Raw genomic sequence first — 56,113 nt, forward strand, 5'->3', positions numbered from 1 at the left:
TCCGGCTCGGCCCACGAGAACGCCGGCGGGAAGAACCTGCACGCCCACGGGCCCGCCGCGAACAAGCGCACCTTCCGTCGCAAGAGCGGCTGAGTCCCCTCACGCACGTGTGATGAACGGGACTTTCATCGCAAATTTCGCGATGAAAGTCCCGTTCATCACGTTCGGCCCGGCGAGACCTACACCGTCAGGATCGACCGCAGCCCGCCGACCTCGGTCATCCGCCGCTCGGCCAGCCGGTCCGCGGCCGCCGCCGGGGGCACGCCGTCGGCCTTGGCCAGCGCGAACACCGCCTTGGTGGTGTCGAAGATCGCCGTGGTCTTGCGCTTCGCCCGCGCGAAGTCGAAACCGTGCCGTTCGTCGTCGACCTGGATCACTCCACCGGCGTTGACCAGGTAATCCGGCGCGAAAAGGATGCCGCGGTCGTCGAGTTGCTTGTCGATTCCGGGGTGCGCGAGCTGGTTGTTGGCCGCGCCGCAGACGATCTTGGTGCGCAGCTCGCCGACCGTCTCGTCGGTGAGCACGCCGCCCAGCGCGCACGGCGCGAAGACATCGAGTTCGGTGCGGATCAGCGTGTCGAGGTCTTCGACCACCTCGACGGCGGGGTACGCCGCGCGGGTGCGCTCGATCGCCGCGGGCGAGACGTCGGTGATGACCACCTGCGCGCCCGCCTCGATCAGGTGCCCGACCAGGATGTGCCCGACCTTGCCGACCCCGGCGACACCGACCTTGCGGCCCGCGAGGTCCGGGACACCCCAGACGGCGTCCGCGGCGGCACGCATGCCCTGATAGGTGCCGAAAGCGGTGAGCACCGAGGAGTCGCCGGCGCCGCCGTTCTCCGGCGAGCGGCCCGTGACGAACTCCGATTCACGGGCGACGACGTCCATGTCCTGCACGTAGGTGCCCACGTCGCAGGCGGTGATGTAGCGGCCGCCCAGTGTCTGGACGAACCGGCCGAAGGCGCGAAGCAGCGCTTCGGTCTTGTGCTTGTGGGGATCGCCGATGATGACGGCCTTGCCGCCGCCGAGGTCGAGGCCGGCGAGCGCGTTCTTGTAGGCCATCCCCTTCGACAACGCGAGGACGTCCGCGAGCGCCGCGTCCTCGGACTCGTAGGGGTAGAACCGGGTTCCACCGAGCGACGGGCCCAGCGCCGTCGAGTAGATCCCGATGATGGCCTTCAGGCCGGTGGCCTGGTCTTGGCAGAAGACGACCTGTTCATGGCCGGTACCTTGGCCGAACACTTCGGTCACTGTGGTGACTCCTTGTCACTGGAGTGCACGCCGCTTGTGGCGGACGTGCGCGTTCCTCGATCAAGGCACGGTCCCCGCGCGAAGGTCATCCGGGCGGCGACAGTGCCACAGCGCAAACTTAGCGGACGATTTCGTCCAGGATGCGGAGTGCGGAGTCGAGCTGAGTGTCGGACAGGTACGGCGCCGGTCCGAACCTCAGGTACGCGCCGCGACTGTCGGCCCGGACCCCCCGTTCGGCGAGGGCGGCCTGCAGCGCGCCGGCGTCGGCGCAGTTCAGCGACAGGAAACCACCGATGCGGTCCAGCGGCGCCTCCCGGTCACGCGTGATGACGTCCTCTGGCAAGCCCAGCTTGTCGAACCCCTCGGCGAGGAAGCCGACCTGGTGCCGTGACACCTCCCGCAGGAACTCGGGCGTGAGCCCTTGCTCGGCGAAGAACCGGAAGACGCGAGCGCCCCGGTAGTGGCTCGTCGGGTCGTAGGTCGCCCCGGCGAACCTGTCCGATCCGGAGGCGTACGCGACCTGGCCGGGGCGGCGCTCGTCCGCGAGCGCGCCGAACTCGGCGTACCAGCCGGTGACGACCGGCCGCAGTTCCTGCGCGTGCGCGGGCATCCGCAGGAAGCAGTTGCCCTCGCCGAGCTGGAGGTACTTGTAGCCGCCGCCGAGCACCCAGGCGTTGGTGAGCCCGAGGTCGTGCAGCGCGAACGGGACGGCGCCGAGCGCGTGGTAGGCGTCGACGACGAGATTCACCGACTTCGCGAGGCAGACGTCGGCGAGGTGGGCCAGGCCCGGTACGAGTCTGGAGGTCTCGAACAGCACGGCCGAGACGAGGACCGCGGCGGTGTCTTCGGTGACCTCGGCCGCGACGCGTTCGGCCAGGGTGGCGACCGGAGTCGAGGGGACGCGGACCACCTCGACGCCCTCCTCGGCCAGCCGCGCCAGCTGACGGCGCAGCGTGTGAAACTCCCCGTCGGTGGTGATCAGGCGCGGACGCCCGCGCAGGTCCATCGCCGAAAGGAATCGGATCACCAGGTCGTGGGTGCTGGCACCGAGCGCGATGTCGCCGTGCGGGTCACCGAGCAGCGCCCGGAACCCGGCCCGCATCTCGTCGGCCTTCGCGAAGGCCCTGTCCCACTTCGTGTCGACCTCTTCGGCCGCGTCGGTGAAAGCCTCGAGAAGGCCTTCTTGCGCGACGTCAGGCCAGGCCTGGTGTGAGTGCCCGGTCAACAGGATCCGGTCCGCAACACCGAATTTCGTGTACTGCGCCGCGAGCGCGTTGGGGTCGCGGCGGAGCTCGTCGAGGTTCCTCAAAGCTTGCTCCGCACCGCCCAGAGGTCCGGGAACATCGGGGAGAAAAGAGTCGTACGCAGGTAGTGCGCGCCCGACGAACCCCCCGTCCCGGTCTTGTCTCCGATGGTGCGCTCGACCATCTTCACGTGCCGATACCGCCACTCCTGCATCCCTTCGTCCAGATCGACCAGGTGCTCCGCCACGACCGACGGCCCTGTGTCGTCGCGATAAACCCGCAGTAGAACCTCTTGGAGCGCTGGAGAGGGTTCGAGTGGCTTGGTGACATCGCGCCCGGTCGGGACGTCGTACTCCTTCACCGCGAGGTACGTGACGAAGGAATCGAAGAGCGACGGCCGTGACATCGCGCCGGCGATGCCGGCACGCTGTTCACCGCCCTCGGGGTAATGCGCGAACACCCGTTCGTCCCGGCGGCCGAGGACGGCCTCCAGTACGCGGAATTGAGCCGACTGGAACCCGCTCGAAGCGTCGAGTCGCGCACGGAAACTGGCGAATTGGCTCGGAGTCATCGTCTCGAGCACATCGATCTGCGCGACCACCACCTTGAAGATAGTCAGGATCCGCCTCAGTGTGCGGACGGCGTGAGCGGTGTTACCCGCCTCGAGCTGCTCCTGCAGGTAAAGCGCCTCGTGGAGAACTTGTTTGAACCAAAGTTCATACACTTGGTGGATCACGATGAAGAGCAATTCATCGTGTTCATCGGACTTCGGATGCTGCGCGTCCAGTAATTCGTCCAGTGAAAGGTAGGACGTGTAACTCAATGCGGCCTGGGTGTCGTTCATGGTTCAGTCACTCCATCGATATCGCGCCGACCGCGGTCGCCTGTCATGGTTCGGTCACCTCGTCGAAGTGGCGCTGTGCCGCCGGAGCGAGCGCCCGGTAAAGATCGTGGAACAGCTCGACCGCTGCCGCCCGGCTCGGCGGAGCCGGCACCAGCCCGACCGGGAGTTCCGGGTCGAGCGACGGGAAGGCGCGGAAGGTGTGCGTCAACCAGGTTCGGACCTGGAACGCCTCGACGTCAGGCAGGTCACCTGAACAGCCGCCGAAATCTCGGACGAACGCGTCGTAACGCGCGGCGAGGTCGTCGAGGTTCCAGGCCCGGCCGGCGAACCGCCGGACGTCGAGGGCTTCCGACGGTTTGCCGAGCATCAGCCCGGCGTGTTCGGAGACGTCCAATTCCGCCAGCAGGGTGAGCACCTCGGCCTCGCGGTCGTGCGGGGCGATCCAGGTGCCGTCCTGTACCGGGCCGAAGCCGAGGAAACGCAGGCGGCGCACCAGCCGCTCCCGCGCCTGGCGGCGGCTTTCCGGGATGCTCTGCCACAACACGGTCCACTGGCCGACCTCGCGTTCGCGGCGGCCGAGGGAGAAGATCCGGCGATCGCCGTCCTCCAGCAGCGCGATCGTGCGGCGGGTCAGCGAGTAGTGGACGAGCCTGCCCGCCTTGTGCCTCGCGAGCAGGTCGCGGCGAGCGAGCCGTGCCAGCGCGATCCGCGCGGCGCCGTCGGAGAAGCCCAGCCCGGCGAGCACGCCGACCAGGCCGCCGGACCAGACACGGCGGCTCTCGCGTGGCGACACATAGGTGCCGAGCAGCGTCATCACCAGTTCCTGGGGGCCTGGGTCGCCGTGGGGCGGGGCCGATTCGGGCATGCGGGCAACTCTATACACCTCAGGCCGCTGCGGTGTAGCTTGATTCGAGTGACGTACTTCGCGGATCTGAGCTCGCGTCAGGCGGCCGCGCTCGCGTCCAGTGAGCGCGTTCCGGTGCTGCTGCTGCCGGTGGGAGCCGTCGAACCGCATGGGCCGCACGCGCCGCTGGGCACCGATCCCCTGATCTCACGGGGAATGTGCGAGCGCGCCGCCGCGCGGCTGGCGGGCGACCCCGGCGTGCGCGTGCTGATCCTGCCCGAAGTGCCCTACGGCGTGACCCGGTTCGCGGCCGGGTTCGCGGGCGGCGTCTCGATCGGCGAGGACACCCTGCACACGCTGCTGACCGACATCTGCGGCGCGCTCGTCGAGCAGGGGTTGCCGAAGATCCTGTTGGTCAACAACCATTTCGAGCCCGCACATCTGGCGGTGCTGCGACGCGTGGCGGAGACCGCCGGTGTCGGCTTCGTCGATCTCGTCCGCCGCCGGTACGCGGCCCGGCTCACCGACGAGTTCCGGTCCGGCACGTGCCACGCCGGGCAGTACGAGACGTCGCTGGTGCTCGCCGACCGGCCGGACCTGGTCGATGTCACGATTCAGCGCGAGTTGCGACCGGTCCACGTCGACCTGGCCCGCGATGGGGTCACCGACTTCGCCTCGGCCGGGATGACCGAGGCCTACTGCGGAACCCCTGCCCAGGCGACCGCCGAAGAAGGCGAGCGGACCTTCTCGGTACTCACCGACATCCTGGTCGAAGCGATCCGGGAGCTGGTATGACCTTCAACCTGGCGACCCATTTCGTCGACCGGCTCCCCGGCGCGCGGACGGCGCTGGTGTGCGGCGACGAGGAAGTGACCTACGCGGAGCTGGCCGCCCTGGTGAACCGGGCCGGGAACGTGCTGCGCGATCTCGGTGTCCGAAGTGGACAGCGGGTCCTGCTGGCGCTGAACGACAGCATCGAGTTCGTGGCCGTCTGGTACGCGGCGCAGAAGATCGGCGCGGTCACCGCCGAGGTTTATTCCTTCCTGCAACCCAAGGATTACGCGTACTACCTGAACTACACCGAAGCCGCGGTCGTCATCGCCGACGGCTCCACACTGCCCGTGTTGCGCGAGGCCGGGGCGCGGAACCTGCTGGTGATCGGCGAGGCTTCCCTGGAACCCGGCGAGCACTCGTTCGCCTCGCTGGTCGCTTCGGCCTCCCCCGAACTGGAAGCCGCGCCGACCACGCTGGACGACGTCGCGATCTGGAAGTTCACCACCGGCAGCACCGGTTCTCCCAAGGCGTGCGTGCACCCGGCGCGCAGCGCGCTGGAGAGCTTCGACCGGTACGCGCTCGGCGTCCTCGGACTCCGCGAAGACGACCGCGTGCTGGCCGTGCCGAAACTGTTCTTCGGCTACGCCCGCGATCTGACCGCGTTGTTCCCGTTCGGTGTCGGCGCGTCCGGGATCGTGTTCCCGCAGCGCAGTACCGCCGATCTGCTATTCACCCTGATCGAGCGCTACCGGCCGACGATCCTGGTGAACGTGCCGACCATGATGAGCGCGATGATCGCCCATCCGGACGCGGCAGGAGTGGACATGAGTTCGCTGCGGCTAGCGACGTCGGCCGGTGAGGCGCTGCCTTCGGAGCTGCATCGCAAGTGGGACAACCTGTTCGGTGTCCCGGTGATCGACGGGATCGGCTCTTCGGAGGCGTACCACATCTATCTGTCCAATGTGCCCGGCGCGCAGCGGGTCGGCAGCCTCGGCCGCGAGGTCCCCGGTTACACCGCTCGTATACTGGATGAGACCGGTGATCCGTTGCCGGACAACGAGATCGGCACGCTGGAGGTCACCGGCCCGTCCATCGCCCGCGAGTACTACGGCGACGCGGAGAAGTCCGCGCGGACGTTCCACGGCGACACCCTGCGCACGGGTGACCTGTTCAGCCGCGACACGGACGGATACTTCCACCACCACGGCCGCGTCGACGACCTGCTGAAGGTGTCCGGCGTGTTCGTCGCGCCGAGCGAGATCGAAGACTGCCTCATCGGTCATCCCGCCGTCGTCGACTGCGCGGTGCTGGGGGTGACCGTCGACGGCTTGATGGTCCCGCGGGCGTGCGTCGTGCTGGCGGAGGGCTTTTCCGTTACCGCTGAAGAATTGAAGAACCACGCGCGGGCTCATCTGGCGAAGCACAAATATCCGCGCGAGGTGGTGTTCGTGACCGAACTCCCCCGCACCGCCAACGGAAAACTCGATCGGCGCACGTTGCGCCGGGTGGAGGCAGAGTGAGAATCGTCGTCGTCACCGGCGGGACACGCGGGATCGGCGCGGCCATCGCCGCGCGATTCCAGGCCGCGGGTGACCAGGTGCACGCCCCCGGCCGGGCCGACTGCGACGTCACCGACGAGGACGCCGTCGCCCGGTACTTCGACGGCCTCGGCCCGGTGGACGTGCTGGTGAACAACGCCGGGATCTCGGCGAGTGCCCCACTGGCGAAGACGTCGCTGGAACAGTGGCGGACGCAGATCGAGGTCAACGCGACCGGCGCTTTCCTGTGCACGCGGGCGGTTCTGCCCGGTATGCGGTCCCGTGACACCGGCCGGATCGTCACGGTCGCCTCGACGGCGGCGCAGATCGGTTACCGCTATACGGCCGGGTACACCGCGTCGAAGCACGCCGCCGTCGGCCTGATGCGCGCGACCGCCGCCGAGATCGCCGGCACCGGCGTCACCGCGAACGCAGTCTGCCCCGCCTTCGTGCGCACGGACATGACGGCCGCCTCCGTGGCCCGCATCCAGGAACGGACCGGCCGCGACGAGGCCGGTGCGGAAGCCGCCCTCGCCGCCGCGTCCCCGCTCGGCCGCCTGCTCGAACCCGACGAGGTCGCCCACGCGGTGGCCTTCTTCGCCGCGGCGGAAGCCGCCGCGATCAACGGACAGACACTCGTCCTCGATGGAGGTGGGATCCAGTCATGAGCCCGTTCCGCGCCACGCCGCCGATCACGGCGAACTGGGAGCACTTCGAGTTCACTGTGGACGATGGCGTCGCCACAGTCACCCTGGACCGTCCCGAAAAACTGAACGCGCTTACCTTCGACATCTACGCGGATCTGCGCGACCTGCTGGCCGAGTTGCCGCACCGCGGCGACGTCCGGGTGCTGGTCATCACCGGCCGCGGGCGCGGGTTCTGCTCCGGCGGCGACGTCGAAGAGATCATCGGCGAACTGCGGAAGATGGAGTCCGCGGAACTGCTGGAGTTCACCCGCATGACCGGCGCGGTGGTGAAAGCACTGCGGGAATGCCCCATCCCGGTGATCGCCGCGGTGAACGGCGTCGCGGCGGGCGCGGGTTCGGTGATCGCGCTGGCCAGCGACTTCCGGCTGCTGGCGTCCTCGGCGAAGTTCGCCTTCCTGTTCACGAAGGTCGGTCTGGCCGGGGCGGACATGGGCTCGGCGTACCTGCTGCCGCGGCTGGTCGGACTGGGCCGGGCGACGGAGTTGCTGATGCTGGGCGACAAGATCGACGCCACACGGGCCGAGGCGATCGGGCTGGCTTCCCGGGTCGTTGACGATTCCTCGCTGGCTTCCGAGGCTTCGGCTTTGGCTCGCCGTCTCGCTGACGGACCGGCGTTGGCTTACAGCACGACGAAGGTGCTGTTGACGCGAGAGCTGGACATGGACCTGGGAAGTTCCATCGAACTTGAGGCGATCACTCAGGCCCTGCTGATGACCGCGAAGGATCACGGGGAGTTCTATGCGGCCTGGACGGCTGGGCGTTCGCCCCAGTGGACCGGTCGGTGAGCCTCTTCCGCGAGTAGGCGACTACTTGGCGTTCCGGTGGGGGTCTGGGTCCCTCAAGGAGTCCTTCACGGACCCGCGCCCAGCGTTTCAACCTCATCCCCAGGATAAATCGCCCCTCACGACCGCCTTGACCCAGTGTTGTCCGTCGGGGCTTGGTGTTGTCGCTCAGGCTGGTGGGGTGTGGGCATGCCGAGGGGCCCGTCGCCGGTGTGGCTGGCGGGCTCCTCGGGTCAAGCTGGGAGGGTGTTGCGTCGGGTTTTTCGCAATGGATCCAGGTATTGGGGTGGGATGAATTCGGGTAGTCCATCGGCGGCTATCTGGACTTCCCAGTCGCCGTGGTGGATCAGGCGGTGATGGAAACCGCAGAGCAGTGTGAGGTTGCGCAGGTTGGTGGGTCCGCCGTCTACCCAAATGGTGAATGTGGTGGGCGTCATAGTTTTCGACCCGACGCCGAGCGAGGCCGTCGGAAACGGATAGTCGAAACCCGCCTCGACCTCGTCCCGGCAGGCCCTGGCCAGTGTCATCAGCACGTCGGGGTCGATCGGCGCGCGGCTTCCGTCGAAGGAGACCACCGAGCCGGAGAGCGCGCGCACCTCGTGTCGCAGTCTGGTCGGCAGCACCCGGTCGAGTTTGGTGAGGGCTCGGAGCGCGGCGTCACCGCTGCCCGCGCCGGCGAGCAGCGAGACCGCGGTGGCGATCGCTTCCTCGTCGTCGAGCAGCAGTGGCGGCATGTCGTGGCCGGGGCCGAGCTGGTACCCCCGCCGACGCCGTTGCTGGACCGCACCGGATAGCCGAGCGCGTGTAGCCGCTCGATGTCCCGCCGGATCGTGCGCGGGGTGACGCCGAGTCGTTCCCCCAGTTCAGGGCCGGTCCACACGGCGCGCTGCTGCAGCAGCCCGAGCAGGGTGAGCACCCGCTCCGTCGTACCCCGTTCCGCCTCCATGTCACCCACTGTGTCAGAGATAGCGGACCGATCCTGTCCGCTAGGCGTGCCAGAGTAATCCCATGAACCACAAGAGCCGCGAAATCCAGGTCAGCTTCGACGCCCTCGACCCGAAGGCGCTGTCCACCTTCTGGCGCGACGCCCTGCACTACGTCCACCCCGGCCCGCCGGGGGTCGAGGTGCCCGAGGGCACCGACCCACTGGACGCCTGGGACGAATTCCTCGAGCGCGTGGGCGTGCCCGAGGAACAGCGCAACAGCCGGTCCGCGCTCGAAGACCCGGCAGGTGAGGGGCCGAGGATCTTCTTCCAGCAGGTCCCGGAAGACAAGATCGCCAAGAACCGCGTCCACCTCGACATCCGCGCCGCTCCCGGGCTTCAGGGGGACGAGCGGATGGCGGCGCTCGAAGCCGAGTGCGACAGGCTCGTCGCACTCGGGGCGAAGCGGATTCAGCGCTTCGAGCCCGAGCAGCCGCTGAGCCTCGGCTTCATCGTGATGAACGACCCCGAGGGCAACGAATTCTGCCTGGACTGACTCAGACCGTCGTCACGGCGATCGCGTTGTCCTCCAGGGAGCCGAAATACAGGGTTCCGGCCCGCTCGCGGACCCCGACGAGCACATGGAACCCGTCGATCTCCCCGCGCAGTTCGTGCACCTGCTTCCCGTCGGGCGTGACACCCCGCACCCCGCATTCCCGCGCGGGTGCGGGCTGAAGCGACGTCGGCAGCGCGCGGACACCGGCCCGCAACGGCGCGGGAAGCTTCTGCACCAAGGAAAGCGCGGGGACCTTCGGGCTCGCCACGGTGATCCAGATCAGCCCGTCGCTGCCGGTCGAGATGTTGTCGGGGTAGCCCCACAGATCGTCGACCAGGTAGTCCCGCGTGCCCGCCTTCTCGCCGGTCAGCCACACACGGGCGACCCGGCAGGCGCCGGTCTCGGCGACGGCCACAAAGGACTCGTCGGGCGGCAGCGCGACGCCGTTGGCGAACTGGAAACCGTCGGCGAGCTGCTCGAACTCGCCGTCCGGGGTTCGCCGCAGAAGGCGCCCGCCGCCGGTCTGCTCGATCAGGTCGTCACGCCACTTCTCGATGCCGAAGCGCCGCGACGAGTCCGTGAAGTACACCGTGCCGTCGGAAGCAACGGCGGCGTTGTTGCAGAACACGAAGTCGAGACCCACCGCCGAAGTCGCCAAGGTGGTGACGGCGCCACCGGCGAGCGGCATGGTCAGCAGCCCGGCCTTGGCGTCGCAGATCAGGAGGTCGTCGCCGTAGAACTCCAGTCCCAGCGGTCGGCCGCCGGTGTCACCGAGGACGTCGATCCGCTTGCCGTCCGGCGCGACGCGCAGGACGCGCCCGTCGTCGACGCCGGTGTAGATCCGGCCCTGGTCGTCGACAAGGACGTCCTCGGGACCGTGCCCGTTGACCGGGATGACCGTGACCTCGCCGAACGCCATCGCGTGTCTCCTAGCGGTAGGTGAGCAGTTCCGCGGCTTCCGCCTCGAAATGCGGATGTTCGTTGAACGACAGCATGGTCACCCCGCCGCGGCCGGACACCAGTTTGGTGATGCCCGCGTTCACGGTGACCCGGTTCAGTTTCAGCAGCCCGGCCTCGGGCGCGCCCATCAGCGCGCCGCAGACCGTGGCGATGACCCCGCCGGAGCTGAAGACGACGGCGTGCTCACCCTTGCCCAGCGATGCCACGAGATCGGCCAGCGCGCCTTTGACCCGTTCCAGGAACTGAGGCCAGGTCTCGGCACACGGCCCGGCGGCCCCCGCCGCGATCCACGCGCTCAGCGCGCCGTCCAAAGCGGCCTGATACGCCCGCGAATCGGTCTGCTGAACACCGGCGGCGTGGTACTTCGCGATGTCGACGTGGTCGTACTCGTTCCAGCGCTCGTCCTCGACGACGGCGATCCCGGAGTCGAGCACCTTTAACGCCGTCGCGGCCGTGTCCCGTTGCCGGGCGAGGGAACCGGAGCGCGCCTGACTGAATTCGACGCCGCGCCGCAGCAGTTCCGCACCGACCACAGTGGACTGTTCGAAGCCGTGCGGCGAGAGCTGGTCGTAGTTCTCCGCACCGAAGGACGCCTGCCCGTGCCGGACCAGGTAAATCGCGCCCATCTACGCGTGTCCTCCCTTCGCGATGATCCGGCGGCAGCGCCCGTCCAGATAGCCGACGAACTGCCAAAGATCCTTCAGTGCCGGGTTGTCCGTCTGTCCTTCGTGGAAACGGAAGTAGATCTGCTGGATCACCACCGCGAGCCGGAACAGGCCGTACACCTCGTAAAACGTCCAATCGCCGATCCCGAGGCCGGATCGCTCCGCGTACCGCCGCACGAAATCTTCACGCTTGTACATGCCCGGCACGTGCGTCGGTTGACGACGGCTGAGCTTCATGACGTCGTCATCGTCGTCCTGCACCCAGTACGCCAGCGTGCTGCCGAGCTCCATCAGCGGATCGCCGAGCGTGGCCATCTCCCAGTCGAGCACCCCGACGATGTCGAGATCGTCGTCGAGCACCAGGTTGTCGAGCCGATAGTCGTTGTGGATCAGGCAGATCTTCACCTCGGACGGCTGATTCTCCTTCAGCCACGCCATCACCTCGGCGCAGTCCGGGACGTTCTCCGTGCGCGCCTTGAGGAACCGCTCCGACCAGCCGCGCACCTGGCGTTCGACGTATCCGGCGCCCTTGCCGAGGTCGGCCAGTCCCGCGGCCCCGACGTCGACGGCGTGCAATTCCACCAGCCTGTCGACGACCTTGCCGCACAACTCACGCGCGCTCTCCGCCGCCAGATCCAGTCCCGAAGGCAGGTCTCCGCGCAGGATCAGGCCTTCGAGCCGCTCCATCACGTAGAAGTCGTCGCCAAGCACGGTTTCGTCGTCACAGAAGGCGAGCACCTCGGGCACGTAAGGGAAGACCGGCCGCAACGCCCGCTGGACCCGGAACTCGCGGCGCATGTCGTGCGCGGACGCGGCCTTGTGCCCACCGGGCGGACGCCGCAGGATCAGCTCCCGGCCGGGGTAGGTCAGCAGGTACGTGAGATTCGAGGCGCCGCCGGGGAACTGGCGGACCTCGGGCGGCGTATCGCCGAGCCCTGGCACCCGTCCGGTCAGCCAGGTGTGCACCGCGGCCGGGTCGAACGCGTCCTCACCACGAACCTCGACCGTCTTGTCCGAGCCCAGGGTCATGCGAACTTCTTCAGCACCGACGCCGGGACGAACCGGAACACCTTCGCGAGCGGGGTCCACGGCCACGACGGCACGAACGCCTTCGCCTTCTCGGTTTCGATCGCCTTGACCAGCGCCAGCGCGCCGGCCTCCGCCTTGATGGCGAGCGGGATCTTGGAGATGTCCGCGTTCATCTCCGACTCGATGAACCCTGGCAGCAGCTGGGTTACCTTGATCGGCGTCCGCATCAGCTCGATCCGGGTGCCCTCGGCCAGCGCCGAGACGCCCGTCTTCGAAGCGGCGTACGCGGTCATGTTGCCGGGGAAGGGGCGAAGCGCCGAGAAGGAGGAGACGACCACGAGGTGACCATCCTTTTGCTTCCGGAAGATGCCGACGGCGGCTTCGATCTGGGCGGCCGCGGCGAGGAAGTTGGTCTGCAGGGTCTGGCGGTTGGCGTCGAACCGGCCGGAGCCGATCGGCTGTCCCTTGGCGAGGCCCGCGTTCACGATCACGCGGTCGAGGGAGCCGAGTTCCTCGCGGAACTCCTCGAAGACGGCGAAGACCTGGTCGTGGTCGTTCACATCCAGCTTCCGGGTGACCACGGTGATGCCGGGATACGCCTTCTTGAGCTCCGCGGCGAGAGCGTCGAGCCGGTCGAGACGGCGGGCGGCCAAGGCCAGATTGCGGCCTCTGGCGGCGTACTGCCTCGCCATTCCCTCGCCGAGTCCGGAGCTCGCCCCGGTGATCAGGATGTTCTTCCGCAGGACCATGTCCGGGAGCGTACCGGTTGGTAACAAGTTCGGCGCCCTCCGGACGAAAGGCTGCCCCCGGCGCCTAGGATTCGCCGGGGGCAGCCTGTCCGGAAGGCCTACTACTTCACCTGGAGCAGCTTGTTGGCGGTGCCACCGGTCGGGTTGCTGATCTTGCCGTCGGCCGCCGCGGCGACCAGGCCTTCGGAGACCTGAGCCGGGGTGGCGTCGGGGTGGGCCGACAGGTAGAGCGCGGCAGCACCCGCGACGTGCGGCGAAGCCATCGAAGTACCACTGATGGTGTTCGTGGCGTCGTCACCGGTGCCCCACGACGAGGTGATGTCGACACCCGGGGCGTAGAGGTCCACGACCGAGCCGTAGTTCGAGAAGCCGGCCTGCTTGTCGGTCTTGTCGCTGGCGGCCACCGTGATGGCCTCCTTCACCCTGGCAGGCGAAGTGGTGCCGGCGTCGGAAGACTCGTTGCCCGCCGCGAGCGCGAAGGTCACGCCCTTGGAGATGGCACCGCGAACCGACTCGTCGAGGGCGTCGTCCGCGCCACCACCGAGACTCATGTTCGCGACCGACGGGCCCTTGGCGTTCGCCGCGACCCAGTCGACACCGGCGACGACACCTTCGGTGGTGCCGCTGCCGTTGGCGTCCAGCACGCGGACGCCGACGATCTTCACGCCCTTGGCCAGGCCGTACTCGGTGCCGCCGATGGTGCCGGCGACGTGCGTGCCGTGGCCGTGCTCGTCGTTGGGGGTGTCGTCGTTGTCGATGAAGTCCTTGCCGCCGGCGGCGCGGTCACCGAAGGTGCCGTGCGTGCCGCGGACACCGGTGTCGATGACGTACGCGGTGACGTCGTCGGCCTTGTTCGGGTAGGTGTACTTCTTGTCGAGCGGCAGGTCCGCCTGGTCGACGCGGTCGAGGCCCCACGACGGCGGGTTGTCCTGGGTCTCGCTGATCTTGAACGTCTTGTCCTGGACGATGTACTCGACCTGCGGGTCGGCAGCGAGACGCTTGGCGGCGGCCTCGTCGGCCTTGATCGAGAAGCCGTTCAGCGCCGAACCGAACGTGCGGGAAAGCGTGGTGCCATATCGACCGGTAAGGCCTTGCGCCTTGGCGGCGACGTTCGCGGTGACCTCGCCCGCCACGGCCACGCCCTGGCCGACGGCGGTGGGCTTGAGGACGACGATGTAGCTGCCGCCGACCGCGTTGGCCGCACCGGCGCCGCGGATCTCGCCCTGCTGGTCGGCGTTGGCCGGACCCGCACCGAAGGTGGCGACCGCCGCGGTCACACCGGCGAGGGCGACCCCCGCCATCAAGCCGTTCCGGGTCTTTCGGGACTTCAGGTTTTTCCGGGACTTGCTCACTGGATCCCTTCCTGCCGCACCGTGCGGATCACCCGGGAGGATGATCGTTGCTGAGGTCATGCAAACCGGTGCGCCATGGGCCGGGCAATGATTCACAGTTACCAGTATTAGACCGAAGGGAGTAGCGGCGCTCGTCCGGAAAGGCGTTTTCGCCTGGCGGAAGGCACCCTTGGAGTGTTACCCCGGACTGTTGAAGTTATTCGTGTTGTTATCAACCGAGCGATGTCAAGAAGCGGCAGATGGGGGCGGTCAGCAGCATATGGCGGTGGGGAGCGCTATCACGAACGAGGACGACCAGCCGCGTACGGCGTTCGCCACCGCGTTGCGGTCGGCCATCGCGACCAGCGGGCTGAGTCTCGACCGCATCCAGGCCCGGCTCCTGGCGCGCGGCGCGTCGGTCAGTGTCACCGCGTTGAGTTACTGGCAATCGGGGAAACGACAGCCGGAACGGCAGAGTTCGCTGTCCGCGGTGCGGGTCCTCGAAGAAGTGCTGGCGATTCCCGCCGGTTCACTGCTCAGCCTGCTGCCGCCGCCTCGGCCACGTGGGGCGGCGTCACGCCGCAGCCGCGCCACCACCGAACAGCCGATGACCTTCCCGTTCGAAGCGCTCCAGGCCCTGCTGGAGAAGGTCGGCGCTCCCAACGCGCTCGAACAACACCATCAGCTGAAACTGGTCGGCCTGCACGACCTGTGCGAGATCGCCGCCGACGGCGGACAGCGCGCGGTGACCGCGCGGGCGGTGTTCCAGGCGGGCGCGGACGGCCAGGACCGCTGGCTGCTGGTCTACGCCCAAGGTGATCCCGAGGCGGGACCGCCGGTGCTCAACACCCTGCGGAACTGCCACGTCGGGCGCGCCAAGGTCGACGACGAGCACGGGCTCACGGTGGCCGAACTGCTCTTCGACCGGCCCATCGACCGCGGCGAGACCCACCTGATCGAGTATTCGCTGACGAACCCCGGGCCGCCGTATCCGGAATGCCGGAACACGCATTACCGCGAGTTCCGGCGGCCCGTCCGGGAGTACCTGCTGGAGATCCGGTTCGACCCGGACACCATCCCGACGAAATGCTGGCAGTACTCCCGGCAGGGGACATCGCCGCTGGACCGCCGGGACCTGAAGCTCGATCAGAACCATGGCGTCCACGCCGTCGCGCTCGACTTCGGTCCCGGTGTCTTCGGCATCGACTGGGAGTATTAGCCGGGGACTTGGTTTTCGGTGATGTTGATCAACGGCTTCAGAGTCCCCGGCGTTCTTCACCTCCAGGTGACAAGCCCTAGTGCAGCTTGTTCCGTAGCACCTTCCCGGTCGCGTTACGCGGTAGTTCGTCGAGGAACTCCACGTCGCGCGGCACCTTGTACCGGGCGAGGTTCGCCTTGACGTACTCGCGCACGCCCTCGATGTCCAGATCCGCGCCGTCGGCCCGCACGACGAACGCCTTCAGCCGCTGCCCGAACTCGGGATCGTCGACGCCGACGACCGCCGCCTCGATCACGTCCTCGCGCTCGACCAGGAGGTTCTCCACTTCGATCGGGAAGACGTTCTCGCCGCCGGAGACGATCATCTCGTCGTCGCGGCCGTCGATGAACAGCAAGCCGTCCTCGTTGAAGTGGCCGACGTCGCCGCTGGAGAGCAGCCCGTCGATGATCTCCTTGTTCCGCCCGTCGGTGTAGCCCTGAAAGCTCAGCCCGCTGCCGACGAACACCCGGCCGGTGACGTGCGGCTCGGTGATCTTGCCGCCCTTCTCGTCGTACAGCGCGACCTTGCAGCCGACCGGCGCGCGGCCGACCGTGCCCGGCGCCTTGCGCCAGTCCTCGGGCGTCGCGACCGTCGCGACCGCGACCTCGGTCGAGCCGTAGAGGTTGTGCACGACGTCCCCGAACGCGGCGGTCGCGCGGTTCCCGAGGTCCGGGGACAGCGCGGAACCCGCGACGAAGATGATCCGCAGGCACGAGGTGTCGTATTTGGCGCGGATCTCTTCGGGCAGGTCGACGATTCGCTGCAGCATCGTCGGCACGAGGACCAGCGTGGTGCAGCGGCTCTCCGCGACCCCGCGCAACGTCTCCTCCGGCACGAACTTGCGCCGCATGACGACCTTCGAGCCGAGCGCGAAGGACAGGATGAACTGCGACAACCCGGTGCCGTGGAACAGCGGCGCGCCCATGTAGGTCGCTTCGCCGGTCCGCAGCGGGATGCGGTCCAGGAACTGCGCCGACGCGAGCGCGGAGGTGTGCGGCCGGGGCGCGCCCTTCGGCGTCCCGGTGGTACCGCTGGTCAGCAGGATGAACCCGCCCGGTTTGGCGGGCGCGGGCCACGGGCGGTCGTCGGTGCTGGCCACCAGTTCGGTGACGACCGGGATATCACCCTGACGTGCGGAGTCCGTGTCGACCCACGCGAGATAGTGCTCGACGTCGCCCTCGATGGCTTCCAGCAGGTCGGTGAACTCCTGGTCGTACACGAGCGCCGTGACGCCTTCGCGCTTCGCGACATCCGCGAGCTGCGGTTTGGCGAATCCGGTGTTCATCAGCAGCAGCTTCGCGCCGAGTTTGCCGGACGCGAGCATCGTCAGCACGAGACCGCGGTGGTCGCGGCACAGCGCGGCGATCACCGAACCCGGGCCGAGGCCGCGTTCGGCCCATGCCCTGGCCAGCGCGTTCGACTGGGTGTCGAGCTGCTTGAAGGTCAGCGGCCCGAGCTCGTCGATGATGCCGGTCGCGGCCGGGTCCCGGCGGGCGGCGATCATGTTGGCGCCGGCGAACGGGCCCCACTTCCGCACCAAGACCAGCGAGCGCAGGCCCTCGTCGACCCGGGGGATCGGGAGCAGGCCCGCTTGGCGCATCACGTCGATGCTCCGCACGGTCTCGGTCACCTTGCCCGCCACCATGGTGGCGAGGCCGGTGGGGTTTCTCATCCGGGCACCTCCGTTGCTGCTGCGGCGAGACACCATGCCGCCGTCGTTCGCGTACCGGCGGTATGGGGTTGCTACTCGACAGTAGCCGACCGGTAGCTGCGGCGCATTAACCCGCTGGTGACAGAAATGTCGGTAGGAACTAGCACAATGGCAACGTGCAGGCGTTCGCAGGTCAAGAGGAAGATGGCGACTTCGCGATCTCGTTTCCCGGCGAAACGCTGCGGGGCCTGAAGCTCGCGGAGTTCGCCGAGAAGGTGCGAGGCCTGGAAGCCGAGCACGCACCGCGCTGGGTGTTCCCGTCGGTCGAGCGGGCGTACCCGGCACTGATCAAGGCAGGCGTCCGGGTGCGGCGGTGTCACGACCTGGCGCTGACCGAAGGCCTGCTGCTGGCCCATGAGGGTCGCCCGCAGGAGTCGCGGAGCCTGCACGCGGCGCTGGCCAGGGCGAACGGACAGGAGGCGCCCGCCGACGAGCCGCCGCCCTGGGCCGAGGACGACCAGCCGACGCTGTTCGAGACGCGCGGCCCGCAACTGCCCGACGGCGTCACCGTCGTCGAGGCCGCCCGCCGCGTGCTGGCCGAGCAGGAGAAGCGGGTCGCGCTCGCCGAACATCCGGAGCGGCTTCGGCTGCTCTTCGCGGCGGAGTCGGCGAGCGCGCTGGCGGCCGCGGAGATGTCGGCCGACGGGCTGCCGTGGCGGGCCGACCTGCACCTCGAGTTGCTAGCCGACCAGCTCGGGCCGCGCGTCCCGGCCGGGCAGCGGCCGAAACGGCTGGTCGAACTGGCGGCGAAGATCAGCGACGCGTTCGGCGGGCGTCCGGTCAACCCGGACGCTCCGGCCAGCGTCGTCCGGGCGCTGGGACGGGAGGGCATCGAGGTCACCTCGGCCAGGAAGTACCTGCTGCGCGACATCGACCATCCCGCCGTCCCGCCGCTGCTGGAGTACAAGGAACTCGCGCGGCTGCATTCGGCCAACGGCTGGACCTGGCTCGACGAATGGGTGCACGACGGCCGGTTCCGCCCGCACTACATCGTCGGCGGGGTCGTTTCGGGCCGCTGGGCCAGCCGTGGCGGCGGCGCGCTGCAGATCCCGAAAGTGCTCCGGACCTGCGTCCGCGCCGATCCGGGCTGGAAACTGGTGGTCGCCGACGCCGCGCAGCTGGAGCCGAGGGTGCTGACGGCGTTGTCCGGGGACCGCAAGCTGGCCGACGTCGCCGCGGCCACGGATCTGTACGCGAGCCTCGCCGAGGCGATGTTCTCCGGAGTGCGTCGCGTGCCGGTGCCCGCCTGGGACGACAGGGACGATCGCGACCGGGCGAAGATCGCGATGCTGTCGGCGATGTACGGCGGCACGTCCGGGGAGGCCGGTCCGTTGCTGGCGTTGCTGCGGACCAGGTTCCCCGACGCGGTGTCCTATGTGGAGCGTGCCGCTCAGGCCGGGGAACGCGGCGAGCGCGTCCGCTCGCGGCTGGGCCGGACGTCGCCCGCGCCGTCGGAAGCCTGGCGCGCGCTGACCGGCGGCTCCACCGACGACGAAGCGGCCGAGACGAAGGCGCGTCAGGCGTCGCGTGGCTGGGGCCGGTTCACCCGGAACTTCGTCGTGCAGGCGAGCGCGGCGGACATGACCGCGGTCCTGCTGGCGACCCTGCGGGGCAAGCTCCCCTCCCCCGCGCACCTGGTCTTCTTCCAGCACGACGAAGTCCTGGTGCACACCCCGGCCGAGTTCGCCGACGAGATCTCGCAGTCCATTGTGGACAGCATGGCGGAGTCGGCGAGGATGATGTTCGGTGCCGCCTGCCCGGTCCGGTTCCCGCTGCACATCGCCGCCGTGGACACCTACGCCGACGCCAAGTGACCCGCACCGTGTCGTCCATCTGATCACGCGAGTTCGCCGCCCAATCACACGAACTCGCCGCCTGATCACGCGAGTTCGCCGTTCAATCACACGAGTTCCGCCTCCGATCAAGCGCGTTCCACTTTCCACGCCACGGAAGACGCGTGCTTGGGCGGCAAACACGTGTGATTGAACGGACGACGCGCGTGATCAGGCGGCGGGCTTGCGTGATTGAACGGACAACACGCGTGATTGGGCGGACAACACGCGTGATCAGGAGGCGGCGTCGTCCAGGGCCTTGATGACGCGCTTCAGCGAGACGGGGTGAGCTGTGCCGAGAGTTTGGGCGAAGAAGCTCACCCGCAATTCCTCGATCATCCACCGGATCTCGCGCAGCGCCGGGGACGAGGTCCCTGGCGGCTGAGCGTCGAGCGCGGCCTGATACTCGTTGCGAAGCCACGCGACGTCGCCGGTGCGCTGGATGTCGCGGGTCGGTTCGGTCGGGAGTTTCTCCAGCCGCCGTTCGATCCCCCGCAGGTACCGGACGACGTGCTTCAGCCTGTCCTGCCCGGTTTCGGTGACGAAACCCTTGCGCACCAATCCGTCCAGCTGTGCCCGGATGTCCGCGAGCGAATCCGCCGGGCCGCGGGTGTCGGCCAGCCGCGTTTCGACGTCGTTCGCCGCGCGCAGGATCTTCTCGACGTTGGTCAGCACGTCGAGCACTCCGGCGTTCAGCCCGGCACGCACTTTTTCCTGCAGGACGGCGAAACCGGCTTCGTCCCAGCGCGGGCCGCCGTTGTCACCCACGAGTCTGTCGACAGCGCAGTCGACGCAGTCTTCGAGCAGTGCCGCCACCGACCCGTGCGGATTGCGGTTCAGCACGAGCTTCGACGAATTGCCCAGATTGCGGGTGATGAACTTCATCGGCGACGGCAGGTTCAGCCGCAGCATCCGCCGCGTACCCGCCCACATCGACTGTTCCTGCTGTCCCGGCGTGTCCAGCAGCCGCACCGCGACGGTGCCGCCCTCGTCAACCAGCGCCGGATACGCCTTGACGTCGTGCCCGCGCTGCTTGCTCGCGAACACCTTCGGCAGCTCGCCGAACGCGGGCGTCGTCAAGCCCTGGCGCTCGATGCTGTCGGCGGCCTTCGAGATCGTCGCGCGCACCTGGCCGGACAGGTCTCGTTTCAGCGCTTCGATGTCCTTGCCCTCGGACACCTTCCTGCCCTGGACGTCGACCACGCGGAAGGTCATCTTCAGATGTTCGGGTACCGCGGACAGCTGCCAGGCGTCGTCGGGGATCACCACCCCGCGCAAGGCCTCCAGTTCGTCGGCGGCGGCGTGCAGCAGTGGACCGTCGGCCGGGCCGACCCGCGACAGCACCAGCTTCGCGTGGTCGGGCGCCGGCACGAAGTTGCGCCGGATCGCCTTGGGCAGCGACTTGATCAGTTGCGTCACCAGTTCTTCGCGCAGGCCGGGGACCTGCCAGTCGAAGCCGTCCGGGGTGACCTGGTTCAGCACCGGCAGCGGGATGTGCACGGTGACGCCGTCCGCGTCCGCGCCCGGCTCGAACTGGTAAGTCAGCTTGAAGGTCTGGCTGCCCTGAGTCCAGAAATCGGGGTAGTCGGCCTCGCGCACGCCGCCCGCGGTCTCGTTGATGAGCATCGTCTTCTCGAAGCTCAGCAGGTCGGGCTCGGTGTGCCGCGCCTTCTTCCACCAGCTGTCGAAATGCCTCGCGGAGACGACGTCTGCCGGGACGCGCTGCTCGTAGAACTCGAACAGTGTCTCGTCGTCGACCAGGATGTCGCGGCGGCGGGCCCGGTTCTCCAAGTCCTCGACCTCATCGAGCAGCGCGCGGTTTTCGCGGAAGAAGTGGTGCCTGGTCTCCCAGTCGCCTTCCACCAGCGCGTGCCGGATGAACAGTTCGCGGCTCAGTTCCGGATCGATGCGCCCGTAGTTGACCCGGCGATCGGCGACCAGCGGGACGCCGTACAGCGTCACCTTCTCCAGCGCCATCACCGCGCCCTGCTTGCGCTCCCAGTGCGGCTCGGAGTAGCTCCGCTTCACCACGTGCCCGGCGAGCGGCTCGACCCATTCCGGCTCGATCCGCGCGTTGACCCGGCCCCACAGGCGCGAGGTCTCAACCAGTTCGGCCGACATCACGAATCGCGGCTGCTTCTTGAACAGCGCCGAACCCGGGAACACCGAGAACCGCGCCCCGCGCGCGCCGAGATAGTCCCCCTTGGCCGGGTCCTTGAGTCCCACATGTGACAGCAGCCCGGCGATCAGCGACGTGTGCACACGTTGCGGATCGGCCGGGCCGGTGGTGTTGAGGGTGATGCCGAGCGGTTTGGCCAGCTGACGCAGCTGGCTGAAGATGTCCTGCCACTCGCGGATGCGCAGGTAGTTCAGGTACTCGTTGCGGCACAACCGGCGGAACTGGTTGGTGGACAACGCCTTCTGCTGCTCGCTGACGTACTCCCACAGGTTCAGGTACGCCAGGAAGTCGGACGTCTTGTCGGCGAACCGCGCGTGCTGCTCGTCCGCCGCCTGCTGCTTTTCCGCCGGCCGCTCACGAGGGTCCTGAATGGACAGTGCGGCGGCGATGATCATCACTTCGCGCACACAGCCGTTGCGCGAGGCCTCCAGCACCATCCGCGCCATCCGCGGGTCGACCGGGAGCAGCGCGAGTTTGCGGCCGGTCTCGGTCAGCTTCTTGCCGTCGGTCATGTCGAAGGCGCCGAGTTCCTGCAGCAACTGGACGCCGTCGGTGACCTGGCGACGATCCGGCGGCTCCACGAACGGGAACGCCGCGATGTCCCCGAGGCCGAGCGAGGTCATCTGCAGGATGACCGACGCGAGGTTGGTCCGCAGGATCTCCGGATCGGTGAACTCGGGCCGCGCGTCGAAATCGTCTTCGGAGTACAACCGGACGCAGATACCGTCCGAGGTCCGGCCGCAGCGGCCCTTGCGCTGGTTCGCCGACGCCTGCGAGACCGGCTCGATCGGCAGGCGCTGGACCTTGGTGCGGTGGCTGTAGCGCGAGATCCGGGCGGTGCCGGGGTCGACGACGTACTTGATGCCCGGCACGGTCAGCGACGTCTCGGCGACGTTGGTGGCGAGCACGACGCGGCGCCCGGTGTGCCGCTGGAACACACGATGCTGGTCCGACGACGAGAGCCGGGCGTACAGCGGCAGGATCTCGGTGTTGCGAAGGTCCTGTTTGGACAAGGCGTCCGCGGCGTCCCGGATCTCCCGCTCCCCCGAGAGGAACACCAGGATGTCGCCGGGGCCCTCGTGCTGGAGCTCGTCGACGGCGTCGCAGATGGCCTGCGTCTGGTCGCGATCGGAGTCGGCGTCCGGATCGTCGGGGTCGATGATCGGCCGGTAGCGGACCTCGACCGGATACGTCCGGCCGGAGACCTCGACGATCGGCGCGTCGCCGAAGTGCTTCGAGAAGCGTTCCGGGTCGATGGTCGCCGAGGTGATGATCACCTTGAGGTCGGGGCGGCGCGGCAGGAGCTGTTTGACGTAGCCGAGGATGAAGTCGATGTTGAGGCTGCGCTCGTGCGCCTCGTCGATGATCAGCGTGTCGTACTGTCGCAGCATCCGGTCGGTCTGGATCTCGGCGAGCAGGATGCCGTCGGTCATCAGCTTGACCAGCGTGTCCTGGCCGGACTGGTCGGTGAACCGGACCTTGTAGCCGACGGCCTCGCCGAGTTCGGTGTTCAGCTCGGAGGCGATCCGGTCGGCGACCGTGCGCGCGGCCAGCCGCCGCGGCTGCGTGTGCCCGATCTGGCCGCGGATGCCGCGTCCGAGTTCGAGACAGATCTTCGGCAGCTGGGTCGTCTTCCCGGAGCCCGTCTCACCCGCGACGATCACCACCTGGTGGTCGCGGATCGCGGCGGCGATCTCGTCCTTGCGCTGGCTGACGGGTAGCTCTTCGGGGAACGAGATCTTCGGGACGCCGTCGCGGCGGCGGGTGACCCGCAATTCCGCGGCCTCGATGTCGGCCTCGATCCGGGCGGCGAGGTCCTCGGCGTTTCGCGCTTTCCGGGCACCGTCGAGCCGTCGCCGGAGGCGGTGCTCGTCGCGCGACATGAGTTCGGGCAAGCGAGCGCGCAGGGCGCCGAGCGGGGAAGTTGTGGAAGCCATGACCGGCACCAGGATAGCCGCGCGTGACGATCAGGGCTCCCGAATATCCCTCACGTCACCACCACCCCCCGCAACTAGTCCTCTAGTTGCGGTAGTTCGCACCACCAACTACCGCAACTAGAGGACTAAACGCGGGGGGTCAGGGGCGTGCGAGGGAGGCGGGAGTGAGGTCGGCGAGGGTGCGGTGACCGGACAGGCCCATGGTCAGGTCGAGGTCGGCGAGCAGGCTTCGCAGCACGTGCCGGACGCCGTCCTCCCCCGCGTGCGCGAGCCCGTACACCCACGGCCGCCCCACCAGCACGGCCTTCGCCCCGAGCGCGAGGGCCTTGGCGATGTCGGCGCCGGTGCGGATCCCGGAGTCGAACAGCACCTCGAGCCGGTCGCCGACCGCGGCCACGATCTCCGGGAGCACGTCGAGCGAGCCGACGGCGCCGTCGACCTGGCGACCGCCGTGGTTGGACACCACGATCCCGTCCATCCCGGCCTCGACGGCGCGGCGCGCGTCGTCGGGGTGCTGGATTCCCTTGAGGACGATCGGCCCGTCCCAGTGCTCACGCAGGAACGGCAGCCGGTCCCAGGTGCTGTCGGTGCCGGTGATCATCGAGATCCAGCGCAGGATCGCGGTGGGCGCGTCCTCTTCGGGCGTCTTCTCCAGCAGGCCGCGGAACACCGGGTCGCTCAGCGGGACGCCGAGTCCCTCGCCCTTGATGAACGGCAGGTACGCGTGGTCGAGGTCGTTCGGGCGCCACGCGAGGGTCCAGGTGTCGAGCGTGACCACGAGCGTGGTAAAGCCCGCTGCCTTCGCCCGCGCCAGGATGCTCGCGCAGACGTCGTTGTCGGTCGGCCAGTAGAGCTGGAACCAGCGCGGCCCCTCGCCACTGGCCTGCGCGACGTCCTCGATGCTCGTCGAGGACGCCGTCGACATGACGTAGGGCAGACCGACCGACGCCGCAGCGCGAGCGGCAGCCGGTTCCGCGCCCTCGTGCACGATCGACTGGACGCCGACCGGCGCCAGCAGCACCGGCGCCGGCACGGGCGTCCCCAGGACGGTCGTCGACAGATCGCGCTCGGTGGAGCCGGTGAGCATCCTCGGCACCAGGCGCCAGCGGTCGAACGCCTCCCGGTTGGCGCGCGCGGTGGCGCCCGAACCGGCCGAGCCCGCGACGTACCAGAACGGCCCGGGCTCCAGGATCTCCCTCGCCGACTCCTCCAGCTTCGTGGCGTCGGTGGAGCACGGCGGGAAGGTCCCGCCGAGCCCCCGCAGGTAGATCTCGTTCTGGTAGCCGCCGAACCGCTCTGTCACCCAGGCCTCCTCGTCACGTCGCCCGTGCCACCTCTTCGCGGCCTTCGCGGGTCGAAGTACCCCGGACGATACTCGCCGGTAGCAACCAGGTGAGTCTCTCCGAGCGGATGACCGCGACTGGACCGATCACGGCCAGCAGCAGGACATAGCCCGCGACGAACGGCGCGACCCTCGAGTCCAGCCCGGCCGCGGTGGCCATCGCGGCGAGCACCAGCGAGAACTCGCCGCGCGTGAGCACGGTCAGCCCGATGTTCACCCCGGCCTGGCGGCCGAATCCGTGCAGTCGCGCGGCCAGCGCGCCCGCGCCGAGGTTCGCCGCGATCGTCAGCGCCACCGCGATCAGCACCGGCACGACCACCGAACCGACCGCGTTCGGGTCGATGCCGAGGCCGAAGATGAAGAAGAACAGCGCGCCGAACGCGTCCCGCAGCGGGAGCACCAGCTTGTGGATGCGTGGCGCGACCTTCGAGCCGCCGAGCATCATGCCGACCATGAACGCGCCGATGGCGTCGGACACCCCGACCTCTTCGGCGACGGCGGCGCCCATCACGGCGACACCGACGAAGCAGACGGTCAGCAGTTCGTCGTCGGCCGAGCCGAACAGCTTCGAAACCACGCGGCCGCCCCAGCGGGCGAGCGCGGCCAGCACGATCAGGAACCCGAAGGCCTTGCCGAAATCGGCCATGGCCGAGCCGAAACTCCCGGCACCGGACAACACCGGTTGCAGCAACGCCAGGTACAGCGCGAGGAACAGGTCCTCGATCACGATGATGCCCATGATCAGGCGGGACTCGGGATTGGTCATCCGGCGTGCTTCGACCAGGAGTTTGGTGACGATCGCCGACGACGAGATCCCGATGGCGCCGGCGATGACCAGCGCCTCCCTTGTCCCCCAGCCCAGCAGGAAGCCGAACGCGAGCCCGCCGCCGATGTTGAGGATCAGGTAGATCAGCCCGGACCAGACGAGTTTGCGACCCCCGTTGGCCAGGTCGTCGAGGGAGAATTCGAGGCCGAGGTAGAACAGGAGGAAGACGAGACCGAGCCCGGCGAGCACACCGAGCTCACTCGGATCGTCCACAAGGGACAGTCCAGGAGTGTTGGGGCCGAAGACGAAACCGGCCAGCATGAACAAAGGGATCGTGGGCAGCCCGATGCGGGCGCCCGCTCTGGCGATGACACCGGCGGCGAGGAACGCCCCGCCGACGGCCAGCAGGGCATGACCGGAACTCATGAGACCTCCGATGGTGGCTGATGCGGGATGGGGACGCCGATCAGCGCGGAGGTGCCCGCGCGGCGGCCTGAGGCACCGCACGGCTGACGACGACGGGCACACCCTGCGCAGGGGCGAGTCCGGCGTCGGGGAGGTCGACGGTCGCCGTTTCGGCGGGCGCGTCGGCGAGGGGAACGGCTTGGCCACCATGGAAGGCGGGCAGCGGATGGGTCGCGAAGACGGCGACGGGGTCATCTTCCTTCGCGACGCCGCCATGACCGTGGGGGACGGTCGGCGTGACGAAGGCGAAAACGAGCAAGATCAGCAGAAAGAAGACGGAACGGTGCCGTGGGGCGGGGGCACGGTTCGTCGTCATCTGGCTGCCACTTTACCAGTCCTTTATAGACAGATCGGCGAGAGATCTGTCACGGATCGAGCGCATCGGCGGCCGGTCCTCGACCGCGAAAGCCGGTCCGTGTCCATTTAGGACAGTGGGCGGCGCGCACGGTCATCGCCCCGACCTCAGCATGGCGGGTTCGCGTCGGTCACCCTCGTCTTCGAGCGGGCCGCCGATCGCGGCGTACGTCTCGGGATCCCTGGTCCGCAGCACTTCCGCGCGCAGGAAACCCACCAGTGCCGCGACGACGATGAGGCCAGGCAGACCCCAGCGCAACAGGAACGTCCCCGCCGGGCCGAGCAACAGGTCGAAGTTGAGCAGGATCAGCGCGAGAACGGCCGACAACGCGAGCATCGCCAGCCCCGGCGCGATCCAGCGGCGCCATGCGTTTTCGGCGTGGCGGCGCCGTTTGAAAAAGCCGATCACCGAAAGCGAGACGGCGATCATGATCACCACGACGCCGGTCGACGCCGTCGCACCGAGCCAGGTGAACAGTTCGGTCACCGGGTCGCGGCCCGCGATCGCGAACGCGGCCACCACGACCAGCGCGAGCGCGGTCTGCGTGGCCGAACCGGCCACCGGCGCGCCGGTGCGCTTGCTGGTCTTGGCCAGTGAGTGCGGCAGCAGTCCTTCCCTGCCCAGCGCGAAGAAATATCGCGCGACGGCGTTGTGGAAGCTCAGCAGCGCCGCGCACTGGCCGGTCACGAAGAGCGTGTAGGCGATGTCGGAGAACGTGCCGCCCAGATGCTCGCCCGCCAGGGTGAACAGCAGGTCCGGCCCCTGCGCGGCCGCGGTGGTCACGATGACGTCGGGTCCGGTGCCCACGGCCAGCGCGAGCGACGAGACGACGTAGAGCACCGCCGTGAGCCCGATCGCCGCGAACGTCGCCCTGCCGACCGTGCGGCTGGGTTCGCGCGTCTCCTCACCGTAGGTCGCCGCGCCCTCGAAGCCGACGAACGCGGCGGCGGAGAAGGCGAACACCGCGCCCACGCCGGTGGTGAACAGGCTCGACGGCTCCAGCGGCACGAAGGAAACACTGCCACCGGCGGGATTCGCGAACAACGCGATGTCGACGATCGCGACGACGGCGACCTCGAGGCACAGCGCGACCCCGAGCACCTTGGCGTTGAGATCGACCCGGAGCACACCGAGCGCGCCGACGATCAGCACCATCACCAGCGCGCACAGCCACCACGGCGGCGGGGACCCGGTGAGCGTGCCCAGCCAGGTCGACACCGACCAGCCGAACAGGCCGTAGATGCTGATCTGGATGGCGTTGTAGGAGATCAGCGTGACGAACGCGATCCCGGCGCCGGTGGATTTGCCGACACCGTTGGCGACGTAGGGATAGAAGGCGCCCGCGTTGGTGATGTAGCGGCTCATCGCCGCGTACCCGACCGCGAACAGCCCCAGTATCGGGGCGAGCAGGAGGAACGACAGCGGCACACCGACACTGCCGGTGACCGCGTAGTTCGTCGGGACACCGCCCGCGATGGCGAACAGCGGACCCGCCGCGGCGACGACGAAGAAGACGATCTGGGCGGCACCGAGCCGCCGGTGGCCGAGGACACGCCTCGGCCTGTGCGTACCCATTGACCCGTCCCCCCGGACGTCGAATGGCGGTGAACACGGTCGGTTCGTGCTCTTGATCTTGAGAGGCCATCCAACCTTAGGGCCGGGCAGGGCGGTGAGATACGTCCGTTCAGGCTAAAAACGGACCTCGGGTCGCAGTGGTCCACCGCCTACCGCTACTTTGGCCGTCCCGCACTACAACGCCGGGGGGGCGTGCCATTCATGCGTCGGCTGACCTTGGTCGATTCCCTGTTCTTCCTCGCCCACGACGAGTTCACCGGAAAACCCGTGCTGCGCCGCACGGGGCTCGGCATCGGAATGGCAGGCTCCGCGCTCTGTGATCTCCTCCTCGCCGAGCGGATCACCGTGGAGCGCAAGCGAATCCGGCCGCTGTCGCGGCGTGGCCTCGCCCATCCCGCGCTGGATCGGGTGTTCTCGGAAATCCTCGGCGAAGGCGAGTGGCACACCGTCCGGGAATGGGTCGACCACCTCCGTCAGGATCTCGGGGAAACAGTCGCCGACAATCTGCTCGCCGCGGGAGTGATCAACCACGAGACCGACCGGGGGCTCGTGCGGAAGAATCACCGGTACCCGCCACGGGATCTGCTGATGTCGACGGCCGCGCGCAGCAAGGCGAGGGCCGCCGTGCTCGGCACCGAACGACCGGATCCGCATTCGGTCTGCCTCGCCCTGCTGGCCTGGACCATCGGTCTCGACGACCTCTGCGAACCGGAGCTCGACCGCGCCGGGTTGCGAGCGTGGGCCGAGGCCACCCACCGCGAACTCCCGCGGGCGCTGGCCGATCTGATCTCGGGTGTGGACGCGGTGGGCGCCGCCGTCGTCTACACCGGCGACCGCCGCTGACGCTTTTCCTGCCAGCAATAACAGAAAGAGACAATTCTCTACGCAAAGGGATACCTTTCATTGATATTTCCTTTGCGGCGCGGTCTCCGTCCTCGCCTCGCTGTTTCGCCTCGTGTCGTGTTCGCCTCGCCGGGACGGACGCGGGTACACCGTCGGCATCATCGGGTTCCGCTCCGGCACCGGCGACCTGCTCGATGAATTCGGTCCCCAGAACCCACTCGCCCGCCGGCACCTCCCGCATGTCGTGAAGCCTCCTTACCTACCCTGAAAGCAGGGCTCCGGCAAAGTCGCGCAACTGCCGTTTCGGTGTCGCGAAAGTGGCTTTCGCGACACCGGGGGGCGGCCGCGCTTGACGTCTGAGCCACCCTTCGGTCGTGAGTGGGTAAGTCGGGTCAGGGCGGACCGGTAGTTGCTTACCCACGTGAATCAGCCCGACGGCGCAGGGCCTCCGACCTTGATCGACTGGGGTGGGGAGGATGACACCGTTTTCAGCCAGTAGGCAAAACGGGTCGGGCAGAACCCGAATCGCCACTCACGACCGGCCGACCAGCTCTGCGACTTTGCCAGGACCCTGCCTGAAAGTAGGTAAGGAGGCCTTCACGGAGTTCCGAATCAGCACTCACGAGGCCAGCAGGTCTTCGGCGGTCCGCGTGTTGATCACCCGGTCCGGCTCGATCCCCAGCTCGGTGGCCCGCACGCAGCCGTAGACCAGCCAGTCCAGCTGCCCCGGCGCGTGCGCGTCGCTGTCGATCGCGAAGTCGCAGCCCAGGTCCACGGCCAGGTTCAGCAGGCGCGTCGGCGGGTCACGGCGTTCGGGGCGTGAGTTGATCTCGACGGCCACCCCGTTGTCCCGGCAAGCGGTGAACACCGCCTCGGCGTCGAATTCCGACTCGGGCCGCTTCCCCCGCGCCCCCATCACCAGCCGCCCGGTGCAGTGCCCCAGCACCCGGACCCGCGGATGCTGGACGGCCGCGAGCATCCTCGGTGTCATCTCCTTCGCGGGCATCCGCAGTTTCGAATGCACGCTCGCGACGACGAAATCCAGCCGCTCCAGCAGGTCTTCCTCTTGATCGAGGGTGCCGTCGAGGTGGATGTCGACCTCGATGCCGTGCAAGATCCGGAACGGCGCCATCGTCTCGTTCAGTTCGGCGACCACGTCCATCTGCCGCCGCAGCCGCTCGGGCGAAAGACCGTTGGCGACGGTCAGCCGCGGCGAATGGTCGGTCAGGACCATCCATTCGTGCCCCAGCGCGCGGGCGGCCTCGGCCATCTCGTCGATCGGGCTCCCGCCGTCGGACCAGTCCGAATGGGTGTGGCAGTCGCCGCGCAACGCCGCCCGCATCGAGCCGCCGTCGGGCAGCTTCGGCTCGCCGATCTTCTCGAAGTACGCGGGACGACGCCCGGCGAGGACGTCCTCGACCACGGCCGCGGTCGCCTTGCCGATGTTCGGCAAGGCGGTCAGCGTGCCCGCCTCGGCACGTTTGCGCAGGTCGTCCAGCTTGACCTTGGCGATCACCGAGGCCGCCTGCCGGAAGGCCCGCACCCGGTAGGTCGGCTCGCCGGCGCGCTCCAGCCGGAACGCGATCTCCCTCAACGCCTGCGCCGGTTCCATGGCTACCTGTCTACCCCGTCAACGGCGTAACGGCAGCTCATGCAGGGCGACATCGCGCAACTCGCCGTCGTGGATCTCCGCGGTCTGATACGTGCAGAACGGCTGACGGCGCCGGTCGGTCGGCGAGCCCGGGTTCAGCAGCCGTAACCCCTTCGGTGTGACCGTGTCCCACGGGATGTGACTGTGCCCGAAGACGAGGACGTCGGTCTCGGGGAAGAGTTCGTCGCAGCGCCGCTCGCGCCCCTGCTTGCCGCCGGTTTCGTGGATGACCGCCAGGCGGACACCGCCGAGTTCGGCCCGCGCGATCTCGGGGAGCCGCGATCGCAGGTCCGCCCCGTCGTTGTTGCCGTAGACCCCGATGAGCCGCTTGCTCCTGGCCTCGAGTTCGTCGAGCAGGCCGGCCTCGACCCAGTCGCCGGCGTGGACGACGACGTCCGCCGCTTCGACCTCGCGCCAGACCTGGTCCGGCAGCGCCTTCGCGCGCGACGGAAGATGCGTGTCGGCGATGAGCAGCAGGCGCATCACCGGTCCCCGATGGCCCCGAGGATCCGGGCCAGGAAGTCGCCGATATGGGCACGCAGCGACCCGGCGGCGCCGTCGGCATCCCCCTTCTTCGCCGCCGCCAGCACCGCTTTGTGCTCGTTCCATTCCCTGCGCCAGCTGGGGTTCGTCTCCCAGCCGACCGCGCTGATCAGCGCGGCGCGGTCCTTGAGGTCGTCCAGCATCGAGACCATCAGCGGGTTGCCGCAGCCGCTGTAGAGCGCGCGATGGAACCGGCGGTTGAGCAGGCTGAGCGCGACCTGGTCCTTGTCCGAGATCGCCGCCGACGCCTCTTTCAGCAGTTCGGTGGCGTCTTCGAGCAGGTCCGGCGAGCGGCGTTCCACCGACCGGCGCACGGCTTCGGGCTCCAGCACCATGCGGACGTCGTAGACCGACTTCGCCAGCTCCGCGTCCACCACGCACACCGACGCGCCCTTGTACGGGCTGAAGGTCACGAGTCCCGAGTTCGACAGCACCTTGAGCGCCTCCCGGACGGGCGTCTTCGACACCCCGAGCCGGGCCGCGAGTTCGGCTTCGACCAACGGCTGACCGGGCTTCAGCTCACGGGTGAGGATGCCGCGGCGAATCTCCTCGAGCACCACTTCGGTGCGCGAAGCGGGCAGATTGAAGGTCAATGACATCGGGTAATCATATATGAGATGTCATACTCGGTTCATGAAAGACCCTGAGGAACTCCGCGGCCACCGGGCCGGAGCAGGCAACTCGGCATAACCCGGAAGATCACCTCGGTAAACCGGTCATCGCCATCCTCAACACCTGGAGGGATATCAACCCCTGGTTCCGGTCGCGACGCTGTCGGAGACCTTCCAGAAACCGACACCCACGCTCTACCGCAACCTGTTGTCGATGGAGACCGAGGAGATCCTGCGGTCCTACCCGATCGACGGCGGTCCTGATGGGCGCGGCGAGCGTGGGCACTGGCGGACCGAGGTGCTCGGCAGCGGCACCGACCTGTGGAAGTACCGGGACGACAAGCGCGCCGGGATGATCGGCGGCGAGGAACTGTCCGAATTGGAGCGTGGGCTCGCCCGCTCCCCCGGCACCTGTACGACGATGGGAACCGCCCCACGATGATGTCGGTCGCCGAAGTGCTCGGGCTGACACTGCCCGGCGCACCACCGGATGGCCGCGGCGAGCGGAGCGCGGTTGGCGGACCTGGCGTGGGAGGACCCTCACCATCACGAAGATCCTCGACGAGCGCGCGTACGCCGAGGCGATCACCACCGCGCTCGGCGGCCGCTGGCGGATCCCGCTGTCCATCGACGATTTCGACATGATCGCGCGCCGGGTCCCCGGTGCTGGCGAACATCCGGCCCGGCGGGGACTGGCTGATGGAGCACTTCTCTCACGCGGGAGGACTTCCCGGCCTGCTCTCCCGGCTGGCCGACCTGCTGCACACCGATCGCGTCACCGTTACCGGCGAAACCCTTGGCAATTCACTGGGAATGGCGCGAGTGCACAACGATGACGTCATCCGTACCCGCGACAACCCTGGCCTCACCGAAGGAGGCGTCGCGGTGCTTCGGGGCAACCTGCTCGTCCACACTGGACCAGCGGTGGCTTTCGGCGATCACAAGGACTTGGAGGCACGCGTCAACGATCCCGCGCGCTCGGCAGCACCGAGGATTCCGTCATGGTGCGGCACGGTTCCGGCCCGCTCGGCGGCCACGGGATGCCCGAGTACGGGATGTTGCCGCTGCCCGATCACCTGCCGGCCAAGGGGGTCCGGGACCTGGTCCGGGTCTCCGACGCCCGCATGAGCGGCACCCGGTTACGGCGCGTGCTGCACGTCGCGCCGGAAACACACGTCGGCGGACCGCTCGCGCTGGTCCGCGATGGCGATCCGATCACCTTGGACGTTCCTTCGCGACAACTCGGCCTCGACGTCGATGATGCGGAATTGCAACACCGGCGAGCACAGTGGACACCGCCCGCCCCGCGCCACGAAAGAGGTTACGGCGCGTCGTACTCCGAACACATCACGCAAGCCGACGCGGGTTGGGACTTCAATTTCCTCACCAGAAAGAGTGAAAGTTACGAACCTGACGCCCAGTGACCACCCGACGGAGTGGCCCGATCGCCCAACCGGGCGAGTTGCAAGCCCACAAAACGCGCCCCGTATCTTGAACCTACGTCCGGAACGCGTGGAAGGCCCGGATGTTCGATCACGACGTCCGGCGTACTCGCCGGACCGTGGAGGGTGGAGTGTTGCCGCAGGAACCGCGCTGGCCCGAGTCCCATGCCGAGCAGACGGACATTCTCCCGGTCGTCACGCCCGGGGCCGCGGAGTCTGCCACGCCGCAGGAGCCCGCGCCACCGAAACGCCGTCGCAGCTACCGCAAGGCCGCCTTCATCGGTGGCGGCGTGTTCGGCCTGCTGGTCGTCGCGTACGCCCTCGACGTGCTGGTCTCCCAGGGCAGCGTCCCCCGCGGCGTCACCGTCGCCGGGGTCGATGTCGGCGGGATGGACCGCGCCGCGGCCGAGAAGGAGCTCAAGGGAACGATCGAGCCGCGCCTGACCCGGCCGGTGAAGGTCGTCGCGGGCGACGCCGAGGAGTCGCTGGCGCCGAACACGGCAGGCCTGCGCCTCGACTGGCCCGCCACCCTCGACCAGGCGGGCGACCAGCCGCTGAACCCGTTCACGCGGGTCGCGTCGTTCTTCTCCACCACCGAGGTCGGGGTCGTCACGCGCACCGAGGACGAGAAGCTCACCTCCGCGCTGGCGGGCCTGCGCGACAAGATCGACCGCGACCCCGTCGAGGGCACCATCCGCTTCGAGGAGGCCAAGCCGGTCGCCGTCGAGCCGAAGACCGGGCAGAAGCTCGACGTCGAGGCCGCCAAGCAGACGATCCTGGACCGCTGGGCGAGCGGTGAGCCGCTCACGCTCGCGGTCACCCAGACCCCGGTCAAGGTCTCCGCGGAGGCTGTCAACACCGCCCTCGAACAGGTCGCGAAGCCCGCCGTGGCCGCGCCGATGGTGATCAAGGGCGATGGCAAGGACGCCGTCGTGAAACCCGACGCCATCGCGACCGCGCTGACCTTCGAGCCCGCCGACGGCGGCGTGCTGAACCCGAAGGTGGACAACAACAAGATCATCGAGGCCGCGGGCCCGCAGCTGAAGTCCACCGAGAAGGAGGGCAAGGACGCGCAGATCGTCTTCGAAGGCGGCAAGCCGACCGTCCAGCCCTCCGAGGACGCCAACGTCGTCGACTGGGAGCCGAGCCTCAAACCGGTGCTCGACGTGCTCAAGCGCACCGGTCCCCGCGAGCTGCCGGTGACCTACAAGAAGACCCCGGCCAAGGTGACCACCGAGCAGGCGAACCAGCTCGGCATCAAGGAGGTCGTCAGCGAGTTCAAGACCGGCGGCTTCGCTTCGGACTCGGGGACGAACATCCGGGTCGTGGCGCAGAAGGTCAACGGCGCCATCGTGAAGCCGAACGAGACGTTCAGCCTCAACGGGTTCACCGGGCCGCGTGGCGCGGCTCAGGGCTACGTCGAAGCCGGTGTCATCAAGGACGGCGCGCCCGGCCGCGAGGTCGGCGGCGGGATCTCGCAGTTCGCGACCACGCTGTACAACGCCTCGTACTTCGCCGGCATGAAGGACACCGAACACAAGGAACACAGCTACTACATCAGCCGGTACCCCGCCGCGCGTGAGGCGACCGTGTTCCAGAACCACGGCGGCGGCAGCGTGATCGACCTGAAGTTCACCAACGACGGTGACACCGGCGTCGCGATCCAGACCATCTGGTCGCCGTCGGACATCACGATCCGGCTGTGGGGCACCAAGAAGTACACCGTCGAGTCGATACCGGGCGGCCGCACCAACCCGTCCGAGCCGCCGACGAAGCCCGGCCCCGCCGAGAACTGCAAGCCCAGCAACGGCGCGCCCGGCTTCACCACGTCGGACACCCGGGTCATCAAGGACGCCGCGTCCGGCCGCGAGGTCCGGCGCCACACCCGGAACGTGCACTACAACCCGCAGCCGAAGATCACCTGCGGTACGGAGTAATTTTCACCCGGACGCGTTCACCGAGCGCGTCCGGGAAGGTACGCTGAGTGGCCGACCCGACTGAACGGGGGTGGCCACCTCGTGACCTCGAAGGCGACCTTCCGGCAGATCCTCGCGGTCGGTGAACTGCGGGCGATCTGGTTCGCGGAACTCCAGTCGATCCTCGGCGACCAGGTGGCCAGGGTCGCCCTGTCGGTACTGGTGTTCCAGCGGACCCAGTCGGCGACCTGGCCGGCGCTGACCTACGCGCTCACCTACCTGCCCGACCTGGTCGGCGGGCCACTGCTCGGCGGGCTGGCCGACCGGTTCCCACGACGGGCGGTGATGGTCTGCTCCGACGTCGTCCGGGCCATGCTGGTCGCGGTACTCGCGATCCCCGGCATCCCGTTGCCCGTGCTCGCCGCCGTACTCGTGGTGGTGCAGTTGGCGAACGCCCCGTTCACCGCCGCTCAGGCCGCCGTCCTGCCGTCGGTGCTGAGCGGGGACCAGTACGTACTCGGCCAGTCCCTGCTGAAGATCACCAACCAGGTCGGGCAGCTCGCCGGGTTCGCCCTCGGCGGCGCGATCATCGCCGCGATCGGGCCGGGGCGCGGGCTCGCGCTGGACGCGGTGACGTTCGGGATCTCCGCGATCGTCCTGCGGCTGGGTGTCCGCGCCCGGCCCGCTTCGGGTTCCGGCGGACCGGCGACGTCGACCCTGCGGCGGCTCTCGGCGGGTGCCCGCACGATCTGGCACGACCGGCGGTTGCGCGCGCTGGTCGGCCTCGCGTGGCTGGCGGGTTTCGTGATCGTGCCGGAAGGGCTCGCCGTGCCCTACGCCGCGGAGATCGGCGGCGGTGCGGTGACGGCGGGGCTGCTGCTCGCGGCGCATCCGGCGGGGATCGTGCTCGGGGTGTTCGTGCTGGGCCGCCTGGTCCGGCCGGAAGTCCGGCTGCGGCTGGTCGGGACGCTGGCGCTCGGCGCGATCGTGCCGCTCGCGGCGTTCTGGTTCCGGCCCTCGCTCCCCTACGCCGCCGGACTGCTCGTGCTGTCCGGGATGTGCGCGGCCTACCAGGTCACCGCGAGCACCACGTTCATGCGGTTGGTACCCGACACCGAACGAGGCCAGGCCTTCGGCCTCGCCGGGTCGGGACTCATCGCCGTGCAGGGAATCGGGCTGATCGCCGGCGGCCTGCTCGTCGGCGTACTCGGTTCACCCGCGACGACGGTCTCGGTCATCGCACTCGCCGGTCTCGTAGTGGCTGTTCCGGCCACCCGGGCATGGCGCCACGTGGCCCCGCTTCACCCCCTTTGACCGGAACCGGGTATTCACCAGTTCTGCCCGCGCATGGAGCTCACCCCCTCTTGATCTCGATCCCGGTCACGCGTGGTGCACCCACGCCTACCCATACAGCGTAGTGACACCGAGTATCCAACCGATTACGTTCGTCACCGTGGCGCTAACGAATTGGGCGCTGTGGCGGCTACCCCACCGCGGTTTGATCGGCTTCGTCCTTCTGGTGGACGTCGCGGCGATCGTCGGATCCGCCTGGTCTTTTGTTCGCGTCCCGGTCACTCCGGGTGACGCGGTCCCCTTCGCGATCCTGATCACCAGCGCCGTGCTGTACACGGAGTTGTCACGCCCTGTAGAGCGAGTTCGGGAACGTTTCGCGGGGACGCCGCACATTTCACTGGACAGCGTATGGACCTTCGCCGCGGTCCTGCTGACACACCCCACGCTCGCCGCGCTCGTCATCGCCGTGTCGTTCTTCTACCGCTGGTTCCGCGGCCAGCCGAACCCGCTGTTCCGGCGGACGTTCTCCGCGTCGGCCACCGTGCTCTCCGGCTTCGCGGCCGCCACGTTCCTCGACCGGTACGCCGTCCCGTTCGACGTCCTCCCCCGCGACGTCCGGTCGTTCGGGCTGGTCATCGCGGCAGGCGGGGTGTTCCTGCTGGTCAACACCGTGCTGATGACCATCGCGGTGTACTACGGCACCCCGCACGACCAGCTGCGCGACGCGCTCGCGAAGCCGTTCGAGTACGCGCTCGAGGCGGCGACGATCGCGCTCGGCGTCATCGTGGCGTGGGCGCTGCGGGACTGGCCGGTGGTGCTGCTGCTGGTCGTCGGGATCACGCTGGTGCTGCACCGCGGGGTGCTGCTGCGGCAACTGAAACGGCAGGCGCGCAACGACGCCAAGACCGGGCTGCTCAACGCCAAGGCGTGGCGGGAGGCCGCGGCCGACGAACTCGACCGCGCGCGTCGCGCGGGACGGCACACCAGCCTGCTGATGCTCGACGTCGACCGGTTCAAACTGATCAACGACCGGCACGGGCATCTGGTCGGCGACCGGTACCTCGCCGCCATCGCGGAAACGCTGCGCACCGAGGTGCGCGGCACCGATCTGGTCGGGCGGTTCGGCGGTGAGGAGTTCGTCGTCCTGCTGCCCGGTACGCCCGCGGTGCACGCGCACGCGATCGCGGAGCGGATCCGGTCGAGTGTGGCTTCGCGTGCCGATGGTCTGCCGGAGCACGTCACCGTGTCGATCGGCCTCGCCGACCGGCCGGGCGTGACCGACCTCGACGCGGTGATCGCCGTCGCGGACCAGGCGCTGTACGAGGCGAAGAACACCGGGCGGAACCGGACCTCCGGCTACCAGGTGACCGGCTGACCTCCTCCCGCGTTTCGTCCTCTAGTTGCGGTAGATGCGTGTGCAAGTACCGCAACTAGAGGACGAATTGCGATCAGGGGAAGGGGTACTTCGTCCGCTCCGCCATTGAGCCTCCTCCGTATCTCTTCGACCTGAAGGGACGGACGGCGCGACTACTACGGTGTGGGCATGGGGAATTTCGTACTGCTGGACGCGCCGTCCAACCTCGGGCTGCGGCCACCCGCCGAAGGCGTGGTTCCGGGCTGCTACAAGGCACCGGGCGCGCTGCGTGATCACGGACTGCTCACCCGTCTGGGCGCGACCGACGGCGGCGTGGTCACTCCGCCGCGCTATCTGCCGGACTGGTCCCCGGACGGTGGCGTCCGCAACGCGGCCGGTATCGCGGACTACACGGCGGCCCTCGCCGGGCGGATCGCGAAGATCCGCGCGGACGGTGGTTTCCCGGTCGTGCTCGGCGGCGACTGCTCCATCGCGCTCGCCGCGATGCTGACCCTGCGTCGCGAAGGCCGCTTCGGCATCGTCTACTTCGACGGGCATGACGACTTCCGGCACGTCGGCAACTCCGATCACGTCGCCTCCGTCGGTGGCGAGGCCCTGGCCGTCGTGACCGGTCGCGGCGCTCCGGAACTGGCCGATGTGGACGGATTGGGACCCTACGTCCGTGACGAAGACGTCCTCGTGCTCGGCGTACGCGCGGAGGAGTCCGCCGAGGCGCGGGATGCCGGGCTTCGCATCGTGACCAGCCAGGAGATCATGGCTTCCGGCACCGACGGCGCGCTCGCCGCCGCCCGTGAGATTTTCGCGCCACTGGAAGGTTTTTGGATCCACATCGACATCGACACCCTCGACCCGGAGTTCGTGTCCGCTGTGGACAGTCCCGACCCCGGCGGGCTCAGCCCGGACAAGCTCGTCGAACTTCTCCGCGGTCTGCTCGCGATCCCCGGCGCGGTCGGACTGGAGCTGACCATCTTCGATCCCGACCTCGACCCCGACGGCACGCAGGCCGCCCTGGTGACGGACTGCCTCGTGCACGCACTGGAAGGAACCCGATGACGAAAGTGACCGTCGACGACGGCTCGTTCGACGCCCCGCTCTGGCTGCCCGAATCCGGCTCCGGCCCGGGACTGGTGCTGATCCAGGAGATCTTCGGTCTCGACGACTACCTCAAGTCCGTCGCCGCCGACCTGGCCGCACTCGGCTACGTCGTCGCCGTGCCCGAACTGTTCTGGCGGATCGCCCCCGCCTGGTCGGCCACCCACGATGAAGCCGGGGTCTCGGCGTCGATGGCGGTCGCCGGCGAACTCGACCCGCCACGCGCGGTCACCGACGTACTCGCGACACTGGCGACGCTGCGTTCCCTGCCCGAAACCGATGGCCGCGCGGGAGTCTTCGGTTTCTGCCTCGGCGGCTCGATGGCCTACGCGGCCGCCGCCGAGGGCGACCCGGACGTCGCCGTTTCGTACTACGGATCCCGGGTGCCGGAGCAGCTTCCCTTGCTGGACAGGATCACCTGCCCGATCCAGTTCCAGTTCGGCGGGGCCGATCCCTACATCCCCGTCGAGGGTGTGCGTCGACTGGAAGCCGCTGTCGCCGGTCATGAGGGCGCGGAGATCCACATTCACGAGGGGGCGGGACACGCGTTCCACAACCACGTGGCGCCGATGTTTCATCAGCCTGAGCCTGCCGCGGCGGCTTGGGCGCTGACGCTGGAGTTCCTGGAGCGGACCTTCCCTGCTTGAGCCGGCTTAGCGTGCCGCGCCCGGCTTCCCTACTCTGAGGGTGCAGGGTCCCGGCAAAGTCGAGGTCTTGCAAGTCGGACGGCTCTTCGTCGCTGTGTGAGGCTGACGATGTAGGAATTGGGACGTTGAGTTCCCCCGGCACACTCCCGAGCCCCTGCAGGCACCAGCGCGTGGCAGTTTGCGCGGAGCTTCAGGCGCCGGGGCCGGATGCTTGTGCCGTAGCCGCCCGCTTCCCAGGACGATCCACCCTTGCGCCGATGACTCTCCGAAAACATCCGGATCCGGGATGTCGTCGCCAGGGCCGTATTTTGACCTCACCTCGCGCCGGTGCGCACGGTCCAGGTACCAATCGTCGATCCTCACCAAAGCCGGCCACCCTTTCCACCCCGTTGTCCGTGTGTCTTGAGTCGGGTGAGCGGCCGGATCCGCAACACGCGGATGGCCAACCGTTATGCGGGTGGGTGCGCGCCGGAATATGTCGGTGCCTCCCGGTAGTTTCCCCACCATGGCCACATTGGTGAGTTTTCACGCCCACCCCGACGACGAGTGCATCGTCGCGGGCGGCGTCATGCGCAAGGCCTTCGAGGAAGGTCACCGTGTCGTGCTCGTCGTCGCGACCAGGGGCGAGGTCGGCGAGGTTCCGGACGGCTTCCTCGACGACGGAGAGGAGTTGTGGCAGCGCCGCGTGCAGGAGACGCACGCTTCGGCCGAGGTGCTGGGGGCCAAGCGCGTGGAGTTCCTGGGGTACACGGATTCCGGCATGATGGGCGAGCCGCGTAACGACGTGCCCGGCACGTTCTGGCAGGCCGACGTCGAGGAGGCAGCACAGCGGCTGGCCGAGATCCTGCGCGAGGAGCAGGCCGACGTCCTGACCGTCTACGACGACAACGGCGGCTACGGGCATCCGGACCACATCCAGGTGTACCGCGTCGGCATGCGGGCGGCCGAGCTGGCGGGCACGCCGCGGGTCTACGAGGCCACGAGCAACAGTGACGAGATGCGCCGCGGGATGGAGGAGGCGGTGCGGGCAGGGCAGATGAAGGCCGAGGACCTGCCCGACTTCGACGAGAGCGGTGCCGAGTTCGGCAAGCCGGAGGCGGTGCTGACGGCGAGGGTCGACGTCTCCGCGTACCTGCCGCAGAAGCGGGCCGCGATGCGCGCGCACGCCAGTCAGATCAGTGAGGACTCGTTCTTCCTCGCGATGCCCGACGAGGGTTTCGCGCAGGCGTTCGGCACCGAGTGGTTCATCCGCGCAGGTCAGGGGCCGGGTATCACCGAGACCGACATCATGGCGGGGCTTTGACCGATGGGCATGTGCGGTGCGTACTTTCGCGTCACGTCCGGTGAACTGCGTGAGCTGATCGAGGAGCCCGATCAGTACTGGGAGTACGCCGAGAAAACCAGGGACACCGAGCGGGCCGTGGACATCGACAAGGCGTGGCACGCCTTGTGGTTCCTGACCGAACGGGCCGGGTTCGAGGTCGACTTCGTGCTGGGCGGGACACTGCTGGGGGAAGAGGGCGGTGACGGACCGGCGCGGTACTTCACGGCCGACGAGGTGGGGAACGTCGCCGCGGAGCTGTCGCGAACCCGGTTCGAACAGCTGTCGCGAGGCGTCGAGCTCTCGCAGCTCGAGGCGAACGGCATCTACCCGTCGATCTGGGACGAGCCTGACGCGTTGGACTACGTGCGGGGCTACTACGACGAACTCGTGACCTTCTTCGCCGGGTCCGCGAAGGCAGGGGATCCGGTCGTCACGATCATCACCTGACCACCCCGCTTCCCCAGGTCCGGACAGAAGATTCCCGGTGAGCAGGAATTCGTGTCAGGGCCAAGGGTGTCTTAGGTACCTACCGCGGTGCGCCGATGGCGATGTCGCGTGACCAGAGTGACGACACGCGTGACGGGATGGACGACACGCCGCGCAGCCCGCATTCGTGTCGTCCAACCGATCACGCGCGGCACAAGAGCCTCGTGAGTGGTGAGGGCGGATCCGGATTGCTTACCTGCCCGGTCCTGCGCAGGGGCTGACTGGGTAGGAATTGGGACGTTCAGCGTCCTAATTCCTACCTCGTCAGGAAGCCGCGCCCGACCCGGACCTTGATCAAGGGAGGATCGGGGACGCTCAACTCGCCGGGTCGCCGTTCGATGCGAGACCTACGGGACGAAACCGCTCGGTGGGTAGGCAAATACGGGTCCACCAGAACCAGAATCGCCACTCGAGACCACCCCGACCCAGTCGCGGTGACGGGGTCAGGACGTGGCGGCGGTGACGTCGAGTTCGACGAGCTGCCCGGGGTAGCCGAGCTGCGCGACACCGAGCAGGGTGCTCGCGGTCGTGAAGGCCTCCCCGATCTCCGACTCGACGAACCGGTCCCATACGGCCGAAAGCACGTCCGCGTCCGGCGTCACCACGTAGAGCACCGTGCGTACGACGTCGGCCGGGGTCGCCTCGGCGAAGGCGAGCGCGGCGGCGGTGTTCGCGACGACCTGGTCGACCTGGGCGAGCACGTCGCCCTCGACGACCTTGCCGTCTTCGGAGAGCGGGCACTGGCCGGCGAGGTGGATGTCCCGCCGTCCTTCGACGATGGTCACGTGGTGGTAGGTGGGCGTGGGGTGCAGACCGGGCGGATGGTGGCGTTGAATGGTCACGAGCCGCATCCTCATCGAGGCGGCCGCGACCGGACAACCGGATTTCACGGGGGAGTCATGCGCAGGACGATCGACTGGACCGGCGACGCGGTCACGATCATCGACCAGACCGCGCTGCCCGCCGAGTACCGCGTGCTCGAACTGCGCACGGTCGGCGAGCTCGTCGACGCCATCCAGCGCCTCGCGGTCCGCGGGGCACCGGCGCTCGGCGCGGCGGGGGCGCTCGGCGTGGTGCTCGCGACCCGCGCGAAAGGTGACGTCGGGGCCGAGGCGGAACGCGTCGCCAAGGCCCGGCCGACCGCGGTCAACCTGAGCTGGGGCGTTTCCCGGGCGCTCGCGAAGCTCCCGGAGGGGCCCGAAGCCGTCCTCGCCGAAGCGCTGGAGATCCTCGACGAGGACGAGCGGATCAACCACGAGGCTTCCCGGCTCGCGGCCGCCGTGGTGCTCGAAAACTGCGAGCGGCGGCCGTTGCGGCTGCTCAGCCACTGCAACGCCGGCCACCTCGCGACGGTCGCCTGGGGCAGTGCGCTCGGTGTCGTCTGGCACCTGAACGCTCGCGGCCTGGTCGAGTCCGTGCTGGTCGACGAGACGAGGCCGCTGTTGCAGGGTTCCCGCCTGACCGCCTGGGAACTGGCCGAAGCCGGTGTCCCGTACCGGATCCAGCCCGACGGTGCGGCCGCCGCCGCGATGAGCCGCGGCCTGGTCGACTGTGTGCTCGTCGGCGCCGACCGCATCGCCGCGAACGGTGACGTCGCCAACAAGATCGGCACCTACGGCCTGGCGATCGCGGCGAAGCACCACGGAATCCCGTTCGTGGTCGTCGCCCCATCGTCCACTGTGGACATCACGATGCGAAACGGCGCCGGGATCGTGATCGAGGAACGCGATCCCGGCGAGGTCCTGAGCTTCGGCGGAACGAAGGTCGCCCCCGAAGGCGCGCGGGTCTTCAACCCGGCCTTCGACGTGACGCCGTTCGAGCTGGTGACCGCGGTGGTCACCGAGCAGGGGGTGCTGTGCCCGTGAGCAGCTTGCCGAACAGTACGGCCGTCTCGGTGTCGTCGTAGTTCAGCGGAAGCGTGTCGAAGTAGTACCGGACCCCGCCTGGCCCGTTGCCCACGATCATCCCGTAATCGATCGTCCGCCCTTTCGCCCGTACGGTTCCGTGGTATTCCTGGAACCGCGTGCGCGGACCGGCCGCCGACTGATCGGCCTTCAGCCGGACGTCGGTCATCGCGCCCGACAACCTGCCGAGGTAGGCGCCGTGGCAGACCGGGTCCGTCACCGGCGTCGTCAGTCCCGGCCCGATGAAGGCAGGCCCCCTCCTCGGGCAGTCGTCGGCGACACCGGCGAACAGTTCACGGAGAGCATCCCTCTCGATCGGGCGGAACCATTCCGTCCGATCGTGATAGCGGCGGCCTTGGGTGACTTCGCCTCCCTTGAGCACCACCCGGTAGACGGCCGGGTACCGCACCATCCGGCCGTGGATCACCGCTTCGTTGCTCGCCTCGTAGAAGACCGCATCGCCGTTCACCACGATCTTCACCGGGGTGAACCGGAAAGTCGGGAAGGCGCCCAGCAGGGTCCGCAGATTGGTCTCGATAGCGGCTCTGCCTCGCATCGGCGGGGCGCTGCCCGATTCCGCGAGCGTCCCGTCGGTGGCGAATATGGTGCCGTACAACCGAACGCGAGCTTCTCGCGCCTCAGGCGTGTCCGAGCGCATTGCCCCGAATTCCGTCTGTTTCGCGATGAAGGCGCAGGCGCCCGGTGACACCGTGCCTTCGACACGATCACCCAGCTGTTCCAGGATCGGGCAGTCCTCACCTGTTTTCGCCGTCGCCGTCCCGGTTTGCGCGAGCATCGCACCGAGCAGGACAGCCGCCGCACCCAAGAATCCGTTGATTTTTCGCACCAGGTCACTCTGGCGCGAAGGACCACATGAGGTCGATTACCCGCGAGGTAATGCCGCCCTAGAAGGATTCCAGGCAGGACGGCTCGCGGTCGCCGGCGAAAGCCGCGGTCGCCCGCGAAACCGCCCCCGCGGTCCGTTCCTTGATCCGCCCGGCCGCGGCGAGCGTGCTCGGCCGGGTCCCGCCGAGGAAGATCGCGCCGAGGTCGATCACGTCCAGTTCGAGATCCGGCGCGTCCTCCACCCTGGTCACTTCGGCGTTCCCATCGGTATCGGTGACGAGCCGCCAGTTCCCGGTGTTCCACGGGCAGAACGCGTCGCGCACACCGAACACCAGATCCACCGGGACGCCGTAGCGGCGGGTGACCAGGGCCCGATCGACGTCGACGAGCCGGACCCACAGGGAGTCACCGGCGGACCGGGTCATGGCGCGGGGATTGGCGAGAAGGTGGATGAGCGGTTCGTCGAGGGCGGCGAACGTCTCCACGGTGAAGACCAGGTCGTAGTCGAGCAGGAAGCGGTACAGCGTCGCGTAGGCCTCCGACGTGGTCGCGACCAGTTCCTGCACGGTCAACGTCCCTCGCGGGCCTTCCTCATTCCAGTCGTTCTTCAGCCGGTAGATCACGTAGCCGTCCGACAGGACGGCGAACCTCAGCGCGGTCGCGCCGTTCCTTCGCCGCTCCGGGTCGTCGAGGTTCAACTCCCACGTCGCCCCCGGCCGGTCCAGCGCGCCGACCCGTTGTGACGCTTCCTTCTCGTAGATCGCTTTGATCAGCGGGATCGCCTGCTCGCGGCCGACTTCGCGCACGCGCTCGGCTTCGAGTTCGACGCCGGGCCGGAACGCGGACTTCGCGCGCACCTTCGCGCGGTAGAACTGCGTCGCGAGGCCGTAGCCGAAGCGGGGGTAGATGACGGCTTCGGAGGCCCACAGTGCGGCGATCGGCTCGGCGCCGTCCTCGTGCAGGCCGTGGAGCTGCGCCCGCATGACGCGGGTGAGCGCGCCCCGCCTCCGATGTCCCGGAGCGACGCCGACCGACGTGATCCCGGCGAACGGTGTCGGCCCGGCACCCGGCAGGGTGATCTTCCGGCTGAGGATCTCCCCCATCCCGATCAGTTCGTCACCGTCGAAGACGCCGTGCGAACGCTCGGGTTCGAACACCAGCCCCTCACGGTACTGGAACCCTTCCGAGGGGTCGGTGAGGAACGTGCGGGCCAGCATGTCCGAGAGTGCGGGCAGGTCGTCGGTGGTCAGGTTACGAAGGGTCAGGCCATCATCGGTCACCCAGTCGTCCTACGCCTTTTCACCGACGACCGCCACGTATTAACGGGCGAAGATCAGGGCCGCGGCCCGATCACCTCACCCTTCTCCGTCACCTCGATCGCCATCGCGGGGCAGGAGTCCGCCGCGTCCAGCACCATCTCGTCCGGACTCACCTCCCCCGCGACCACTGTCGCCGTGGCACCCTCCAGTTCGAAGACCTCCGGCATCAGCGAAGCGCACATTCCCGAGCCGATGCACGTCCCGCCATCGACCTCGACATTCCAGCTCATGGTCACCATCCGATCGGCATGGAGCGGGGTCCCCGCACCAGCATCTGCGTCTTCCACACGATATCGCCGTCGAGGCGCAGTCCGGGAAGATCACGCAACAAAGCCCGCAAAACCTCCTGCAGTTCCAGCCTCGCCAGGGGTGCGCCGAGGCAGTGGTGCACGCCGTGCCCGAAACCGAGGTGGGGGTTGACTTCCCTGCCGAATTCGAGGGCTTCCGCCGAGGTGAACTGGAGTGCGTCCCGGTTGGCGGCGCCGATCGCGACCATCACCGGCTCGCCTTCCTTCACCAGCACGTCCCCCACCTGGATGTCTTCGGTGGCGTACCGGGCGAACCCGGCTCCGGCACCCAGTGGAATGAACCTCATCAGTTCTTCGACCGCGGCCGGGATCAGGTCCAGGTCCCCGCGCAGGCGGGCGAGCTGGTCCGGCTGTTCGAGCAGGGCGTAGACGAAGTTGGGGATCTGGCTGGCGGTGGTTTCGTGCCCGGCGATCAGGATGCCGATGCACAGGTCGACCAGTTCCAGCTCGCTCAGCCTGTCGCGGACGTCGCGTGCTTCGATCAGCGCGGTCATCAGGTCGTCCTGGGGCCGGGCACGGTGCTCTTCGACGAGCACGTGCATGTACGCCCGCAGTTCTTCCTGGTTGGCCATCATCTCTTCGGTGGTCAACGGGCTGGTCGACAGCGCGGCGTCGCTCCACACACGGAACTTCGGCCGGTCTTCGACGGGGACGCCGAGCAGTTCGCAGATCACCGCGACCGGGATCGGCAGCGCGTAGTCCTCGACCAGGTCGGCGGGCTGTCCCTTGGTCTTCATGTCCACGATCAGGCCAGCCGCCAGGTCCGCGACCCGCGGCCGCAGCAGTTCGACGCGGCGCATGGTGAACGCCTTCGCGACCAGCGTGCGCAGCCGCGTGTGGTCGGGCGGATCCATGCTCAGGATCCCGCCGGGCCGCCTGCCCGGCGCCATCCGCGGCTCGTCCTTGTCCACGGCCATCGCGCGGGAGAACCGCCGGTCACCCAGCACGAGACGCGCGTCGGCGTAGCGGGTGGCGAGCCACGCCGGCTCGCCGTGCGGGAGACGGACGCGGAGCATGCCCTCGGCGGCACGGGCGGCGGCGTAGGCCTCGTCGAGTTCGAGTCCCGCGTCCTGATTGAAGGGATAGGCGAGAATCTCAGGTCCTGTGGTGGTCATTTTTCCGGAAACCCCCCGGCTCGACGGTTTGTAAGCAACTGCTTACAACGCTAACCACGATCACGGAACGCGTCAATGCGCCTACCGTGCGACGTCCGGCTAGCCTGTGCCCGATGACCGAAGAACCGCAGGTCCGCAAGCGTGACGCGGCCGCGACAAAGGCGGCCTTGCTCGACGCGGCGGCGGCTCTGTTCGCCGAACGCGGCTTCGACCGGACGACCGTGCGAGACATCGCGAAGCTCGCCGGAGCCAATCAGGCACTGCTGTTCCGCTACTTCGGCTCGAAGGACGCGCTCTTCGAGGAGGTACTGGCGCGCGGCGGACGCGAGCAGATCGCCACCACCCCACCGGACGAACTGCTCGGGACCGCGTTACGCAGCATGCTGGAGTCCGACACCGGGCGGGATCGCACACTCGACGCCTACCTGCGCTCGACCGGGCACGACAGCGCGGCGGCCACGGTCCGGCGGCAACTCGGCGAGGAGTACGCGAAGGTGCTGGCCACGCTGACCGACGCCGACGACGCCGATCTGCGGGCCGACCTCGTTCTGGCCTGGCTGCTCGGGATCGGCCTCGTCCGCGAGATCACCGGCAAGGAACCTCTGGCCAGCGCGGATCCCGACGACGTCTGCCGTCTCGTGCTCGGCGCGGCACGGACGCTGCTGGAGCGCAGCGGGTAATTGCGTCGCCGTCCCCGGCCCCGCTGTTCTACGGTCGGTGTCGTGACCTCGTTCCCGCCCGCCGGCACCGAAGCCGAGTTCGACGCCCTGACCAGGCAAGACCTGCTTCCGGCGGTGACCTCGCTGACCGGGTCGCTCGGGCTCGGCGAGGTCGTCCCGTTCACCGAAGGCTCACTGCCTGTCTACGCCGTCGGCGAAGACCTGGTACTCAAGCTGTTCCCGCCGGTGCATCTCGACGAACTCCCCACCGAGCAGACGATGCTCGAGGTCCTGCACGGCAAGCTCCCGATCCCGACGCCCGCCGTGCACGACGTCGGCGAGCGGGACGGCTGGGGCTACGTGCTCATGGAGCGTCTGCGCGGCGAAACACTGAAAAACGCCTGGCCCAAACTGTCCACAGAGGACAAGCACCTGATCGCTCCCGAACTCGGCGAGGCGCTGGCCGCCTTGCATTCGCTGCGCGACCCGCGGCTGGACGTCCTGGATCCGCCGGACTGGGCCTCGTTCGTCGCCGAGCAGCGCGCGAACGCCGTCGAGCAGCACCGCCGGACCGGCCTCGGCGAAAGCTGGATCGCGCAGATCCCGGCGTTCCTCGATTCCGTCGAGCTGGGCTCACCTCCCGTCGTCCCGCTGCACACCGAGTTCATGCGCGACCACGTCATGGTCACCCACGACGGCGAACGCCCCCGGCTGACCGGCCTCTTCGACTTCGAACCCGCGATGCGGGGTGCCGCCGAGTACGACTTCGTCGCCGTCGGCCTGTTCGTTTCCGGCGGGGACAAGGACTTCCTGCGGCGGCTGCTCACCGGGTACGGCGTCGATCGGGACGATGGGTTCTCGCGGCGCTGCCTGGCGTATGCGCTTTTGCACGTCTACAGCAATTTCACGTGGTACTTCAAGGTTCTTCCGGCGCCGGAAGAACCGACGCTGGAGAGCCTCAGCCGCGTTTGGTGGTAGCCCACGTCACCGGCACGGCTTCCGGGCCGCGAAGCGAGAGCGGCGGCCGCCACACGATTTCCGGGAGAGGAACGGCGAGATCCAGTCCCGGCAGTCCGTCGAGCAGGGTCCGGAACGCGATCTCCCCTTCGAGCCGCGCGAGTGCCGCGCCGAGGCAGAAGTGAATGCCGTGCCCGAAGCCGAGTTGTGGCGCGTTCCGGCGCCGGATGTCGAACCGCGACGCGCCGGGAAAGGCGCTCTCGTCGCGGTTCGCCGCACCGGTGTGCGCCAGCACGGCCTCACCGCGCCGGACCAGGCCACCACTCAGTTCGACGTCCTCCAGCGCGACCCGGAGCAGCGACGCCTCGGCCGGGCCGTCGAAGCGCATGATCTCCTCGACGGCCCCCGCCGTCAGATCGGGATCCGAACGCAGCGCGGCGAACTGGTCCGGATGCTCCGACAGCAGCACGATCCCGGTCGCGATCAGGCTGACCGTCGTCTCGTGCCCGGCCAGCAGGAGCTGGGTGGCCAGATCGATCAACTCGGCCTCGGTGAACCGGTCACCGTCCTCATCACGGGTGTGCACGAGGACGCTCAGCAGGTCCTCGCCCGGCTTCGCGCGCTTGACGGTGACGAGCGCGGCCATGTCCTCCGCCCCGTCACGCCGGGCCTGCGCCACTTCCGCCGGGGTGTAGGCCATCGGCGTGACGATCACCCGCGACCACTGGCGGAACCGTTCCTTGCCTTCGAACGGGACACCGAGGATTTCGCACATGACCGCGGTGGGCAGCGGGAAGGCGAAGGTCTCCACGAGATCCACCGGCGGGCCCTGCCCGGCCAGCACGCGAAGGAGATCGTCGGCGATCTCCTGGATCCGCGGCCGCAGCGCGGCGATCCGGCGGACGGTGAAAGCCGGCGCCGACAGCTTCCGCAGCCGCGTGTGATCCGGCGGGTCCATGTTCAGAATGCTGTGCTCACCGGTGGAGAAGTCGCCCGGCTCGATGAGGCACGGCGCGCCGGGATCGAGCAGGTTCCGGGAGAACCGCGGATCCGAGAAGATCAAGCGGACGTCTTCGTACCGGGTCACCAGCCAGCCTTCGCAGCCGCTGGGGAAGACGACCCGGGACATCGGCGGACACTCGGCGTAGATCGCGCCCATCGGGGTCGCGGCGTGGTTCTTGGCCGCGGGATACGTGGCTGTCATGGGCCGATGATGGGTGGTGGGCCGCACCGTCGGAAGGCTCCGGCCGGTCACCTCCCCGAAGAGCCGAAGATCCCTCTCACCGCGTGATAATCCCGCGCAGGAACTCCAGATAGCCCGGCCGATCGGCCGCGGACAGCAGTGTGCCGCCGCTCGCCCGCTGCGCCTGGATCAACCCGATGAAGGCCGTGTAGGCCAGCAGACCACGATGCCGGGCCTCGGCTTCGGGACAGCCCATCTCCCGGAAGCACCGGACGATGAAATCGACACGCCGCGCGGTGACGTCGGCGAGCAGCGGGCCGATCACCGGGTCGACGGCATGGGCGAGCAGCGCCAGCTCGGCCCGCTGGTCGTCCTTCACCCCGAAGACGAGTTCGAAAAGTTCACGCAGCCGCCGCACCGGATCCGAGATCCCGTCCAGCAACGAGATCAACGCCTCGGTGTGCTGCTCGGCCCAGCGGCGCACGGCGGCTTCGACCAGCGCGTCCCGGTTGGCGAAATGCCAGTAGAAGCTGCCTTTCGTCGTCCCGAGTTTCGCCGCGATGGGTTCGACGGCGATCGCGGCGACCCCGCCGTCGCACAGCGCTTCGAGCGCCGCGTCCGCCCAATCCTCGCGGGCGAGCTTCCGTTTCCCGGCCACCTTGCATACGCTACCGTACGGAAAAACATACGGCACCGTACGGGAGTCACCATGCGTTTCGGATCACCCGCGAACTGGGGCGCGACCCCGGAAGAACGCCGCCGCGCGCAGCCGGCGGACACCTTGCTCGACGGTCCTGTCGCGCGGTTCGACCGCGCGGTCACCGTGCAGGCGCCCGCCGCGCTCGCCTACCGCTGGCTCTGCCAGATCTCGGTCGCGCCCTACAGCTACGACCTGCTCGACAACCTGGGGCACCGCAGTCCGCGCGCACTCACGCCCGGCGCCGACGACCTCGCTCCCGGCGACACGCTGATCGTGTTCGAGCTGACCGAGGTCGACCGGGGGCACAGCCTCACCGGCCGCACTTTCGCCAAGTCCGAGAAGCTGTTCGGCCCGGTGGCGGCCACGTACTCAGTCGAGGCGATCGACGAGCGGTCGTGCCGGATGCTGTGCCGCATCGTCGTGACCTCGAAGGGACTCCGAGGCCGCCTGAAGGAGTTCCTGCTCGGCTGGGGTGACCTGGTCATGATGCGGAAACAGCTGCTGACACTGAAGGGATACGCCGAACGCGACGCGCGGCTCAACAGAACTCCGCCACCAGCAGGTCGGTGAAGACGCCGCTCGCATCATCCCACGGACCGGAGGTCCAGTCGCCGTTGACGTTGACCGCGAGCAGGTGCCCACCGTCGCGGGAACCGTAGACGTAAGACCACGAACCGAACAGAGCGCCGCCCATCCCCCACAACTCGGTGCCGTCGGGCAACGTCACGGACGAGACGCCGAGGCCATACGTCGTGGCGGGCAGCCAATTCTTGGTCGGGATGGTGGTGAACATCGCCCGCTGCTGCTCCGGCGGCAGGAGCCGCCCGCCCAGCAACGCACCGAAGAACCGGTTGAGGTCACCGGCCGTCGAGACCATCCCGCCCGCCGCCCAGTACGGACTCGGCTCCAGTTCGGTGGCGTCGTAAATCTCGGCGGCGGGATCGGGCGAGAACAGCTTCGTGTGATGACGGGAATGGGGCTCGCCGAGGGTCTCGTCACCCGCCCGCGGCAGGCGTGTCCCGCTCAGGCCGAGCGGGACGGTGATCCGCGTGGCGATCTCGGCGGCGAGGTCCCGTCCGGTGACCCGCTCCGCGATCATCCCGGCCAGCACGTAGTTGGTGTTCGAGTACGCCCAGTCCGTACCGGCCTTGAAGGCGGCCGGACGCCGTAGGGCGATATCGACGAGTTGCCGCGGCGTGTAGGTCTCGTACTCGCTCAACGCCTCGGGATCCTCCGTGTGGTTGGCGATCCCGCTGGTGTGGTCGAGCAGCCGCCGGAGGGGGATTTCGTCCCCGTCGTGACCGTTCCCCTCCACCAGCCCGGGCAACCACTTTCCCACCGGATCGTCGAGCCTCACCTTGTTCTCGGCCGCCAGCTGCAAGAGCACCGTGGCGGTGAACGTCTTGGTGATACTTCCGATGCGGAACCTGTCCTCGGGCGAGCGTTTCCGCTCATCGGACCGACTGCCGGCCCCCTCGCGGATTTCGACGAGGATGCCGGGTATCCCGCCCTCGGCCATCGCCCGGTCGAGTACTCGCCGCACTGCGGTCTTGATCATGTCGCCCCCTTTCAGGCACCACGGACGCTAAAGTCGTCTTTCCTCGATCGTCAATGCTCATACGGCGACTTTCCGTCGAATATCCGTTGACAGCCCCAGTTCATTGCATTGGCCTTCCCGTGAAACGCAACGACGTTGCATTGATATTGCCCCTGACGCACACTGGGCCGGTGACATCGGGAAGGCTCACCGGGGAAGACCGTGAGCGGATCGCTTCGGGATTGGCCGAGAACCTCGGGTTCGCCGAAATCGCGCGCCGCTTGGGCAGGCCGACGTCGACCATCAGCCGCGAGGTCGCCCGCAACGGCGGGCGCCGCGGCTACCGGGCGAACCACGCCCAGCACGCCACCATCTGGCGCGGCAGGCGAGGCGGAGGCGGCCCGTTTGCCGATTCGTCCACTCTGGACTCGCTGGACGGGGAGCCGGCCGCGGTACGGGGTTACGCGGACCGCTTCGCCGAGATGATGGTCCGGAGCGGCTTGCCTCGGATGGCCGCGCGGGTGCTCGCGCGCCTGGTCACCACGAACTCGGGCGGGCTGACCTCGGCCGAGCTGGTCCGACTGCTCCAGGTCAGCCCCGCCTCGGTGTCCAAAGCCGTCTCCTACCTCGAAGGACTGGAAGTCGTCCGGCGTACGCATCGGGGAAGGCGCGAGTGGTACTTCATCGACGACGACGTCTGGCTCCGCGCCTGGCTCTCGAGCGCCCGTACGAACGCGACCTGGGCGGACACCGCCCGCGATGGCGCCGAACTCTTCGATCGCACCTCCCCCGCCGGGGCGCGGCTGGACCGGATGAGCCGCTTTTTCGCGACCGTCACCGACGCCATGGCGAACAGTCCCGGCGCCACCGCACGAGACGACGCGCTGACCGTGCTCGCCGCCCTGGTCCGTGCCGATCCCGGCGTGACGGTCAGGGCGGCCGCCGTACTCGGCTGGCCGCGTGAACGCGTCGACAGCGCGATCGCCGGGGCCGCCGGTCCGGAAAGGCTCTAGGGCAGCGCACGCCGTAGCAGTTCGGCCAGGTGCACGGCCTTGCGTCCGTCGAGTTGCTCGATCTGCGTCCGGCAGCTGAACCCGTCCGCGACCACTTCGGTGCCCTCGGCCGCGGCGCGGATCGCGGGCAGCATGCGATCCTCGGCGCAGGCGACGGATACGTCGTAATGCCCGCGTTCGAAGCCGAAGTTGCCGGCCAATCCACAGCAGCCGGAATCCATGGTGGAATTGTGGATACCCGCGGCGCGCATCGCGGCCTCGTCGGCGCCGAAGCCGAGCACGGCGTGCTGGTGACAGTGCACCTGGCTGAGTGCTTCGACGTCCAGCGACCGGAATTCGAGCGGCGAGTCTTCGATGAGCTCGGCGAACGTCCTGGTCTGCCCGGCGAGCAGTTTCGCGACCGGGTCACCCGGCAGCAGGGCTTCGAGGTCGCCGCGGAAGAGCGCCGTGCAACTCGGCTCCAGCCCGGCGACCTGATATCCCGACCGCAGGTACGGTTCGAGAACGGAAAGCGTGTGGCGCAACACCTTCTTCGCCACGTCGAGCTGTCCGGTGGACACCCAGGTGAGACCGCAGCAGACGCCGCGATCGGGCAGGACGACGTCGTAGCCCGCCGCGGTGAGCACCTCGGCCGCGGCGTCGAGGACGTCCGGGGTCAGGTAGTTGTTGAAGGAATCGGGCCACAGCACGACGGGCCGGGTACCGGTCGCCCACCGCCGGAGATCCTCGCGGCGCCCGGTGAACGACGTCCCGGCGAACGTCGGCAGCTCCCGCTCCGGCGCGATCCCGCCGAGCTTCTTCAGCAGACCGGAGAACCGGCGCGACAACGTGTTCGCCAGCCGCGGCGCCAGTGACGCCGCACGCAGCCACACCGGCAGCCAGCCCATCGAATAGTGCGACGCCGGGCGCAGCCGCCCCTTGTGGTGCTGGTGCAGGAATTCCGCCTTGTAGGTCGCCATGTCGACATCGACCGGGCAATCGGATAGGCAGCCCTTGCACGACAGGCAGAGATCCAGCGCCTCGGCGACCTCTTCGGAGCGCCAGCCGTCGGTGATCAGTTCGCCGTTCACCATCTCGGCGAGCAGATGCGCGCGGCCCCGCGTCGAGTGCTTCTCCTCGCGGGTGGCGCGGTAACTCGGGCACATCACGGCCGCACCGGCGGTGTCGCGGCATTTCCCGACACCGACGCAGCGCCGCATCGCCTGCCCGAAGCTCCCTTGATCCTCCGGGTACGCGAGCGCGGTGACGTCTTCGAGGTCCAGCGGCGCTCGCCGCACCCGGAGATCGGCGTCGACCGGCCTCGGATCGACGAGGATACCGGGGTTCATTCTGCCGTCCGGGTCGAAGATCCCCTTGAACCGCGCGAAAAGCGCGAGAATCTCTGGGCTGTACATCCGGGGCAGCAGTTCCGAACGGGCTTGGCCGTCGCCGTGTTCCCCGGACAGCGAACCACCGTGCGCGGCGACCAGGTCGGCGGCCTCTTCGAGGAACGACCGGAATCCGGCGATCCCTCGCGGGGAAAGCAGATCGAAGTCCAGCCGCAGATGCAGGCAGCCCTCGCCGTAGTGGCCGTAGACCACGCTTTTGCGGCCGTGCTTCCGCATGAGTTCCTTGAACTCGCGCAAGTAGGCACCTAACCGCGCGGGTGGGACGGCGGCGTCCTCCCAACCGGGCCAGGCTTCCTCGCCACCGGCCAGTCGCGTCGCGAGACCGGCGCCCTCCTCCCGGATCCGCCACAGTCGCTTTTGCGCGGCCGTGTCGTCCAGCAGCGCGGACCCGGTCAAAGCGCCGTGTAGTTCCGCGATCAGCCCGCGTGCCTTGTCCGGATCGGTCATTTCGACGAACAACCAGGCTCCACCCGGCGGAAGTCCGTCGGCGCGGCCCGGTTCCAGCAGCGCGACGAGGTCCGCGTCGACGCCCTCCACGGTCAACGGCGACCACGGCAGGATCGCCGGGACGGCGTCGGCGGCGGCGATGTCGGACTCGAAACCGAGTACCGCGAGCACCTTGCGGTCCGGCACCTTGGCGAGGGAGACCGTCGCCTCCAGCACGGTGACGCAGGTGCCCTCGCTGCCGACCAGTGCCTTGGCGACGTCGAAACCGTGCTCCGGCAACAAGTGTTCCAGGCCGTATCCGGACACCCTCCTGCTGAAGGTGGACAGTTCCGTGCGCAGTAGCGCCAGGTTGTCGTGGACGAGCGCACGCAACTCCGCAAAGACCCGGCCTTCCGTACCGGGCCTGGCCGCTCGCTCGTCCACTTCGGACGGCGAAGTCGGCCCGACGGTCAGCCGAGTGCCGTCGTAGAGCAGCACATCCAGTTCGCGGACGACATCGACCGTGCGCCCGTAAGCGACCGAATGCGAACCGCAGGCGTTGTTGCCGATCATCCCGCCGATCGTGCAGCGCGAATGCGTCGACGGGTCGGGCCCGAACCGGAGGCCGTGCGGCGCGGCGACCGCCTGAAGGTGGTCGAGGACGGTTCCGGGTGCCACCCTCGCCGTCCTGGCTTCCGGATCGAGGGCGAGCACACCGCCCAGATGGCGGGACGTGTCGATCACGACGCCCGGGCCGCACGAGTTGCCCGCGACGCTGGTACCGCCGCCTCTGGCGATCACCGGCAGCCCGGCCGCTCGGCAGGCGGCGACCGCCGCGATCACCTCGTCGACGCTCCGCGGCAGCACCACGCCGTGGGGCACGTGCCGGTAGTTGGAGGCATCGGTCGTGTACAGCGCCAGTGTCGCGGCGTCGGCCAGGATCTCCACGGAGTCCATTCAAGACAACCGGGGGCGAGAATGCATCGGTGAACCTCTCCAGCCGGGTGTGTCGGAGACCACGCTCAGTGTGCGGTCGTGAACGCGTGAGGGCCAGACGGCACACCGCCGAGCACCTCGCCGCCGAGCACAGCGCGGTGCTCGGCGGGCTTCCGCGTGAGCGCGAGGAGCTGCTCAACCCTCGACCGGGTCGCGGCGCTCAACGGGCCTCACCCGGGATGGCATCGCCGCCGCGCTGAAGCAGGCGACGTCGGCGAGCACGGAGGATCTGGTGGCGGCACTGGACTTCTCGAAGGCGGGCACCCCGGCGACGCGCCAGGTGTACGCGGCGACACCGGACGCGTCGGCCGAGGGGCGGGGTCCGCTACTCGAGGCTCCCGAGGCGGAGGAGTACGTGGCTCCGCACCAGCAGTGAGCCGGGCTTCGGCGAGCGCGTTCGCTTCGGCCAGCGGTGTGGTGCCGTTGGCCGAAGCCGCGTCGAGGATCTGTCGCGTGGTCGACTCCAACCTCTCGACACGGGCGAGGGCCTCGGCGTGCGTCAGGTTTTCGGCTTCGCGGCCGAGGGTGTAGACGACTCCCCCTGCGCTCGCGACGAAATCCGGGACCCAGACGACCCCCCTGGCGGCGAGGCCGTCCGCCACCGCGTCCTCGGTGAGCTGGTTGTTGGCCGGGCCGACGACGAGCGGTGCCTTGACCTCGGTGGCGGGGCCGAACACCCCGCCGACGGCCGCCGGGATCAGGACTTCGGCCTCGATTCCGAACACCCGCTCAGGGTGGACCCACCCGAGTCCCTGTTCCTCGGCGGCGAGGAGGCGTCGTTCGTCCACATCGGACACGATGACCTCGGCACCCTGCGCGACCAGGTCAGTGGCGAGGTGCGCGCCGACCGAGCCGTAGCCGCTGATGACCACCTTGCGGCCCTTCATCTCGTCGTCGCCGAAGACGGTCTTCGCCCCGGCCCG

General features: G+C 68.6%; 53 protein-coding genes and 2 pseudogenes (2 of these 55 cut by a window edge). 25 read left to right on the forward strand and 30 right to left on the reverse strand.

Going from position 1 to position 56,113, the window contains the following annotated elements:
- A protein-coding gene (locus tag ACM6LU_RS29350; protein WP_414941031.1) for a DUF5302 domain-containing protein crosses the window boundary here: on the forward strand, positions 1–93 show its 3' end. 96 nt of this gene lie to the left of the window's left edge; 93 of the gene's 189 nt are visible here — the last part of the coding sequence; its start codon lies off the left edge, out of view; the stop codon is at positions 91–93.
- Positions 94–179: 86 nt separating this feature from the next.
- On the opposite strand, the gene ACM6LU_RS29355 is transcribed toward ACM6LU_RS29350, so the two are convergent.
- From ACM6LU_RS29355 to ACM6LU_RS29370, 4 genes are all read right to left on the reverse strand, one after another.
- Positions 180–1,250, reverse strand: coding sequence for a Glu/Leu/Phe/Val family dehydrogenase (locus tag ACM6LU_RS29355; protein WP_414941032.1), 1,071 nt, complete (start codon positions 1,248–1,250; stop codon positions 180–182).
- 118 nt (positions 1,251–1,368) lie between these two features.
- Complete coding sequence (locus ACM6LU_RS29360; protein ID WP_414941033.1) at positions 1,369–2,559, reverse strand: kynureninase; 1,191 nt, start codon at positions 2,557–2,559, stop codon at positions 1,369–1,371.
- Complete coding sequence (locus ACM6LU_RS29365; RefSeq protein WP_414941035.1) at positions 2,556–3,338, reverse strand: tryptophan 2,3-dioxygenase; 783 nt, start codon at positions 3,336–3,338, stop codon at positions 2,556–2,558. The genes ACM6LU_RS29360 and ACM6LU_RS29365 overlap by 4 nt, the downstream gene beginning before the upstream one ends.
- 43 nt (positions 3,339–3,381) lie before the next feature.
- The gene (locus ACM6LU_RS29370) at positions 3,382–4,203 is read right to left on the reverse strand and encodes a PaaX family transcriptional regulator C-terminal domain-containing protein (RefSeq protein WP_414941036.1); all 822 of its coding nucleotides are present in this window, start codon (positions 4,201–4,203) and stop codon (positions 3,382–3,384) included.
- Between the two features lie 48 nt (positions 4,204–4,251).
- On the opposite strand from ACM6LU_RS29370, the gene ACM6LU_RS29375 reads away from it, so the two are divergent.
- From ACM6LU_RS29375 to ACM6LU_RS29390, 4 genes are read left to right on the forward strand one after another with little or no spacing between them, the layout of a single operon-like run.
- On the forward strand, positions 4,252–4,977 hold the full coding sequence (locus tag ACM6LU_RS29375) for a creatininase family protein (protein ID WP_414941037.1): 726 nt from the start codon (positions 4,252–4,254) through the stop codon (positions 4,975–4,977).
- On the forward strand, positions 4,974–6,476 hold the full coding sequence (locus ACM6LU_RS29380; protein WP_414941038.1) for a benzoate-CoA ligase family protein: 1,503 nt from the start codon (positions 4,974–4,976) through the stop codon (positions 6,474–6,476). The genes ACM6LU_RS29375 and ACM6LU_RS29380 overlap by 4 nt, the downstream gene beginning before the upstream one ends.
- Entirely contained in the window at positions 6,473–7,162 is a 690-nt protein-coding gene (locus ACM6LU_RS29385; RefSeq protein ID WP_414941039.1) for an SDR family NAD(P)-dependent oxidoreductase, read from the forward strand. The genes ACM6LU_RS29380 and ACM6LU_RS29385 overlap by 4 nt, the downstream gene beginning before the upstream one ends.
- Complete coding sequence (locus ACM6LU_RS29390; RefSeq protein ID WP_414941040.1) at positions 7,159–7,986, forward strand: enoyl-CoA hydratase family protein; 828 nt, start codon at positions 7,159–7,161, stop codon at positions 7,984–7,986. Before ACM6LU_RS29385 ends, ACM6LU_RS29390 begins: the two co-directional genes overlap by 4 nt.
- A 432-nt stretch (positions 7,987–8,418) precedes the next feature.
- On the opposite strand, the pseudogene ACM6LU_RS29395 reads toward ACM6LU_RS29390, so the two are convergent.
- A pseudogene (locus tag ACM6LU_RS29395) lies at positions 8,419–8,929 on the reverse strand (helix-turn-helix transcriptional regulator); the annotation flags it as partial.
- Positions 8,930–8,991: 62 nt separating this feature from the next.
- On the opposite strand from ACM6LU_RS29395, the gene ACM6LU_RS29400 reads away from it, so the two are divergent.
- The gene (locus ACM6LU_RS29400; RefSeq protein WP_414941041.1) at positions 8,992–9,462 is read left to right on the forward strand and encodes a VOC family protein; all 471 of its coding nucleotides are present in this window, start codon (positions 8,992–8,994) and stop codon (positions 9,460–9,462) included.
- Position 9,463: 1 nt separating this feature from the next.
- Here the strand turns inward: ACM6LU_RS29400 and ACM6LU_RS29405 are convergent, their stop codons facing one another.
- From ACM6LU_RS29405 to ACM6LU_RS29425, 5 genes are all read right to left on the reverse strand, one after another.
- Positions 9,464–10,381 carry an SMP-30/gluconolactonase/LRE family protein gene (locus ACM6LU_RS29405; RefSeq protein ID WP_414941042.1) on the reverse strand — a complete coding sequence of 306 codons (918 nt, stop codon included), beginning with the start codon at positions 10,379–10,381 and terminating at the stop codon, positions 9,464–9,466.
- Between the two features lie 10 nt (positions 10,382–10,391).
- Positions 10,392–11,048 (reverse strand): histidine phosphatase family protein, encoded by a 657-nt coding sequence (locus tag ACM6LU_RS29410; RefSeq protein WP_414941043.1) that lies wholly within the window; start codon positions 11,046–11,048, stop codon positions 10,392–10,394.
- Complete coding sequence (locus ACM6LU_RS29415; protein WP_414941044.1) at positions 11,049–12,116, reverse strand: phosphotransferase family protein; 1,068 nt, start codon at positions 12,114–12,116, stop codon at positions 11,049–11,051.
- Positions 12,113–12,865, reverse strand: a complete 753-nt coding sequence (locus ACM6LU_RS29420) for an SDR family oxidoreductase (RefSeq protein WP_414941045.1) — start codon at positions 12,863–12,865, stop codon at positions 12,113–12,115. Before ACM6LU_RS29420 ends, ACM6LU_RS29415 begins: the two co-directional genes overlap by 4 nt.
- Positions 12,866–12,966: 101 nt before the next feature.
- On the reverse strand, positions 12,967–14,217 hold the full coding sequence (locus ACM6LU_RS29425; RefSeq protein ID WP_414941046.1) for a S8 family peptidase: 1,251 nt from the start codon (positions 14,215–14,217) through the stop codon (positions 12,967–12,969).
- Positions 14,218–14,476: 259 nt separating this feature from the next.
- On the opposite strand from ACM6LU_RS29425, the gene ACM6LU_RS29430 reads away from it, so the two are divergent.
- Complete coding sequence (locus tag ACM6LU_RS29430; RefSeq protein WP_414941047.1) at positions 14,477–15,415, forward strand: hypothetical protein; 939 nt, start codon at positions 14,477–14,479, stop codon at positions 15,413–15,415.
- 76 nt (positions 15,416–15,491) lie between these two features.
- Here the strand turns inward: ACM6LU_RS29430 and ACM6LU_RS29435 are convergent, their stop codons facing one another.
- Positions 15,492–17,126, reverse strand: coding sequence for an acyl-CoA synthetase (locus ACM6LU_RS29435; RefSeq protein ID WP_414941048.1), 1,635 nt, complete (start codon positions 17,124–17,126; stop codon positions 15,492–15,494).
- A gap of 155 nt (positions 17,127–17,281) precedes the next feature.
- On the opposite strand from ACM6LU_RS29435, the gene ACM6LU_RS29440 reads away from it, so the two are divergent.
- Positions 17,282–18,979: a bifunctional 3'-5' exonuclease/DNA polymerase gene (locus tag ACM6LU_RS29440; RefSeq protein WP_414941049.1), complete on the forward strand. Its 1,698-nt coding sequence runs from the start codon at positions 17,282–17,284 to the stop codon at positions 18,977–18,979.
- A gap of 252 nt (positions 18,980–19,231) precedes the next feature.
- On the opposite strand, the gene hrpA is transcribed toward ACM6LU_RS29440, so the two are convergent.
- From hrpA to ACM6LU_RS29465, 5 genes are all read right to left on the reverse strand, one after another.
- A complete protein-coding gene (gene hrpA, locus ACM6LU_RS29445; protein WP_414941050.1) occupies positions 19,232–23,113 on the reverse strand; it encodes an ATP-dependent RNA helicase HrpA in 3,882 nt (1,293 codons plus the stop codon).
- 139 nt (positions 23,114–23,252) lie between these two features.
- Entirely contained in the window at positions 23,253–24,416 is a 1,164-nt protein-coding gene (locus ACM6LU_RS29450; protein WP_414941051.1) for a lactate 2-monooxygenase, read from the reverse strand.
- A gap of 13 nt (positions 24,417–24,429) precedes the next feature.
- Complete coding sequence (locus ACM6LU_RS29455) at positions 24,430–25,647, reverse strand: cation:proton antiporter (RefSeq protein ID WP_414941052.1); 1,218 nt, start codon at positions 25,645–25,647, stop codon at positions 24,430–24,432.
- Positions 25,648–25,687: 40 nt separating this feature from the next.
- The gene (locus tag ACM6LU_RS29460; protein WP_414941053.1) at positions 25,688–26,002 is read right to left on the reverse strand and encodes a hypothetical protein; all 315 of its coding nucleotides are present in this window, start codon (positions 26,000–26,002) and stop codon (positions 25,688–25,690) included.
- A 132-nt stretch (positions 26,003–26,134) separates the two neighbouring features.
- Positions 26,135–27,616, reverse strand: coding sequence for an APC family permease (locus ACM6LU_RS29465; protein ID WP_414941054.1), 1,482 nt, complete (start codon positions 27,614–27,616; stop codon positions 26,135–26,137).
- Positions 27,617–27,817: 201 nt separating this feature from the next.
- Here ACM6LU_RS29465 and ACM6LU_RS29470 point away from each other — a divergent pair, with 201 nt between their 5' ends.
- Both ACM6LU_RS29470 and ACM6LU_RS29475 read left to right on the forward strand, forming a co-directional pair.
- Positions 27,818–28,459, forward strand: a complete 642-nt coding sequence (locus tag ACM6LU_RS29470; RefSeq protein ID WP_414941055.1) for a GOLPH3/VPS74 family protein — start codon at positions 27,818–27,820, stop codon at positions 28,457–28,459.
- A gap of 112 nt (positions 28,460–28,571) precedes the next feature.
- A complete protein-coding gene (locus ACM6LU_RS29475) occupies positions 28,572–28,727 on the forward strand; it encodes a chitosanase (protein WP_414941056.1) in 156 nt (51 codons plus the stop codon).
- A gap of 351 nt (positions 28,728–29,078) precedes the next feature.
- On the opposite strand, the gene ACM6LU_RS29480 is transcribed toward ACM6LU_RS29475, so the two are convergent.
- Genes ACM6LU_RS29480 through ACM6LU_RS29490 form a run of 3 tightly spaced genes read right to left on the reverse strand, consistent with a single transcriptional unit; the run spans position 29,079 to position 31,252 of the window.
- On the reverse strand, positions 29,079–30,071 hold the full coding sequence (locus tag ACM6LU_RS29480; RefSeq protein WP_414941057.1) for a PHP domain-containing protein: 993 nt from the start codon (positions 30,069–30,071) through the stop codon (positions 29,079–29,081).
- 18 nt (positions 30,072–30,089) lie between these two features.
- Positions 30,090–30,593: a metallophosphoesterase family protein gene (locus ACM6LU_RS29485; RefSeq protein WP_414941058.1), complete on the reverse strand. Its 504-nt coding sequence runs from the start codon at positions 30,591–30,593 to the stop codon at positions 30,090–30,092.
- Positions 30,593–31,252, reverse strand: a complete 660-nt coding sequence (locus ACM6LU_RS29490) for a GntR family transcriptional regulator (RefSeq protein WP_414941059.1) — start codon at positions 31,250–31,252, stop codon at positions 30,593–30,595. The genes ACM6LU_RS29485 and ACM6LU_RS29490 overlap by 1 nt, the downstream gene beginning before the upstream one ends.
- A gap of 226 nt (positions 31,253–31,478) precedes the next feature.
- On the opposite strand from ACM6LU_RS29490, the gene ACM6LU_RS29495 reads away from it, so the two are divergent.
- The 10 genes and pseudogenes from ACM6LU_RS29495 to ACM6LU_RS29540 all read left to right on the forward strand — a co-directional run bounded on the left by ACM6LU_RS29495 (position 31,479) and on the right by ACM6LU_RS29540 (position 40,800).
- Positions 31,479–31,706, forward strand: a complete 228-nt coding sequence (locus tag ACM6LU_RS29495; RefSeq protein WP_414941060.1) for a hypothetical protein — start codon at positions 31,479–31,481, stop codon at positions 31,704–31,706.
- A gap of 257 nt (positions 31,707–31,963) precedes the next feature.
- Positions 31,964–32,113, forward strand: a pseudogene (locus tag ACM6LU_RS29500) (dihydroxy-acid dehydratase); the annotation flags it as partial.
- 152 nt (positions 32,114–32,265) lie between these two features.
- Positions 32,266–32,688 carry a dihydroxy-acid dehydratase gene (locus ACM6LU_RS29505; RefSeq protein WP_414941061.1) on the forward strand — a complete coding sequence of 141 codons (423 nt, stop codon included), beginning with the start codon at positions 32,266–32,268 and terminating at the stop codon, positions 32,686–32,688.
- Positions 32,689–32,789: 101 nt separating this feature from the next.
- A complete protein-coding gene (locus tag ACM6LU_RS29510) occupies positions 32,790–34,643 on the forward strand; it encodes a VanW family protein (RefSeq protein WP_414941062.1) in 1,854 nt (617 codons plus the stop codon).
- Positions 34,644–34,724: 81 nt separating this feature from the next.
- Positions 34,725–35,936: an MFS transporter gene (locus ACM6LU_RS29515; RefSeq protein ID WP_414941063.1), complete on the forward strand. Its 1,212-nt coding sequence runs from the start codon at positions 34,725–34,727 to the stop codon at positions 35,934–35,936.
- Positions 35,937–36,075: 139 nt separating this feature from the next.
- Entirely contained in the window at positions 36,076–37,290 is a 1,215-nt protein-coding gene (locus ACM6LU_RS29520; protein ID WP_414941064.1) for a GGDEF domain-containing protein, read from the forward strand.
- A 168-nt stretch (positions 37,291–37,458) separates the two neighbouring features.
- Positions 37,459–38,343, forward strand: a complete 885-nt coding sequence (locus tag ACM6LU_RS29525) for an arginase family protein (protein WP_414941066.1) — start codon at positions 37,459–37,461, stop codon at positions 38,341–38,343.
- On the forward strand, positions 38,340–39,029 hold the full coding sequence (locus ACM6LU_RS29530; RefSeq protein ID WP_414941067.1) for a dienelactone hydrolase family protein: 690 nt from the start codon (positions 38,340–38,342) through the stop codon (positions 39,027–39,029). Before ACM6LU_RS29525 ends, ACM6LU_RS29530 begins: the two co-directional genes overlap by 4 nt.
- 505 nt (positions 39,030–39,534) lie before the next feature.
- The gene (locus tag ACM6LU_RS29535) at positions 39,535–40,332 is read left to right on the forward strand and encodes a PIG-L family deacetylase (protein WP_414941068.1); all 798 of its coding nucleotides are present in this window, start codon (positions 39,535–39,537) and stop codon (positions 40,330–40,332) included.
- A 9-nt stretch (positions 40,333–40,341) separates the two neighbouring features.
- A complete protein-coding gene (locus ACM6LU_RS29540) occupies positions 40,342–40,800 on the forward strand; it encodes a YfbM family protein (protein WP_414941069.1) in 459 nt (152 codons plus the stop codon).
- A gap of 482 nt (positions 40,801–41,282) precedes the next feature.
- Here ACM6LU_RS29540 and ACM6LU_RS29545 read toward each other — a convergent pair whose 3' ends face one another.
- Positions 41,283–41,681, reverse strand: a complete 399-nt coding sequence (locus ACM6LU_RS29545; RefSeq protein ID WP_414941070.1) for a RidA family protein — start codon at positions 41,679–41,681, stop codon at positions 41,283–41,285.
- Positions 41,682–41,738: 57 nt separating this feature from the next.
- Here ACM6LU_RS29545 and mtnA point away from each other — a divergent pair, with 57 nt between their 5' ends.
- Positions 41,739–42,704 carry an S-methyl-5-thioribose-1-phosphate isomerase gene (gene mtnA, locus ACM6LU_RS29550; RefSeq protein WP_414941071.1) on the forward strand — a complete coding sequence of 322 codons (966 nt, stop codon included), beginning with the start codon at positions 41,739–41,741 and terminating at the stop codon, positions 42,702–42,704.
- Here mtnA and ACM6LU_RS29555 read toward each other — a convergent pair.
- The 4 genes from ACM6LU_RS29555 to ACM6LU_RS29570 are packed head-to-tail and all read right to left on the reverse strand — an operon-like array spanning position 42,676 to position 46,331.
- Positions 42,676–43,590 (reverse strand): nuclear transport factor 2 family protein, encoded by a 915-nt coding sequence (locus ACM6LU_RS29555; RefSeq protein WP_414941072.1) that lies wholly within the window; start codon positions 43,588–43,590, stop codon positions 42,676–42,678. The two genes, mtnA and ACM6LU_RS29555, sit on opposite strands and share 29 nt — an antisense overlap.
- Before the next feature lie 58 nt (positions 43,591–43,648).
- Positions 43,649–44,869, reverse strand: a complete 1,221-nt coding sequence (locus tag ACM6LU_RS29560) for a GNAT family N-acetyltransferase (RefSeq protein ID WP_414941073.1) — start codon at positions 44,867–44,869, stop codon at positions 43,649–43,651.
- A gap of 53 nt (positions 44,870–44,922) precedes the next feature.
- Complete coding sequence (locus ACM6LU_RS29565) at positions 44,923–45,138, reverse strand: ferredoxin (protein ID WP_414941074.1); 216 nt, start codon at positions 45,136–45,138, stop codon at positions 44,923–44,925.
- 2 nt (positions 45,139–45,140) lie between these two features.
- Positions 45,141–46,331 (reverse strand): cytochrome P450, encoded by a 1,191-nt coding sequence (locus tag ACM6LU_RS29570; protein WP_414941075.1) that lies wholly within the window; start codon positions 46,329–46,331, stop codon positions 45,141–45,143.
- Between the two features lie 113 nt (positions 46,332–46,444).
- Here ACM6LU_RS29570 and ACM6LU_RS29575 point away from each other — a divergent pair, with 113 nt between their 5' ends.
- Positions 46,445–47,011: a TetR family transcriptional regulator gene (locus tag ACM6LU_RS29575; protein WP_414941076.1), complete on the forward strand. Its 567-nt coding sequence runs from the start codon at positions 46,445–46,447 to the stop codon at positions 47,009–47,011.
- Between the two features lie 42 nt (positions 47,012–47,053).
- Positions 47,054–47,968, forward strand: coding sequence for a phosphotransferase family protein (locus ACM6LU_RS29580; RefSeq protein WP_414941077.1), 915 nt, complete (start codon positions 47,054–47,056; stop codon positions 47,966–47,968).
- On the opposite strand, the gene ACM6LU_RS29585 is transcribed toward ACM6LU_RS29580, so the two are convergent.
- The gene (locus ACM6LU_RS29585) at positions 47,949–49,151 is read right to left on the reverse strand and encodes a cytochrome P450 (protein WP_414941078.1); all 1,203 of its coding nucleotides are present in this window, start codon (positions 49,149–49,151) and stop codon (positions 47,949–47,951) included. The two genes, ACM6LU_RS29580 and ACM6LU_RS29585, sit on opposite strands and share 20 nt — an antisense overlap.
- A gap of 76 nt (positions 49,152–49,227) precedes the next feature.
- The gene (locus ACM6LU_RS29590) at positions 49,228–49,788 is read right to left on the reverse strand and encodes a TetR/AcrR family transcriptional regulator (RefSeq protein ID WP_414941079.1); all 561 of its coding nucleotides are present in this window, start codon (positions 49,786–49,788) and stop codon (positions 49,228–49,230) included.
- A gap of 51 nt (positions 49,789–49,839) precedes the next feature.
- Between ACM6LU_RS29590 and ACM6LU_RS29595 the strand changes: the two genes are divergently transcribed.
- Positions 49,840–50,400, forward strand: coding sequence for a hypothetical protein (locus tag ACM6LU_RS29595; RefSeq protein ID WP_414941080.1), 561 nt, complete (start codon positions 49,840–49,842; stop codon positions 50,398–50,400).
- On the opposite strand, the gene ACM6LU_RS29600 is transcribed toward ACM6LU_RS29595, so the two are convergent.
- Positions 50,369–51,388: a serine hydrolase domain-containing protein gene (locus ACM6LU_RS29600; RefSeq protein ID WP_414941081.1), complete on the reverse strand. Its 1,020-nt coding sequence runs from the start codon at positions 51,386–51,388 to the stop codon at positions 50,369–50,371. The genes ACM6LU_RS29595 and ACM6LU_RS29600 overlap by 32 nt on opposite strands.
- 170 nt (positions 51,389–51,558) lie before the next feature.
- Between ACM6LU_RS29600 and ACM6LU_RS29605 the strand changes: the two genes are divergently transcribed.
- Complete coding sequence (locus ACM6LU_RS29605) at positions 51,559–52,380, forward strand: helix-turn-helix domain-containing protein (RefSeq protein WP_414941082.1); 822 nt, start codon at positions 51,559–51,561, stop codon at positions 52,378–52,380.
- Here the strand turns inward: ACM6LU_RS29605 and ACM6LU_RS29610 are convergent.
- The 3 genes from ACM6LU_RS29610 to ACM6LU_RS29620 form a co-directional block, all read right to left on the reverse strand.
- On the reverse strand, positions 52,377–55,151 hold the full coding sequence (locus ACM6LU_RS29610) for an FAD-binding and (Fe-S)-binding domain-containing protein (RefSeq protein ID WP_414941083.1): 2,775 nt from the start codon (positions 55,149–55,151) through the stop codon (positions 52,377–52,379). The genes ACM6LU_RS29605 and ACM6LU_RS29610 overlap by 4 nt on opposite strands.
- A gap of 65 nt (positions 55,152–55,216) precedes the next feature.
- Complete coding sequence (locus ACM6LU_RS29615; protein ID WP_414941084.1) at positions 55,217–55,354, reverse strand: hypothetical protein; 138 nt, start codon at positions 55,352–55,354, stop codon at positions 55,217–55,219.
- 6 nt (positions 55,355–55,360) lie between these two features.
- Positions 55,361–56,113: the 3' portion of a Glu/Leu/Phe/Val dehydrogenase dimerization domain-containing protein gene (locus ACM6LU_RS29620; RefSeq protein ID WP_414941085.1), read on the reverse strand. The gene runs 453 nt beyond the window's last position; 753 of the gene's 1,206 nt are visible here — the last part of the coding sequence; the start codon falls outside the window, past its right edge; it ends in the stop codon at positions 55,361–55,363.

Origin of the sequence: Amycolatopsis sp. cmx-11-51 (assembly GCF_047608665.1) — a bacterium.
In the GTDB taxonomy this organism is placed as follows: Bacteria; Actinomycetota; Actinomycetes; order Mycobacteriales; family Pseudonocardiaceae; genus Amycolatopsis.

What these genes read in the sequence shown, in the direction of transcription:
- ACM6LU_RS29365 (WP_414941035.1), bottom strand. Translation starts at nt 3,338, where the DNA reads ATGAACGACACCCAGGCCGCATTGAGTTACACGTCCTACCTTTCACTG.
- ACM6LU_RS29370 (WP_414941036.1), bottom strand. Translation starts at nt 4,203, where the DNA reads ATGCCCGAATCGGCCCCGCCCCACGGCGACCCAGGCCCCCAGGAACTG.
- ACM6LU_RS29380 (WP_414941038.1), top strand. Translation starts at nt 4,974, where the DNA reads ATGACCTTCAACCTGGCGACCCATTTCGTCGACCGGCTCCCCGGCGCG.
- ACM6LU_RS29390 (WP_414941040.1), top strand. Translation starts at nt 7,159, where the DNA reads ATGAGCCCGTTCCGCGCCACGCCGCCGATCACGGCGAACTGGGAGCAC.
- ACM6LU_RS29400 (WP_414941041.1), top strand. Translation starts at nt 8,992, where the DNA reads ATGAACCACAAGAGCCGCGAAATCCAGGTCAGCTTCGACGCCCTCGAC.
- ACM6LU_RS29405 (WP_414941042.1), bottom strand. Translation starts at nt 10,381, where the DNA reads ATGGCGTTCGGCGAGGTCACGGTCATCCCGGTCAACGGGCACGGTCCC.
- ACM6LU_RS29410 (WP_414941043.1), bottom strand. Translation starts at nt 11,048, where the DNA reads ATGGGCGCGATTTACCTGGTCCGGCACGGGCAGGCGTCCTTCGGTGCG.
- ACM6LU_RS29415 (WP_414941044.1), bottom strand. Translation starts at nt 12,116, where the DNA reads ATGACCCTGGGCTCGGACAAGACGGTCGAGGTTCGTGGTGAGGACGCG.
- ACM6LU_RS29420 (WP_414941045.1), bottom strand. Translation starts at nt 12,865, where the DNA reads ATGGTCCTGCGGAAGAACATCCTGATCACCGGGGCGAGCTCCGGACTC.
- ACM6LU_RS29430 (WP_414941047.1), top strand. Translation starts at nt 14,477, where the DNA reads ATGGCGGTGGGGAGCGCTATCACGAACGAGGACGACCAGCCGCGTACG.
- ACM6LU_RS29435 (WP_414941048.1), bottom strand. Translation starts at nt 17,126, where the DNA reads ATGAGAAACCCCACCGGCCTCGCCACCATGGTGGCGGGCAAGGTGACC.
- hrpA (WP_414941050.1), bottom strand. Translation starts at nt 23,113, where the DNA reads ATGGCTTCCACAACTTCCCCGCTCGGCGCCCTGCGCGCTCGCTTGCCC.
- ACM6LU_RS29455 (WP_414941052.1), bottom strand. Translation starts at nt 25,647, where the DNA reads ATGAGTTCCGGTCATGCCCTGCTGGCCGTCGGCGGGGCGTTCCTCGCC.
- ACM6LU_RS29460 (WP_414941053.1), bottom strand. Translation starts at nt 26,002, where the DNA reads ATGACGACGAACCGTGCCCCCGCCCCACGGCACCGTTCCGTCTTCTTT.
- ACM6LU_RS29465 (WP_414941054.1), bottom strand. Translation starts at nt 27,616, where the DNA reads ATGGGTACGCACAGGCCGAGGCGTGTCCTCGGCCACCGGCGGCTCGGT.
- ACM6LU_RS29470 (WP_414941055.1), top strand. Translation starts at nt 27,818, where the DNA reads ATGCGTCGGCTGACCTTGGTCGATTCCCTGTTCTTCCTCGCCCACGAC.
- ACM6LU_RS29480 (WP_414941057.1), bottom strand. Translation starts at nt 30,071, where the DNA reads ATGGAACCGGCGCAGGCGTTGAGGGAGATCGCGTTCCGGCTGGAGCGC.
- ACM6LU_RS29485 (WP_414941058.1), bottom strand. Translation starts at nt 30,593, where the DNA reads ATGCGCCTGCTGCTCATCGCCGACACGCATCTTCCGTCGCGCGCGAAG.
- ACM6LU_RS29490 (WP_414941059.1), bottom strand. Translation starts at nt 31,252, where the DNA reads ATGTCATTGACCTTCAATCTGCCCGCTTCGCGCACCGAAGTGGTGCTC.
- ACM6LU_RS29495 (WP_414941060.1), top strand. Translation starts at nt 31,479, where the DNA reads ATGGAGACCGAGGAGATCCTGCGGTCCTACCCGATCGACGGCGGTCCT.
- ACM6LU_RS29505 (WP_414941061.1), top strand. Translation starts at nt 32,266, where the DNA reads ATGGTGCGGCACGGTTCCGGCCCGCTCGGCGGCCACGGGATGCCCGAG.
- ACM6LU_RS29510 (WP_414941062.1), top strand. Translation starts at nt 32,790, where the DNA reads ATGTTCGATCACGACGTCCGGCGTACTCGCCGGACCGTGGAGGGTGGA.
- ACM6LU_RS29525 (WP_414941066.1), top strand. Translation starts at nt 37,459, where the DNA reads ATGGGGAATTTCGTACTGCTGGACGCGCCGTCCAACCTCGGGCTGCGG.
- ACM6LU_RS29530 (WP_414941067.1), top strand. Translation starts at nt 38,340, where the DNA reads ATGACGAAAGTGACCGTCGACGACGGCTCGTTCGACGCCCCGCTCTGG.
- ACM6LU_RS29535 (WP_414941068.1), top strand. Translation starts at nt 39,535, where the DNA reads ATGGCCACATTGGTGAGTTTTCACGCCCACCCCGACGACGAGTGCATC.
- ACM6LU_RS29540 (WP_414941069.1), top strand. Translation starts at nt 40,342, where the DNA reads ATGTGCGGTGCGTACTTTCGCGTCACGTCCGGTGAACTGCGTGAGCTG.
- mtnA (WP_414941071.1), top strand. Translation starts at nt 41,739, where the DNA reads ATGCGCAGGACGATCGACTGGACCGGCGACGCGGTCACGATCATCGAC.
- ACM6LU_RS29565 (WP_414941074.1), bottom strand. Translation starts at nt 45,138, where the DNA reads ATGAGCTGGAATGTCGAGGTCGATGGCGGGACGTGCATCGGCTCGGGA.
- ACM6LU_RS29570 (WP_414941075.1), bottom strand. Translation starts at nt 46,331, where the DNA reads ATGACCACCACAGGACCTGAGATTCTCGCCTATCCCTTCAATCAGGAC.
- ACM6LU_RS29575 (WP_414941076.1), top strand. Translation starts at nt 46,445, where the DNA reads ATGACCGAAGAACCGCAGGTCCGCAAGCGTGACGCGGCCGCGACAAAG.
- ACM6LU_RS29585 (WP_414941078.1), bottom strand. Translation starts at nt 49,151, where the DNA reads ATGACAGCCACGTATCCCGCGGCCAAGAACCACGCCGCGACCCCGATG.
- ACM6LU_RS29595 (WP_414941080.1), top strand. Translation starts at nt 49,840, where the DNA reads ATGCGTTTCGGATCACCCGCGAACTGGGGCGCGACCCCGGAAGAACGC.
- ACM6LU_RS29600 (WP_414941081.1), bottom strand. Translation starts at nt 51,388, where the DNA reads ATGATCAAGACCGCAGTGCGGCGAGTACTCGACCGGGCGATGGCCGAG.
- ACM6LU_RS29610 (WP_414941083.1), bottom strand. Translation starts at nt 55,151, where the DNA reads ATGGACTCCGTGGAGATCCTGGCCGACGCCGCGACACTGGCGCTGTAC.